A 56,421-nucleotide genomic window follows, 5' to 3' on the forward strand; every position below is an offset into this window, starting at 1 on the left:
TCCCCTTTCTTCATAAGATCCCATTTCTGATAATCCCTTAAAGATCCGCCTGCTGTTTGCCACTTTCCCGCATATTCATGATGGCCCTCAACATAGTAGTTTTCACTCCCTTCTACTTTCTTCAGAATACCTACAAGGCCGTTTTCAGGATTTCTGATTGTATCCCCAACTTCAATTTTGATTCTCATACCCTATCACTCTCTTTGACTTCGACTCTATCATCAAACTTTACCCAAATTCGTTCAATTGGTCGATTTAGCTCTTTCGCAATGGAGTAAGCAACCTCGAAACTAGGTAAACTTCTCTCGGTTACCAATGCACTTAATGCAGTGGTACTTAATCCAATACGTTTTGCAAACTTCCCCTGTGTAAAATTAGGACTTTTCATTTTCTCCTCAGCAAACATCAATCTCAAATTACATGTAAATCCTTTTATCGGCATCGTAACACCTCCACATATTCCATTCAACATCCACAAAAGCAATTCCTTTTATAAAAGTGAAGTCCAAAAATAAAAAATATAATCCAAGGAGTAATAATGTAAGTCTGCTTACATAGAATATATTAATGGCATCCACAGGACGCCAAATTGACCCCAAGGAGGAGTTTAGATGAAGTTCATGACTAAAGAATTGGCAGAAGTCTTATTGACCCGTAGAGACGTGTTTTTGACGTCTGAGGGGCAAGCTTTGCTTTTAGAGATTGTGGAGGAGGTGACGTCTTCTAATGGTGTACCGTCCAACAGTAAGGTATCATGACGTCTTCAGGAAGTACGTGGATGATTTAAATAAGGTGACGTCCTTAGATCGTAACCAAATTATTAGAGCTGCATTATTCACGGCTGCCTTTTCTCCACAGTTTCAACAGCTCATGAAACCCTATTTTTATGATCAAGAGGAGGGGCTTGACGTCCCTCTTCCACAGCCTAAATGGTCCTTGAGGGAGGCAAAGTATTGGTTGGAGCAAAATGCGGATATATACGGCCAGAATGCAGTAAAAGACGTCCCTACTCCCGCCTTAGAGTCTCAAGGGGAGGGGAGGAAGATAGAGGTGAAAAATAGGGGTGGCATTAGTCTCTCCCTCCCCGGGTGAGACATTTACACTGTAACACAGTTGACATTGTCAATTGGTAATGACAAATTCAGGAGGTTATGAGAGTGATTGAGGGGAAGGGACTAGGAGGAAAGAAGGTTAATAGGGTTGGAGTCTCGTTAAGTAATAGTTACTTGAAGAAGCTTAATAGGTTGTCCATAGCCTGTAACACGAAGCCGACCACACTTGCGGGAATGATCTTGGAGAGGTGCCTGGATGACGCCGCGGTGGTGGAACAACTACAAAATGAGTTGGGTGTCTATGAGACGTACAGAGTGCTGCCATTTAAGAGACATGATGCAGCTGACGTCACATACCTGTTAAAAGGTGAGACGTATCCATGGGGCTAGTAGACGTCGGTACGGTTGTACTAACAGGATTATATGCTTATTGCTTATTCAGTAGTCAACCTGATGTCCAGGAGTTAGAGGAAGACGTCAAATTGACGGGAACCATGGAGTCTACTGGACGTCTTGTAGAACTATCGTGTCAGACCTGCAGGAAGTTAAAGAGGCACAGAGAGATCGAGAGGAATTTATTTGAGTGTACAAAATGTAGACGGCGTATTGATCTGAGGTAGGGAATAAAATAAAAATGGCGTGCAAAAAACCCGCCATTTCCCCGCCCGATATTTGAAGTTGTTTGATTGTTTTTGAAAACATCACTTATTATAAACCTTGATATATCAACGTTTCTTATATTATTTGAAACGATTTAATCTGTCATCCATTATGATATTTATACATCCAAAGAATACCGGATTTTAATAAACGCGCTACTCGTCCAGTTAACGGTCTTTCATTTACTAAGCCGAATCCATGCTTCCTGCCAAGAGATCCTAATACTCCTTTTAGCTTGATGGCCGGGAATTCTTCTGGTGGAGCTTCGCCATTCCAGCGTTTCAATAACACTTGGACAATCTGTTCAGCTTGTCCTTCTGCTAATTGAGCACTTGGTGCGTGAGGGAGGCTGGCACAATCACCAACTACATAAATATTTTCATGTCCTGGTATGTTGTGCTGTTTTGTCAGGACTACGCGACCTTGTCCATCTTTTTCGACATCAAGCTCACGAACTACTTTGTTTGGCTGAATTCCTGCAGTCCAAACGATCACATCACAATGTACCGGTTCGTCATGGTTGTAAAGGGTGTTTTCCTCTACACGAGTGATGTTTGAGCCATTCACTACTTCCACTCCATGTGTCTCAAACCAGTTTTGTACATATTTACTAAGTCTTTCAGGAAAGCTCGAAAGAATGATATTACCGCGGTCGAATAGTTTAATTGTCAAGTCCGGTCGGCTTTCACGAAGCTCACTCGCAATCTCAACCCCACTCAATCCACCACCGACTATAGCAACCACTTTATTAGCCGGTAAATCGTTTAAAGCTTGGTAAGCTTTTCTGGACTTATTAATAGTCTGAATACTGTACGTGTATTCTTCTGCACCAGGAATATCATGGTACTTGTCCTCGCAGCCAAGGCCGATAATGAGATCATCAAAGGAAAGTGTGCTTCCATCTTCGAAGTGTACAACTTTCTCATCCATTTCGACTTTAGAAACTTCCCCATATTTAACAGAGAGTCTTTCGTGTTCTGGAAAAGTTACACGGACATGATGGTCTGAAATCGTTCCCGCAGCCAGCGCATAGAATTCTGTTTTCAAACTATGATATGGAGCTCTGTCCACCAATACAATTTCAATATCTGATGGTAATTGATTAGGAAGAAGTCGATGTAAAACGCGCATACCGCCGTAGCCTGCGCCAAGCACAACAAGTTTTTTCATAGCAGCTAAACCCCTTTTTAAGCGAATAGAATCAAAAGTATAATAAAGTAGACCCTTTGAAGGTAATAGGAAGAAGATAGATAAAACTAGTATTCTAGGAAAGCTTTTTATGTGAAAGAAAACACATATTGTAATACAATTGCGCTTTCATTTTGAAAATGTATAACACGTTTAAATAAAATAACATTAAAAGTATATCGAAATTATGACAAAATAACAACATTCTTTCGGAAAAATGTTGAGTTAAGTCGATTAATATCAACACTTTATAGGGAACCTTCATAATTGACGTTTTAAGGAAAAAAAGGTAGCATGGAAGTGCAATAGAGGGGTGAAATTAGTGAAGCCAATCATCGAATTTTGTATAAGTAATTTAGCCAGTGGTTCGCAAAGAGCGAGAGAAGTGTTGGAAAAAGATCCAAACCTGGATATTGTGGAATACGGCTGTTTAGGATATTGTGGCAAATGTTTTGACACACTTTTTGCTCTCGTTAACGGAGATGTTGTGGCAGGAGAGTCTCCAGAACAACTGGTAGACAACATATATATTTATCTGGAAGAGAACCCAATGTTCTAATCAAAAAAAGATCATGGACCCCTCATTGGGGAGCCATGCTCTTTTTATATTGTTCTGGTACTTTATCACCTAGCTGCTTACTTTCAATTTTGTGGATTTTCGTATCTCATACCAACGGTCCCTTGCTTTTTCGACAAGGCGTTGTTCCTTTTCTTTATGCTTGTGTCCTATGACCATCTGGAAATATCGAGTGGCTTGACGCTCCAAGTTTAAACGGCAATTTAGGTCCCCTATTAAGTAAAGCAATTTTATTTCAGACATCCCCTTTTCTTCATAATCCCCCAGTGTATAGGAAAGTTCAAACTGCTCTACCGCAAGCTTTAAAAATCTCTGCTCCTGTGTATTACTATGTTCAATGGTGCGATATATCCAAGCAAGTCGAAGATAGAGACCTGCCATGACAATTGGTGTTTCTTTTTTAATAATCCCTGAATAGATACCTAATTTATATGAGTTAATGGCAGTTTCAACAGATCGCTTCTGCCCGTAATTTTTATAGTTCCAATGCTTTTGTATCTTTGTTTGGATGGCGAAATGTGCTTCTTTTGTTAATTTAGGGTTAAATTCGTCTGAAACTGCATATCCACAATATGGACAAACAGAAACGTAATAGAGTAGAGGGTTGGTCTCTAATGACTGGTAAGTGGAACAAAAATCCGAATCATGGGTTAAAGGACGTATATAACGGGATTTTATTTTAAACGTGCTATATGCATGTTTACAATTTTCACATGAAATGTTTCGGCTTAAGTATTGTTCCATTTTTGTCACCCTCTCTTAACCTTCTTGACAATATAATACAAAAGTACCACAAGAGAAAAACTCATACAACATAAATGAATCAAAATACCCATAAAGTGAAGTGTGTTTTTTTTCTTGTCTATACATTATTTTGCTAATCTTGGGTAATTTATTTAAGAACACACAGATATGAGAACGGTTTCTGATTGGTTGTAACATATTGACAAAAAAAAGTTCTTTCAAACGCTTTCATTTCGTAGTAAAGTGGTACTGTGATAGTTAGATGTCTGACGACAAACAACTTGCAGAAATTTCTAATAGAGGTGAATATTATGAATAATATCCTTTGGGGTTTAATGGGAATCGCAGTTATCTTTGCAATCGCATTCCTACTTTCGGAAAACAAACGAAAGATCAAGATTCGTACAATATTAGGCGGATTAGCTATTCAATTGCTATTCGCATTTATCGTATTGAAGTGGGAGTTAGGTCGAACAGCTTTTCTTGGCTTGACTGAAATTGTTCAAAATATTATCAATTACGCGAATGAGGGTATTGGTTTCCTGTTCGGACCGGTACTAGGTAATCCTGGTTCTGAAGCAACAGGATTTGTATTCGCATTCCATGTATTAACGATTATCATTTTCTTCTCTGCGTTAATATCCGTCCTTTACTATCTTGGTATCATGCAGGTGGTTATTCGCTTCCTTGGTGGCGGTCTTGCGAAGCTTTTAGGAACAAGCAGAACAGAATCATTGTCTGCTTCCGCTAACATTTTCGTTGGACAAACAGAAGCACCATTAGTAATTCGTCCTTATATTGCAGGAATGACTAAATCTGAGTTGTTTGCTGTTATGACAGGTGGACTTGCATCTGTAGCAGGTTCTGTATTGTTCGGTTATGCGGCACTTGGAATTCCTCTTGAGTACCTATTGGCAGCAAGTTTCATGGCAGCGCCTGGTGGATTGATCATGGCAAAAATGCTCATCCCTGAAACGGAAGAGCCAAAAAATGATTCCAATGCTCAAATTGGTGAATCAGAAGAAGACAAAGCAACGAACGTAATTGATGCTGCAGCTCGCGGGGCTTCTGACGGTTTAAAACTTGCACTAAACGTTGGTGCGATGCTACTAGCATTCATCGCTTTGATTGCTCTAATCAATGGAATCTTAGGTGGAATCGGTGGTTGGTTCGGTGCTGAAAACTTCTCCCTTGACTACATTCTTGGATATCTATTTGCACCACTTGCCTTCGTTATCGGTATTCCTTGGAGTGAAGCCGTTGCGGCAGGTAACTTGATTGGTCAAAAGCTTGTATTAAATGAGTTCGTAGCTTACTCTACTTTCTCTGCACAACTTGATATGTTCAGCGAAAAATCTGTAGCTGTGATCGCATTCGCACTATGTGGATTTGCGAATCTTTCTTCCTTAGCAATCCTATTAGGTGGACTTGGAAACCTAGCTCCAAGCCGTCGTCCTGATATCGCACGTTTAGGCTTCCGTGCAATTATTGCAGGTACTCTTTCTAACTTGTTGAGTGCAGCAATTGCAGGAATGTTCTTGTTCTAAAAAGATAGAAATTCCACTCATCCTTCTTGGATGGGTGGATTTTTTTATGTGCAGAAACAGAAAAGTGGGTAAAGACCTTTCCGAGAAGCTTTTTGAGTGGGGAGAGGTCTTCATAAGGTGGATGAAGACCTCTGAGAGAAGTTTTCGAGTTGGGAGAGGTCTTCATAAGCCGGATGAAGACCTCCGAGAGAAGTTTTCCGGTGGGGAGAGGTCTTCATAAGCTGGATGAAGACCTCCGAGAGAAGTTTTCCAGTTGGGAGAGGTCCTCATAAGCTGGATGAAGACCTCCGAGGGAAGCTTTCCGATTGGAAGAGGTCCTCATAAGCTGGATGAAGACCTCTGAGAGAAGTTTTCAGCTTGGAAGAGGTCTTCATAAGCACCTCTGAGAGAAGTTTTCCGGTTGGGAGAGGTCCTCATAAGCCGGATGAAGACCTCCGCGAGAAGTTTTCCGGTTGGGAGAGGTCTTCATAAGCTGGATGAAGCCTTGGGAAAGCACCCTCAGAACAATCCTTCAACCCATAACTAGAAAAACCCATGTTATCGTGCTTCCACAGAAGCAAGCGATACATGGGTTTTTCATATAAAACGGGGGATATTTCTATTGTGTTCAGACTTTTATGTATTTATACTTGAAGAAATAAATTATTTTTGGAGGAAAAGTAAACATGCGCTCCTTTCAATTCACCAAGATGCACGGACTCGGGAACAATTATATATATGTAAATATGTTTGAGGAAAAGTTAAATGAAGATGAATTATCCAATCTTGCAGTTAAAGTAGCAAACATCCATACCGGCATCGGTTCTGATGGCATGATTTTGATCTGCCCATCTGAAAAAGCACCAGTAATGATGCGAATCTTCAATAATGACGGATCGGAAGGAAAAAATTGTGGAAATGGTCTTCGTTGTGTAGCGAAATATGCTTATGAGCAGGGGATTGTACAAACAGAAACGTTTAAAATTGAAACACTTTCTGGACTAGTGGAAGCTGAAGTTGAACTAGAAGACGGCCAGGTTACCTCTGTAACGGTCGATATGGGAAATCCAAAATTCTCTACAAAGGAAATCCCGATACTTGTTGAGGAAAAGGAAGCCTTAGTTGCTGAACCATTTACAGTAGCCCGAGAAACTTATGAAATAACCACAGTTTCCATGGGCAATCCACACGTCATTTTTTATGTAGATGATATAAAAGAAGCGCCACTAACAACTCTTGGACCTGTTGTGGAAAAGGACCCTCGTTTTCCTGAGGGAGTAAATGTTGAGTTTGTCGAGGTTGTCGCAAAAGATGAGCTGCATTTCCGCGTTTGGGAAAGAGGGTCTGGTATCACGCAGGCATGCGGTACCGGTGCATGTGCAGCAGTAGTAGCCTCTGTCCTTAACAACAAAACGTCCCGTGACAAAGAAACGGTTGTACATCTTGCAGGAGGAGACCTCTATATCACATGGACGAACGAAGGGTCTGTCAAAATGCGTGGGCCAGCGGAAGTTATCTGTACCGGAACTTTCTATTATTAATCACAAAGGCTTGTTCCTTTTGCATATACTATTAAAGCAGTAAGTTTGAGCAGACTTCCATTTCACGATATAATGAGGGTAATGGAATTGGAAATACATTGGGAGGTGTAACATATGAGTGATGTGATTACAATTACGGAAGCAGCAGCTTTTCAAATAAAAGATATGATGAAAGAACACGGCGATGAATCCGTCTTTTTACGTGTAGGCGTGAAAGGTGGAGGATGTAGCGGTCTTTCTTACGGTATGGGCTTTGAAGAAGAAAAAGGCGAAAAGGACATTGAATTGGAACAGCACGGTATCAGAATCTTAATCGATGCTGAAAGCAAGCCAATTCTTCAAGATGTAAAAATTGATTTTAAACAATCCATGATGGGCGGCGGGTTCACCATCGATAATCCGAACGCGATTGCAAATTGTGGGTGTGGGTCTTCTTTCCGTACTGCGACGAATACTGGTACACCGGAAGAGTGCTAAAAATAGTCAAAAGCTTGGGTAACCTGTCAGGTTATCCAAGTTTTTTTGTGATTATTTTCCAAAAAATATGAAACCAATTACCACTCCAAACCGTCTATATAGGTAGGTGAAAAAGAAGGAGTGGTCGTAGTGAAAGGTAAAAGGAGCATTTCAATTGTGCTATTGTCAGCACTAGGATTTGCAAGTATCGGAACAGCCTGTCAAGGAGTCGAAACACACACTAGTGAGTCATACCAATTTCATTCAACAAAACCTTCCAATCAATATGTACGCATGTCAATACCATCTAATACATTTTCCATAGATAGCAATAAAGTAGAAGAAATTACGGAAGTTAGTGCGCAGTCAGTAGAAAATTCAACTGAAACTCCTCAAGAAAATCCCCCTGCACCTGAAACAGTTGACCATAAAGAAGATGAGGTTGAAAATCAGGTGGAAACAGTTACTATTGGTGACTATACCTACCATAAAATCCTTGACGATAGATTTAAAAGTCACATAGCCATTGCAGAAAAGCATGATGCCCACCTATATGGAATTCCGGAATCCGACGGTTTTATGATCTACCATGAGACAGAAGGCATTTTACTTTCCATGAGTACTGGTGCCGCAGTGGCAGAGGTTGAACATGCAGAAGTATTAATTGATTATTTTTCAACAGAAGGTTGGTCGGAGTATGAAGGGATAGTGGAAGGAATCAATCACGTACTTGATACAGGGGAAGAGGTTAATGTAGATCTTGGGGACTATGTAGGATATTTCATTAGCCTTGATAATGGCAGTATTGTTGTCTTTTGGTAAACTTATACTACAAGAAAAGCACCTTTCCAAAAGAGAGGTGCTTTTCCATGTTCTCTTATTTTGTACTTTTCCAGCGATAGAAGAAACAAGCCCCTAAAATAAGTGCCAATCCAAGGGTCCCGATCACGGCATTTTGTGTGGAGAAGTTCGCGAATGGCTCTTTATCATCTGTGGGCACAGTACCCTCTCCAAGCTCCTTCAAATCGGACTGTGCCTGTGGTAGCTCTGCTGTTCTTGAACAAAGGTATGTCGTATATTCTCCATCTTCCATATGGGCATAGACCAAGTATTCTTTGTCTTTTTCAAAATAAACCCCACATGCTGCGGAGTCCATGGCAGTGTAAATGACTACTTCCTTCGTGTCTACACCTTTCCACGTTTCTGTCACACTCAATTTTACTTCTGTTGTACTGTTGAATTTCTCCTTAACCTCTAACACTTTTCCTGTGAATACGGCATCCATTTTTGCCAGTTCCTCTTGCGGTGTGCCTGGTGGAAGGCAGGAGCACGCATAGCCTGTTGGTGAATAGAAAGATAGGGATAAGATAGAGAGGAGAATGGAAAGCACAGCAGCTTTGAAGAGTTTCATTATGCTAATCACCTCGTTAAGTTTGTTACTAGGTTAGACGTTGAATGGTGTGAGAAGGTTACAGGTTCATTTATTTGGATTATCAAATACAAAAAACCAACCCCTGTTCCCACAACGGTTGGCTGCACCTTCATAGCCGGCTTAGAATAAACTAGTACTATGAAGCGGTTGAACTTTTGCTTTTGGATCGATGTAAGATTTGGCGTTATTTACAGCAGTAGGTGCCTCGCCAAAACCGCAAGCGATTAGTTTCACTTTTCCTTCGTATGTACAAATATCACCGGCAGCATAAATTCCGGATATATTTGTTTCCATTTTGGAATTGACTACGATGGAATTCTTTTCAATTTCAAGTCCCCAATCTTTGATAGGCCCAAGGGAGGAAACGAATCCGTAGTTAACAATAACATCATCAACATCCAACACTTCACGGTCTTCGGATTTCACTTTTTCGAGGACAACCTGATTGATTGCGTTATCGTCACCGATTAGTTCTGCCGGTACGTATGGCGTTTTAATTTCAACTTTGGAATTCATTAATGTTTCCACACTGTGCTCGTGTGCGCGGAACTTGTCACGACGGTGAACCAGTGTCACCTTCTCGGCAATCGGCTCAAGCATAAGTGCCCAGTCAACAGCAGAGTCCCCGCCACCGAATACAACCACTTTTTTGCCAGCAAATTTATTCATATCGTCCACAAAGTAGTGGATGTTCTTGTTCTCATAATCTTTAGCGTTCTCAAGCTCGAGGCGGCGTGGTTGGAATGCGCCATTACCAGCTGTGATGATGACTGCTTTGGAATAGTGCGTTTCTTTATCCGTTACAATCTTGAACGTTCCGTCACCCATTTTTTCAAGGGTTTGTACGGATTGCTCAAGTGCAACCGTTGGCTCAAACTTGGCCATCTGTTCTTTAAGGTTGTTGATCAATTCTTGTGCACGGATCTTTGGGAATCCGGCAATATCATATATGTACTTTTCGGGGTATAACGCGGATAACTGTCCACCCAATTGTGGTAGACTTTCAATGATTTTGACGCTAGCCTGCCTCATACCTCCGTAGAAAGCAGTGAATAAGCCGGTTGGCCCTCCACCGATGATGGTGATGTCAAATACTTTTTGTTCTTCGCTCATCTGAATCTATCCCCCTAAACATTTGTTTACTTTCTTTCTTTATCATAGCATAATTTTCTCACAAATTCTGTTTTCAACCTTGGAAAAAGGGGAACATATACTGAAAATAGATTGAAATTTAGGAATTTTGGAACGGAATTACTTATTTTTTCCGAATATTTTAAAGCTTTTTAAACTATGATTTTGTCTTGAAAAAAAGACGGAAAAAGAATATGATGTTAGGTAGGTTAAGTTTCTTTGTGACAAATTTCGCACTTTTTTGCCGTTCATATTCGTGAAGTATTTCACAATCATTTATTTCTAATAAATTTTATCTTAATAGTGGATAGTAAGAAAAGGTAAAGTGAGATTTGTTTCATGTCTTCATATTTATTTTATAAAAAATTTAATATAAAAGGTGTGATTCATTTGAAAAAGCCAAGTATAGTTATACTAGGTGCTGGTTACGGTGGACTTGTAACGGCTGTTCGTCTTCAAAAAATGATCGGTGTCAATGAAGCTGATATTACGTTAGTAAACAAAAACGATTACCATTATGAGTCTACATGGTTACACGAAGCATCAGCAGGAACATTGCCAGCTGATCGTACGCGTTACAAAATTTCTGATGTAATTGATCGCAGCAAGATTCACTTCTTACACGATACAGTTACAGGCATCAACCGTGAAGCGAAAACTGTTGCTTTGACTAAAGGCGGAGAAATCTCTTATGACTACCTAGTGGTTGGTCTTGGTTATGAAGCAGAGACTTTCGGTATCAAGGGCTTAAAAGAGCATGCCTTCACGATTGCAAACTTAAATGTTGCTCGTAAGATCCGTGAGCACATCGAATATCAATTTGCTACTTACAATACAGAAGCACACCGTCGTGACGATCGTCTAACTATCGTAGTTGGTGGTGCTGGATTTACTGGTATTGAGTTCCTAGGAGAACTAGTTAACCGTGTTCCTGAACTTTGCCAAGAGTTTGATATCCCTAAAGAAAAAGTACGCATCGTTTGTGTAGAAGCAGCACCGACTGTACTTCCTGGATTTGATCCGGAACTAGTAGAATACGCTGTAAACACGCTTGAGCGTAAAGGCGTAGAATTCAAAATCGGTACGGCAATCAAAGAAGCGACGGAAGAAGGAATTATCGTTGCTAAAGACGAAGAAGTGGAAGAAATCAAAGCTGGTACAGTTGTTTGGGCTGCTGGTGTACGTGGAAACCACTTAGTGGAAGATTCCGGATTCGAAAACATGCGTGGCCGTGTGAAAGTAGATCCTTACTTGCGCGCTCCTGGACATGAAGATGTATTCATCGTAGGAGACTGTTCTCTAATCATCAACGAAGAAATCAACCGTCCATACCCTCCAACTGCTCAAATTGCAATGCAGCAAGGTGAAGTATGTGCGAAAAACTTGGCAGTATTGGTTCGTGGCCAAGGTGAACTACAAACCTTCACTCCAGACCTAAAAGGAACGGTATGTTCTTTAGGTGAAGACGATGCAATCGGCGTAGTATTCGGTCGCAAAATCTGGGGATCTAAAGCATCCTTCATGAAGAAAATGGTCGACAACCGTGCACTATATATGATCGGTGGAGCTGGCCTAGTTATGAAAAAAGGTAAATTCAACGTATTATAAGATAAATTTTGAGGAGCTGCACATTTTATTACGTGCAGCTTTTCTTTTTGCCATTTTTCCTGATACCATTACTTTATCAGATACAAACAGGGGGACGAAAACATGGGGAAAAGAGAAAATGTCTGGCTCGCTGTTGCGGGTATAGTGGTAGATGACGACGGCAAATGGCTTGTCGTAAAAAAGCGCTACGGAGGACTGAAGGGGAAGTGGTCCTTTCCTGCAGGATTTGTGGAAGCAAATGAAACCGTAGATGAGGCGGTAGTTCGAGAAATATTAGAGGAAACTGGCATCAACGTAAAGGTAGAGGGGCTAATTGGAGTTAGATCTGGAGTCATAGAGGATAAAATCAGCGATAATATGCTCCTATTCTTATGTACTCCTCTAAACCGCGACGTAGTCTATCAGGATAGCGAACTATCTGACGCAGCATTCAAAACGCTTGAGGAATTGGAGAGAGATCCGGATTCTTCTTTACTCATCCACTATTGCTCCAAGCTTACAAACCTTTCTATATTAAAAGAAACGGATGCTATGAATCCCGGGCAGGTTTTTAACTATAGTTCGTACAAGTTATTTTTCTAATAATTCTGTAAATTTAAGAAAAAGAAAGAAACAGATAGATTGGATAAGATGTATTCGCTTACATCGTATTTTTCAGCCGTTTTTGTCCCTTTCCTTTTACCTTAAAAGGATGATATATTATCAGAAAATTAAATTAAATTCTGTTTTGAGAAAATCATCTGGAGGGATATGGAATGAAAAATCAACTGCAAACAGAGAAGAAGGATTGCCCGTATTGCTCAGGTAAAGGGTATTTTCAGTTATTGCTTGGTGGATCAGAAACTTGTTCCTGTTGTGGAGGAAGCGGAAGAAAATAAATAGTAATATGTTTTCCACACAATCGCGTTCGTTCTATGATAGGTCATTTATGACGTATTTAGGACAATTGCGATTGTGTTTTTGTTTGAATGCCAAAAGTAATTGACTCGTATCAACGCTTTCAGTACACTAAGGAAAGATGTGTAATGGAGGTGCTTGGTATTGAATATACCAATTTTACTTATATCTGTTGTCTTATTTTTCGTGCTTTTCTTTGGGATTGGATTCCTTTTAAATATGTTATTGCGCATGTCTTGGATTATGGCCATTATATATCCTTTAGTATGCGTGTGGATCATCGCTCAGGATGATGTGAGATTAATCGATTATTTCAGGGAGCCTGGCAGTGCTTTTTCTAAGCTTGGAGCTGAAGTTACTTCCTTACAGGTAGCAGATATTACTATTTTGGTGAGTGGCTTAGCTGGGGCGATCACTTCTGGTATCGTTATTAAAATGCTTCGCAAAAATGGATATCAAATGTTTTAACGTCATGTTAAGAATCGGTGCAGTTAGCCGGTTCTTTTTTTGGATAAGAGGCTGACGAGAGCCTCCTTGGTTACGCCTGCGGGGTCTCCAGCTAGCGCTATTTCCCTCAGAAGTCTTCGCCTTATGCTCCAATCAACAGCTAGCAATTTTTGAAGGTCTTCGGTTGTATAGAGCGCTTCTATTAGACAGTTCAACCTTTTTTTGAAGGTCTTCGGTCGTATAGAGCGCTTCTATTAGACAGTTCAGCCTTATTTTGAAGGTCTTCGGTCGTATAGAGCGCTTCTATTAGACAGTTCAGCCTTATCTTGAAGGTCTTCGGTCGTATAGAGCGCTTCTATTAGACAGTTCAGCCTTTTTTTGAAGGTCTTCGGTTGTATAGAGCGCTTCTATTAGACAGTTCAACCTTTTTTTGATGGTCATCGGTCGTATAGAGCGCTTCTATTAGACAGTTCAGCCTTATTTTGAAGGTCTTCGGTCGTATAGAGCGCTTCTATTAGACAGTTCAGCCTTATTTTAAGCATTTAGGTCGTATAGAGCGCTTCTATTAGACAGTTCAGCCTTTTTTTGAAGGTCATCGGTCGTATAGAGCGCCTCTATTAGACAGTTTAACCCATTTTTGAAGGTCATCGGTCGTATAGAGCGCTTCTATTAGACAGTTCAACCTTATTTTAAGTATTTAGGGCGTATAGAACGCTTCTATTAGACAGTTTAACCTTTCCTTTACGTTAACAGTTTTTCAGTGACTGCCTTCCGTTTTGGGATATAAGCCTGTCCCTTCCTCCCGCTGGCATCTGCGCGCCTTCCACTCCAATCAACAAGGTGGCTAACTTTATCCAAGGAATATGAAAAGAAATCTAATTGTGTTTTTTGAATAAGCATTAACCTAACATTTTATGAGCAAATGGCGGAGACTCCAGCGGTGGAGTAGTGGCAATGTTGAGACCCCGAAACGAAATGAGGAAGCTCAAGGTTGCCTCGTGGAAAGCGCAGCTATTTGCGGAAAAGAAAAGGAGGACCGGGCGTTTTTGCACGTTTTTGTTAATTGCTTAATGCTTCAAAATACTCCACTAATCTAGCATTTTTTATTGGAAAAAATAGGTGTTTACTAGCTTTTCTCACAAAAAAGGAATACTTTTCTTAAAAACAGGGAAGGAATATCTTGTGAGAGGAGTGTGAGTGTGTCACATGAAAATAGTGAAAATGATTTTTCGAAGGACGGTTATCGGGTTACTATTTGTACTGGCCTTGTCTGTAACCTTCCAATCCATATCTGGTGTTGAGGCATCAACCATTCACAACTGGCTAAAAGAAAATAACATATATGCCACTAATGGACAAGGTAAACAAGAAGAAGAAAAAGAAGGTTTCTTCAAGAAAATTGCTCTAGACTTTAAACAATTGAATTTCCTTTCTGCGACACCTACCATGGTCTCAGCAGAAGAGGCGATAGAAAAGCCCAAGAAACTAGAGGATCTGGACTGGAACCAATACGAGACACATACGGTCCACGCAACTGGATATACAGCAGGCTTTGAATCAACTGGCAAAAATCCTGGCGATCCAAGCTATGGAATTACATACTCAGGACTTAAAGTTAAAAGGGACCTATATTCTACCATTGCGGCAGATATCAATGTCTTTCCGATAGGTACGATACTTTTTATACCCGGCTATGGTTACGGAGTAGTGGCTGATATTGGTGGAGCAATCAAAGGAAATAAGATAGATCTCTATTACGACACAGTAGATGAAGTATTTAATGATTGGGGCAAACAGACCATCGAAGTTTACATTATCAAAAAAGGCGATGGTACATTGACCGAGGAAGAGTTGACAAGATTAAACGAAGACGAAAGCATGCAGGTGTTCCGCCAGCAATACAGAGGAAGCGGAGAATAGCATGACAAAAGCCGTATCTTTCAGAATGATTTCTGAGGATACGGCTTTTTGTTATGTAAGTAAAGGGTCTTTTCCTGTATAGGCAGGAAAGCTAGTCGGATGAAGAAGGAAAGCGAGTTTTTGTAATCCTAAGATAAGCCTTGGCGAAGGTCTGCAATAGAGGCTTTCCTCTAGTACAAAGATACGGGAGTTTTGAACAGCGTTGATCGTCTCGGCATTTTCCCGTTTCATCACATGATTAGGATTCATTTTTGACTCTTTTACACCAACCCAAATCATACAAATTGCATCTGGATTCTTGTCCACGATTTCTATCCACTCTGTCTGATAACTTGCCACATCTTTATCGGAAAAGATATTTACCGCGCCAGCCAAATCACTTACTTCAGTCAACCAATTGACCTTGCCTGGGGTGAAAATTGGTTTCGGCCACCATTCCCAATATAAAGTAGGTCTGTCTTTCGAGGCTGTAGCTAATTGTCTGTATGTATGGATTATTTCACGCATAGAGGAAACAACCTCGTTTGCCTTGGAAGAAGAATTTGTAAGTTCTCCCACCAACAGCAAGTCACTGGCAATATCCTCGAGTGATTGCGGATTTAGAACCACGTGGGGGATGGAGCGCACTTCTAGTTCTTGAATGTTCCGCTCCATTCCAGGGACACTTAAGCTGGCCAAAACTAAGTCAGGCTCCAAGGCTTCCAGTTTTTCCATATTGATATTCAAATCTGGTCCAAGCTTCGGGAGATTTGCAACTTCTTTAGGCCAATCAGAAAAATCATCCACTCCAACTAGTGAACTTGTCAAACCTAGATAGTGGAGCAACTCTGTGTTGCTTGGACAAATGGATATGAGTCTCAAAATTTTATCCTCCTTTACAAGACATGAACGATGTAATGTAATACAATGGTCAGTAAAATTCCGGTTATTGCACCGAAAAATACTTCAATTGGTTTATGTCCTAACAGCTCTTTTAGGTCTTTTACTTTTTCTTGCTCATTCATTTTTGGCCACTTCTTGGTTTCTTCCACAAAGCGATTGAAATCTCCAACAAGTTTGTTTAATACAGTGGCTTGTTCGCCGGCATGTCTTCTAACTCCGGTTGCATCAAACATGACAATAATGGCAAATACAGTGGCTACTGCAAAAATGGGAGAATCCAGACCAGTTTCAAATGCAACGCCTGTAGCCAATGCCGTTACAGCAGCGGAGTGGGAACTTGGCATTCCACCTGTACTTGTGATCAAGGACCAATCAATCCTTCTTGAGGCAATATATTGAATAGGTACCTTTACAAATTGTGCAAATCCAATTGCTGCCAAAGCAGCCCACAAAGGAAAATTAGAAAATAACTCCATCTGATAGAATCGCCCTTTCTCTGCTGTTGTATCTATTACTATACCCTTTCTTACGGGTTGTAGCACGTTAAGTAGAGTATTATGTATAGTTAATGTTCTTATTATTATGAATTATTATAACGAATTTGTTAAGGTGAATATAGGACAAAATGATGATTAGAGCACAAACTTATCAAATCTGGAATACTTTTGAATATGATTAGAAACTCGAAATATTTCCCTAAGTTCGATATAATAAACGTATAATAAAATGGAGGTGTATAAATATGTTTGTCGTACATAATGAAGCTGATTTTTCAAATCAACAGGAGGCACTAGTAGTAGGCCTTTCCGAGAAACATAGCAAGTTAGATGGTTTATTGGGAGAACTAGATTCTCAATTGGAAGGGCATCTGACACAGCTATTAAAGGATGGAGACATATCTGCCAAAAAAGGAAAGTTAGCAAGAATACATACATTCGGCAAAACGTCATACAAAAGAATTTTTGTAGTGGGGACAGGTCGCGAAGAAAAACTAACTTTTGTTGAATTGCGCAAAGTTTTTGGCAAGGTGGGTAAAACGATTCAAGAATCCAGACTTAACCATGTTGTAGTGGCCATTGATACATTTGTAACGGAAGATGTGGATGTGTTAGACGCTGCTCATGCGCTAGGGGAGTCCATTCCATTATCCACTTATAAGTTTGATGGATATAAGCAAAAATCTAATGAACCAGAAGTGACACTAGATCAGGTTACTCTCCTGACAGATCATGATAAAGAAGAAGTGGGAGCAAGTGCACATGTAGGGTATGTATTTGCAAAAGGTACAAATACTGCTCGTACGCTTGTTAACCTGCCAGGAAATATGCTGACTGCTACAGATCTGGCAAACCATGCTGCAGTCCTAGCAGAGAAGTATGGGTTTGAACTAGAAATCCTTGAAAAAGAAGAGATGGAGAAGCTTGGAATGGGTGCTTTGTTAGCTGTTAACAAAGGGTCCGTTGAACCTCCTAAGATGATCGTGTTGAAATATCAAGGAAAAGAAGACTGGACAGATGTGATTGGTTTAGTTGGAAAAGGAATCACTTTTGATACTGGAGGATATTCAATCAAACCGAAAGACGGCATTGTTGGAATGAAAACAGATATGGGTGGAGCGGCAACTGTTCTAGGTGCTATGGAAGCGATTGGAGAACTGAAGCCAGAGCAAAATGTCCTAGCAGTTATTGCATCAACAGACAATATGATTAGCGGAGAAGCCTTTAAACCGGATGATGTAATCACATCCATGAGCGGAAAAACAATCGAGATCTTAAACACCGATGCGGAAGGGCGTCTTGTATTAGCAGATGCGGTAACCTATGCTAAGCAACACGGTGCTAACTACCTTGTTGACGTTGCTACCCTCACAGGTGGGGTCATTATCGCGTTAGGTAACCACACTACTGGGGCTATGACCAATGACGAAGCATGGTTTGAACAAGTGCTTGAAGCATCCCATGAAGCGGGGGAAGAAATGTGGAGACTTCCAATTTTTGATCATGCAAAAGAAAGAGTTCGCAGCAGTAAGGTAGCCGACTTGAACAACTCACCAGGTCGCGACGGACACGCTATTTTTGCAGGAGCATTCATTGGAGAATTCGCAGAAGGTACACCGTGGGTACACTTGGATATTGCGGGCACAGCAACTGCAAAGTCTGCACATGACCTTGGACCAAGCGGTGGAACTGGAGCAATGGTTCGAACGCTAGTGACGCTAGTAGAGCGTTTTGGACAAACAGAAGAAAACTAATCATTTATACAGAGTGTATGTAATGCGCATCCTATTTTAGGGTGCGCATTATTTTTTGCGCATTTCCATCAAGTTATCTTCCAAACTCTTCCGTTGACAGTCATTAAAAATCTATGTTAATTTATTTCTATGCTTTTTTACTCTAATTCTCTAATGATTTAATTAACTAAAGCAAAAAAACAACAAGATACACAGAAAGAAAGGAAGTTTTTAGTATGAATGCAGTTATCATAGCCGTTTTGGTTATGCTTACTTTAAGTTTACTTAGAATAAATGTTGTCCTTGCCCTGGTTTCAGGTGCTTTTATTGGTGGCATGGTTGGAGGTTTGGGCCTGGAAACCACTATTAATACTTTTACAGATGGTCTGGGAGGGAATGCAGCGGTAGCACTTAGTTACGCACTCTTGGGTGCTTTTGCAGTGTCACTATCGAAGACTGGTCTTCCGGATGCACTTGTGGAAGGTGCAATCAAGCTTGTGGGAACAAAAGAAGATACACGAAAAAAGAAGTTATCTAAAGTACTCATACTACTAATTATTTTAGCAATCTCAATTATGTCCCAAAACGTGGTTCCCGTTCATATTGCGTTCATTCCAATTCTAATTCCACCATTACTTAAAATATTGAATGAACTGAACATTGACAGAAGGCTAACTGCGGCCATTATCACATTCGGACTAACAGCACCATATATTCTGTTGCCAGTCGGTTTTGGTGGTATTTTTCACGGTATCCTAAAAACCAATATGAAAGAAAGCGGTTTGGATATCAACTTATCCTCTATTCCGACTGCCATGTTAATTCCTGTTTTAGGAATGATAGTAGGTCTTCTTATCGCGGTTTTCTTCAGCTATAGAAAGCCGAGAACATACAAACAAAAAGCAATTGCAGATCAAGAAACTGAGACATATTCCAAAAAATCCATCATCATTGCTTTATTGGCGGTTATTATATCGCTTGCCACGCAAGTCTATCTAAGTGATGTGCTTGGTGTAGATGGAATGATTTATGGTTCCCTTGTAGGTATTATCATCCTGTATGCGGGCGGAGTAATGAAATCTAATGAAACCGATGTTATCCTCACGTCTGGTATGCGTATGATGGCATTCATCGGATTTGTCATGATTGCGGCTTCTGGGTTTGCTAGTGTATTAAGAGAGACTGGCCATATTGAGACATTGGTTGCTTCTTCTGCAGGGTGGATTGGATCTAATCAGTTGCTTGCAGCATTAGCGATGCTGATAGTCGGACTTCTCATCACAATGGGGATTGGATCTTCTTTTTCCACGATACCTATTATTGCAGCGATATTTGTACCGTTATGTGCGGAGCTTGGTTTCAGCGCAATGGCTACGATTGCTATCGTTGGTACTGCTGCTGCTCTAGGTGATGCAGGGTCTCCTGCCTCTGATAGTACGCTTGGGCCGACTTCAGGTTTGAATGCGGACGGTCAGCATAATCACATTTGGGATACGTGTGTACCTACTTTTCTACACTACAATATCCCGCTGATTATTTTTGGATGTATTGCTGCGGTTATTTTATAATATTTTTTATGATTCGTGTACTGTTGATTTCCGTTCCAGGCGCTTCGCTTGCCTGCGGGCGGTCCGTAAGCCTCGTCCTCACTTGGTTGGAGGCCACTTAAAAAGTCTTTGATTTTAGATGTTGTTTAGACACCGCTGTTGATTTCCGCAAATGACTTCGCTTTCCTAGGGGCACTGGTGGAGCCTCCTCGGCTAAGCCTGCGGGGTCTCCACCTAGCGCTATCTCCCTCAGGAGTCTTCGCCATTTGCTCCAATCACCAGCTAGGAATCAAAAAAACTTTACGTTATTAGTTTTTCAACGGCCAACTCTATTGCGGGGTCTCACCTGTCCCCTCCTCCCGCGGGCGTCTGCGCGCCTTTAATTACAATTAACTAGAAATACACTTATACACAACAAAGCCAGGCTGCGCGTTTGCGGCCTGGCTTTGTTCATTATGCAGCCTTATGTGTGTGTGATGCTTTACTTGTTTTATTGACGACATAGAATAGTCTAGATGCAAGCATTGCGCATAGGATGGTAAACACGACATCTTTAACCGCAAATAAGGTCATAGTAGCCCATGCTGCTACGTAAGGCGTGCTAATTTCAAGTACATAATTTAGGATGACAAACATGTAGTTTGTTCCGATAACGTAGATAAGGATAATTCCAACGAAAGATGCAATCATAAAAGTGCCAAGATTCGGTTGAGCTTTCTTTTCAATAATTAGTCCTGCTACAAAAGCGGTAACCACGTAGGATAATAGAAATCCTCCAGTCGGCCCAACGATTGTTGCAAATCCTGAACTAAACTGAGCAAAAACTGGTGCACCTGCAATACCTACTAATAAATACACAATCATGGAAATGGCTCCAAGCCTTGATCCTAGTAAAATTCCAGCTAAAACACAGAAAAATGGTTGCATAGATAGTGGAACACCACCTACTTGAAGAAATGGCATCCAAGATACGATGTTGGCGCCAATTGCCATCAAGGCAACAAACATGGCTGCATAAGTAATATCCAATGTTGACAGTGAACGTTTCATAATGTAAACCCCTTTGTTGTATGTAGTTAACAATAAAATGATAATCTAAAAGTTTGATAGTTGTCAACACCATTATTTGTTTGGTTAACAAATGACGTGGTTGAATATTTTAGTTAGCCTCGCTAAAATATGAACTATAAAGTTTAGGAGGACGTTTCTATATGAAGATTAGAAAAGCAAATTTAGAGGTTGATACGGTTAGTGTCTATATTCATGAGAATAAAAAAGAGGAGCAGACATTGATTGCGATTCCCTCTATTAAATGGTCTACTATCATACCGTATGAGGAAGATAATACGAGTTTGACGAAGAGGTTAGAGGATGAGTTTAGGTCTGCGTTGAATTCTGAGGATGCGACCCACTTATCCTTAAAGCTTGTCCAATGGGTCCGTGAGATGTAAAACCAAAGTAGAAAGGAAACAGGTGGAGAGAAGTCTTCATCAAGGTTATGAAGACCTTAGTTAGTAGGAAACAGGTGGAGAGAAGTCTTCATCAAGGTTATGAAGACCTTAGTTAGTAGGAAACAGGTAGAGAGAAGTCTTCATCAAGGTTATGAAGACCTCAGTAAGAAGAAAACAGGTGGAGAGAAGTCTTCATCAAGGATATGAAGACCTCAGTAAGAAGGAAACAGGTAAAGAGAAGTCTTCATCAAGGTTATGAAGACCTTAGTTAGTAGGAAACAGGTAGAGAGAAGTCTTCATCAAGGTTATGAAGACCTCAATAAGAAGGAAACAGGTAGAGAGAAGTCTTCATCAAGGTTATGAAGACCTCAGTAAGAAGAAAACAGGTGGGGAGAAGTCTTCATCAAGGATATGAAGACCTCAGTAAGAAGGAAACAGGTAGAGAGAAGTCTTCATCAAGGTTATGAAGACCTTAGTTAGTAGGAAACAGGTAGAGAGAAGTCTTCATCAAGGTTATGAAGACCTCAATAAGAAGGAAACAGGTGGAGAGAAGTCTTCATCAAGGTTATGAAGACCTCAGTAAGAAGGAAACAGGTAGAGAGAAGTCTTCATCAAGGTTATGAAGACCTTAGTTAGTAGGAAACAGGTAGAGAGAAGTCTTCATCAAGGTTATGAAGACCTCAGTAAGAAGGAAACAGGTGGAGAGAAGTCTTCATCAAGGTTATGAAGACCTCAGTAAGAAGGAAACAGGTAGAGAGAAGTCTTCATCGCTTTGGCTTCGTATAAGAAGAATTCCGATTGCCACCCAACAAGCTGTTATACTGTTGAAAGGTCAATAATAAATTTGGAGAGAGGCATACCTGCCAATTGCGGGTGTGTCTCTTTTTTTGTTTTACAGAAGAAAAGTTCCCCACTCAAGGAATCAATTACTAAATCTGTAGGGAATAGTACCCTTTTTCCTGATTTTTGTTTAAAGATGAGGCAGAGAGTGAATATAACTTGAAACAGAATAAAATCACTTAAAGGAGTGGATGTAAATGAGTGTGAAAGATAGTGCCATGCAACTTAGTAAAAACAAGTGGGTGACAGGGGCAGTTGTCGGAGGTGTCGCAGCAAGCTCGGCTTTACTATTTAAAAAAGAACGTCGCAACAAGGTGATGAAATTTTTTCGGCGAGATGAAGGGGACCAGCAACCTGAAGGAACTGAAGAAGAAGCTATTAAAGAAAGCTAGAAAAGAAGCGACGGAGCAATATGTCGATTATAAAAAGGAAAAAACGAAGAACAAGATGCAAAAGAAAGTCGAAAATGTATCAGATAATCTAAATGATTCGACTGACCAGTTTGCAGACAAGGTTCATAGCAAGGCAGAGGACATCCAGGAAAAAGTGCAAGACTCGCTATTAAAGGTGAAAGATCGATTGAAGAAAGTAAAAGATGCAGGCGAAAGCTTTCAAGATAAAATCGGAAAGGGAAGTCGTTCCAGTGGAATTAAATCCTATTCAAATGTGAAACGGGCAGATGATTTAAATGGAATGAATTCCGTGAAACGAAGCGATCAAATCCCAAATGTGAGTGATATTAAAGGAGTGAAGTAAAATGGCAGCTATTCAAAAAAGTACGGATGGATCCAGTCTTGCAGAAGTAATCGATAGAATTCTAGATAAGGGTGTCGTCATTGACGTCTATGCACGTGTATCCCTTGTCGGAATCGAACTAATCACAGTGGAAGCGCGCGTAGTAATCGCCAGTGTGGATACATGGTTGCGCTATGCAGAAGCGGTTGGGCTTTTAAGAGATGACCTAATGGATGGAGAATTTCATTTATCTGGACAATCAACAGAACGTCAAAACGCATAAGATTTGAAAATTAAATACTAAGGAATCAAGGCACATATTACATGTGCCTTTGTTCCATTTTTCAAAAAGGCGGGGATGGCAGTGAGCATGAAGAAGGTCTTGAAGGAGGTAACGGATTTTTTTACAGAGTTCGTAAAACCACCATATAAGATTACAGCAGTTCAGCCTACAGATCAGGGCTGGGACGTCGTGGTAGAAGTAATTGAAGAAAAAGAATATATGAAAGCATACGCCAAAGACCAAATGGTGGGTGTTTATCATGCCAAACTTAATAAAGACATGGAAGTAGAATCATATAATCGAAGGAGTTTACGTTCTAGAAGTTCCATAGATTTGAACAATGAGTAAGGGCCGTTGGCGATGGAGGTAGTGAGACATGAACAAACAGCTGGAGAGGGAGATTGTTACACATGCTAAGGTGGAGGAGATCTCTGCCAGAACGGTAGACTACTTGAAGAATGGATTTCCTGTTCATTTTACAGGACCGACCGGTGTGGGGAAAACCTCCATGGCGCTCCACGTAGCCAGACAACTTGAAAGGCCAGTGGTGGTACTTCAAGGGCATGAAGAAATGACCAATGCAGACCTGCTTGGAGACTTTAACGGATATACCAAAAAGTTATTAGTGGATAATTATGTCCGCTCCGTCATGAAAAAAGAAGAAACAATGAAAGAGTCTTTCCAAGAAGGGCTTTTGTTGGAAGCAGTAAAAAACGGATATACACTTATTTATGATGAATTTACACGTTCCAAACCAGAAACAAACAATCTTTTCCTATCGGTTATTGAAGAAGGTGTTCTACCCTTGTATGGTTCCAAGCATAAAGAGAAATGGGTGAAAGTTCATGAGGAATTTTCCATTATTTTTACGAGTAACCCTGCGGAATATGCAGGAGTGCATAAGACACAGGATGCACTGCTGGACCGGATGATTACGATGGAACTTGGATATATGGAAAAAAATGCAGAAACCGAAATCCTTAAACAAAAAGTAGATGTTTCAGAAGAGGATGCCATTCTTATCACAAATTTCATTTCAGCTCTTAGAGACAAATGCTTGAATAAAGGCAAGCATGCACCAGGTATCCGTGCAGCCATCATGATTGCTACCATTTCGAAGCAGAAGGAAATGGAACGGAGTACAGATAATGAGGATTTCAAACAACTTTGCGTGGATGTGCTCTTGCATTCCGTCCATAAAGGGATGGAATATGAAAAACAATCAAGGTCGTTATCTCTTATTACACAGGAATTCAAGAAAGCTTTTGGAGGGAATTCAAATGGAAAATAATCTTGGCTATTATACGTTTTGTGTCATACCAAATGAACAGAAAAAAATAGATTTAGGGGAAGTGGAACTGGAAGGAAAGACCAGCACACTAGAGATAATTGAACATAAAGAGTTCTCTATGGTGGTCACAAAAGCTCCTATCAAAATCTATCATCCTAAAAAAGAAAACTTATTAACGCATCAGAATATTGTTTCTTCCCTTATGGAGAAGACGACTGTCATCCCAATGAGCTTTGGCAATGTGTTTGAAACAGAGGCTGACGTAGAATTTCTCATGAAATCATTATATTCAGAGCTTCAGGACATTTATAAAAAGATAGAAAACAAAATTGAAGTAGGCCTGAAAATAATCGGCAAGGAAGAATGGCTGAAAGCTGAAATAAATAAGAATCAAAAAGCAATGAAGCTGAAAGAAAAGATTAGCGGGAAATCGGAAGCTGCTTCTTATTATGAACGAATAGAACTTGGGGATATGGCTCAGAAGTTCATGAAGGAAAAGATGCAAATCTGCATGCAGGAAGTTTTCTTGCCATTAGCGGAAAAAGCCGTTTCTGCAAAACAAAACGAAACAATTGGAGGCAAGATGCTAATCAATGCAAGTTTTTTAATAGATCGAGACCATGAAGAAGAGTTTGATGAACTGGTTAACAAAATCTATGAAAAGTGGCAGGACAGAGTAGAATTCAAATATACCGGTCCATGGCCTGCTTACAACTTCATTGATATTAAACTCAAGGCGAAGGAAGCCTAATGATTCATAAGCTTCTTACTGGCCCGATGGGAGCTTTGGTGAAACTCGGGGAAAAGATAAAAGAAGAAGTGGACCGGGAAATGTATGATATTGATCATATTCAGAAGCAATTGGTTCAATTGGAAATGTTGATGGAAACAGATGAAATCACAGAAGAAGAATATCATGCACAAGAAGCCGAGCTGTTGCAGCGTTACGAAGTGGCAAAGCTCCGGGAGCAGAGAATGTTTGAAGACTTGAAAAGAAGAGATGGGGGTGGCTGAACATGACTGAAACAAAAACAGACAAGTCATTGTTCTATCTATACGGATTAGTGCCTACAGAAGAATTAAAAGAAAACCCGCTGACGCCATTTGCAGGAATTGACGGGCGACATCACTTATATGAACGGCAGATAGGAGAAGTGACAGCAATCTTATGTGAAATTGATGAAGAGGAATTTTCAGAAGAGGTTATTGAAGATAAGGTCAATCATGATATGGAATGGTTACAAGCGAAAGCATTGCATCATCATGAAACACTTGAAAAGCTTCATAACAACTATACACTTATCCCGCTGAAGTTCTGTACCATTTACAAAAACGAACAGAATTTGGAGAGAACAATAGAAACAGAGAGTTTGAAATTCCACCAGCTCTTCGAGAATATTGCACAAAAAGAAGAATGGAATTTAAAAATCTATTGTGATGATAATAAAATCAAAGAAGAAGTAGCAGAGCATTCCGCTGACATCAAACAACATGAAAAAGAAATTGAATCACTAAGTCCAGGAAGACAGTTTTTTGAACGAAAAAAACTGAAGCAAAAAATAGAAGAAGCCGTCGTAAATGTTAAAAGAAGAAAGTGTGATGAAATTCATGAAAAATTGAGCGAATTGTGTGCCCAGTCAGATGTGAAAAAGAACTGGAGCCAAGAGATGTCCGGTAGAAAGCAAGATATGAACTGGAACGGTATATATCTATTAAATAAAAATAATAGAGATAGCTTTCTGCAACAAGTGAAACAGCTTCAGGAAGAGTACGTGGACCTTGGTTTCACAATAGAGTATACCGGCCCGTGGCCATGTTATCATTTCGCAAACTTATAGGCAGAAGGTAGGGAACAAAATGCCAACGCAATATGGAGTAAACCCTAATCAGGATGTTTCTTTGCTGGACATTTTAGATGTCATTTTGGATAAAGGTGTCGTGCTAAGAGGGGAGCTTATCATCTCCATCGCGGACATTGATTTAATTTATCTGGATTTGCGATTGCTTATCACATCAGTAGATAAACTGATGGAATCTAATGAACGAAAAATAATCGGTGAGGAGGATACGAAATGGAGCATAGACCAGAAAAGAGCGGCAGGATCCAGTTAGATCCGGATAATGTGGAGCAAGGGTTATCCCAACTTGTTCTGACGGTAATAGAATTATTGCGTCAACTGATAGAGCGGCATGCACTAAGAAGAGTGGATAGTGGGAATTTAACAGATGAGGAAATCGAAAAACTTGGGACAGCATTAATGAACCTGGAATTAAAAATGGAAGACCTTAAGGAGATTTTCGACTTAGATGATGAAGATCTAAATATTAATTTGGGGCCGCTAGGGAATCTTCTATAATTTTTTTAGAGTATGAAGGAGCTGTTATGTATGTCAATGCAAACACCGTCAAATTCCAGTAACTTGGTGGAAGTACTAGAAAAGATTCTCGACAAAGGTGTTGTTATTGCTGGAGATATCAAGATTGGCCTTGCAGATGTGGAATTATTAACTATAAAGATTCGATTGCTTGTTGCTTCTGTTGATAAGGCGAAGGAGATTGGGATGGATTGGTGGGAAACGGATCCTTATTTTTCTTCAAGGGGTGTGAATCAAGAGTTACAGGAGCAGAATCAGAAGTTGTTGGAGCGGATTGAACAGTTGGAGAAGCGGTCGGAAGCACCGAAGGAATAAGCTATTATATTTTCATAAATCAGTTGGACAGTGTTTTAAAAGAGAAGCACTGTTTTTTTCTATTTCAATCAATATTTGTTAAACACCGCTGTTGATTTCCGCAAAAGGCTTCGCTTTCCTAGGGGCGGTGCTTGAGCCTCCTCGGCTTCGCCTGTGGGGTCTCAAGCTACCGCTATCTCCCTCAGGAGTCTTCGCCTTTTGCTCCAATCAACAGCTAAAAACTCTTTCATGTAAACATTCTCATAGGTTAATAAAAATCTGTTAAACACCGCTGTTGATTTCCGCAAAAGGCTTCGCTTTCCTAGGGGCGGTGCTTGAGCCTCCTCGGTTTCGCCTGTGGGGTCTCAAGCTACCGCTATCTCCCTCAGGAGACTTCGCCTTTAGCTCCAATCCACAGCTAAAAAACTCTTTCATCTAAACATTCTCATAGCTTAATCAAAATCTGTTAAACACCGCTGTTGATTTCCGCAAAAGGCTTCGCTTTCCTAGGGGCGGTGCTTGAGCCTCCTCAGCTTCGCCTGTGGGGTCTCAAGCTACCGCTATCTCCCTCAGGAGACTTCGCCTTTTGCTCCAATCAACAGCTAAAAAACTCTTTCATTAACTTAATATAAAACACCTCATCTAACTAAAGATGAGATGTTTAACTAGTTAAACATAAATCTCTTCGTTCTGTATTTTACACTCATGACAATTCCCATGGCTATCATATTTGTTAACAAGGCACTTCCTCCGTAACTCATAAATGGAAGAGCAAGGCCTGTGATTGGCATTAAGCCAATGGTCATGGCAATGTTCTGGAATATCTGAAACGCCAAGAGTCCAATGACCCCTGTCACCAAGTAAGTGCCGTAAGGGTTATCACAGCTTATGGCAATAATGATTAAGCGATAGATCAATATGAAGTAAATAGAGATTACAAGAGTTGCGCCGATAAACCCAAACTCCTCTCCAATAAGGGCGAATATAAAGTCTGTCTGAACCTCTGGTATCCGTCCGCTCTGAGACTGAACACCTTCTAATAAGCCTCTTCCGGATACTTGACCAGAACCTATTCCCTTCAGAGCTTCCGTTAGCTGAAAACCATAGGAAGAGGAATATTCCTCTCTACTCAACCATCCGTAAATACGCTCAAGCTGGTGAGGCTTGATAAACTTTGAGAACAACTCAATATGATTGTTATGCAAATAAACTAGTGTCGTCAATCCAGCCATAATGGTTCCTGCAAGTAAGGTAAGTACCCTCCAGGAAGTTCCGCTGATAAATATCATCGTTACCATGATGGCTCCAATAACAAGTGCTGTGCCTAAATCTGGCTGTAAGAGAATCAAGCCAAAGGGAGGAAGAGAATAGACCATGATCTTAATAACAACACTAAGAGGGGTCTTATTATCTAATTCATGTTTCTCTTTGGCCCATTTGTAGATTACTCCTGCAAGCACAATTAGGAGGAAAATTTTCATGAACTCAGAAGGTTGTAACAGAAATCCTCCAAGGTTGATCCACCGTTGGGATCCATTTCTGACAGTCCCGAATAAATGAACAGCGATCAAAAGACTGATTCCCAAAAAATAAAAGGGTAAGGCTAGATTTTCCAAAAGTTCATAGTCAAAGAACATAATGGAAAACATAATTCCTACCCCGAGTATGTACCAAATAATCTGCCGTTTTACGAAATAATACGGGTCATTGACGAAGTATTGACCCGATGCACTATAAACAGCTACTAAACTGATAATAAATAGCAAAAACAGCAGAAATAACAAAGTATAATCTATCCGACTATACTCTAGCTTGTTATTTTCTGTCCCCATGTTGAATCTGTCTCCTCTCTAGCTTCTCTCGCGATGGTGGCATGTATCGATAGGTGAACTAGAATGCCTGCTGCAAAAATGGTGATAAGCAGGGAAGACCCTCCATAACTGATGAAAGGAAGTGTGATACCTGTGATAGGCAATAATCCGCTTACTGCCCCAGCATTAAAGAACACCTGACTGCTGATTTGGAAGGTGATTCCGAATGCTAATAACTTGCCAAAGGGATCTTTTAGGGAAACCCCAACTCGAACACCTCTTACTAGTACGATTCCATACAGTAAAAACAATGTCAATATACCAAAAATCCCAAGCTCCTCCGAAATAACTGCGAGGATAAAATCGGTATGGGCCTCTGGAAGATAGCCCAGTTTATGTACCCCTTGCGCCAGTCCTCTTCCCAATAATCCGCCATTGCCAATGGCAATAAACGATTCTACTAGTTGGAAACCTGTATCTGATGCATCTCCGAAAGGGTCAATGAAAGAAGTGATCCTTGCCCAGCGGTAACTAGCGGTTTTTGCAAGAATGAAGATCGCCAAGGCTGCTACAGAGCCAAGTAAAAGAATATGTTTTAGCCTCGCTCCTGAACATATGAGGATAGCCCCGCATGCAATGATAATCATTGAGCCCGTACCTACGTCAGGTTGAAGGATAATCAGGAAAAATACTAATACTACTACAGCCAATGGAGGGGCAACGCCTTTACCAAATTGATGGATGTAAGGCTGTTTTCTTGCATAAACCCTCGCAAAATAAATGATCATAACTAGTTTGGCAATTTCAGAAGGTTGCACACTAATACTACCTAATTGGAACCAGCTGCGTGCTCCATTCACTTCATTTCCGATAAACGGGACAAGTACAAGTATTAAAGCAAGTAAAGTTCCTCCCACAAGTAAGGGAGTCAATCTGTCATATAGTTTGTAAGGTGTGATGATAGCAGCAATGAAAACTGGTATTCCTAAATACAGCCAAGTTTTCTGGCGATTGAAGAAATAAGCGTAGTCCTCATGAAGCTCATAACCTAGCAACATCCCGGCACTGTAAATCATAATTAAACCGTATATACATAACAACACGATAGCTGTTAACAGTAACCAATCTAGTTTTTTGAAAAAATTTATCATTCTCTAATACTCCTTTAAAAAAGGCTGGTTTCACAAAGAAAAAATATTCCCCCAATATTATTATACAATACCACACTGTTACAAAGATATTGGGAATATGTGAAACTTATGTAACAGCAATAGAGAACTGCATGGAAAGAAAAAAGAAGCTATCTATCTTTTAGCTTCTTTTGTATATTTTCTAATAAAGAAAGCATCTTCCATGGTAGGTTGTGATTCTATAAAACCAAGTACAGGCTTTATGTTACTTGCACACCTGATTGACAGTTTATCTTTAACACGCCCTGCATAAACGATAAGGTGTTGGTTTGAGAAGTGATCGTATAAGCTATCCTGCAGTTCACCGGTCCAAACTTTTAAGGGGAGTTGATGCTTCCACATTAGTTTGCTACCTGAATAAACGACTTTTCCTTGATACATCCATATAACTCTGTTACAAACTGGTTCCCACTCATTTAATTCATGGGTGGCAACAAGAATGACGCAATGTGGGGCAAGTTTTGCTACATAGTTTAATAAACTTTTTCTCTCATGAATATCTAGGAAGTTAAGAGGTTCATCCAGAAAAATGTATTTAGGCTTCCCTAGAAATGCCTGAGCCATTGCTAAACGCTGTTGCATTCCTTGGGAAAGTTTTTTCACTTTCTTTTTTTTAACATCCTCCAGGTGAAAAACTTTCAGCAATTCGTCAATTTGGCGTATAGAAAAGTCTTTTCCGAGGCCTTTAAGCTGTGCCATATACATCAATAATTTAAGTGGAGTGAAATCAGGATATAGTTCCACTCCTGTCGGCACAAAACCAATTCTACTTCTGACTAAAGCAAGTGCTGAGTCCATCGTGTCATCATGGTAATGAATTGTCCCACGGGGCGCCCGTGCAGCGGTTGCCAAAAGATGCAAAAGAGTGGACTTTCCAGACCCATTATTTCCTACTAAAATGGTGATTCCTGTTTGCAGTGTCAAATCATCTATTTCTAAGGAAAAGTGTTTGTATTTCCAGTATATATTGTCTAACTTTATCATGTAATATCGCCTCAATTAACGAAACATCGTTTGCAGTTTCAGGCTTTTTTTATAAGCCAAGAATAGAAGAAATAGACCAAGAGTAACAAAGAAGCTTTGAATGCCTGCTACTTGGCTATGTGAAAACGGAATATATGCATAACCTTGTGCCTGATAAAGTGCGCCTGCAACCATAAGGGCTATCCATGCTGCTATCCCAAAGGCAAGACCGAACTTTACTCCTTTTCGCATCATCACATAGGCAATCATTCCATAGATTAGCATGGCAGGTGCAATCCAATCTAACAAAAAGGGTAGCAGTTGAAAATGTTGTACCTTAAAGCTAAGGTACAAGGATCCCAAGATACCCAACATAATATTCAAGGCTAATATGATGACCATCCGAGTTAGCAATAACAAGGCAGGTGGAAAAGGTGTAATGCTCTCAATGGTCCTCATTTGTTTATTCCATGTTTGGTACGTATAAAACACACCGACTAACATCGATAAAGGAATAGCAAACTGATAAAATTGTGTTGCTTCTGTAACATAAACGTTGGATGAGAATAACGTCAGCATGACAAAAATGAGCGTACTCATCACCCAGAAGTGCCATTGATAAAAAGAGATTTGTGCTTTTAACTGAGAAAGAAAGCTTGGCGGTTGTATAGCTTCTTGTCTAAACTCTTCTACGGGTGAAGTTCCAATTTCATTAAATGTAGGTTGCAGGGCTGCCAGCAATGTTTTTGTATCCTGACTGGATGGCGACTTGACGACATATGAAGAAAACATTTCTTTCATCTCATCTTCTAGTTGATACAGCTCTTGGTCCTGGTTGTGTTGTTCCTTCATTTTTTTCCGCCTCCTTTTCCGCTTCTTTTGATAATACCCCTTTAAGTTTCTTTAAAGCATGAAATAAATTGGATTTAACCGTTCCGAGAGGTAGATCGAGAATGTCTGCAATTTCTTTTAACTTCATGTCTTGGTAAAATCTTAATGTCACAATTTGCTGTTGTGACTCTGACAAACTTTTCAAAGAAGTTAACATCTCTTTCCTCGTTTCTTGACGCTCATAAATTTCAACAACCGATGCCTGTTGGTCCACTGTAACCGGCAATTCCTCTTTTGCCGTATCTTCTGAACGATATTGAGCACTACGCCAATAATCCTTGCAGATGTTAGAAGCCACTCGGTACAGCCAGGCCTTCGGATATGTTGGTATTTGTTTGGTTTTTAGCTGCTTCAGAAGGCGGATGAATGTTTCTTGGACAACATCCTCTGCTTTTTTAGAGTCCTTCAACAGCCTTTCTGTATATTGATGTATCGGTACATGGTACCTGTGAACAAATGCTTCAAATGCCGCCTGGTCACCCTCAGCCATCTGTTCGAGAAGCCTTTCATCGCTTATCACCGCATTCCCCCGCTTTCAAACGTACGATTCCAATAGGTCATCCATTCTTCATAGGTGAAGGAATCTTTGTTATTGTTCTTTATGTCTTGAAAAATATCCTTTAGTATCTGTTTTACTTCTTCTTTATTTCCTTTCTCCCATTCCTTTGCCACCATCAATACGACTTGTTCATTATATTGAAGTTTGTAAGAGTCTATCAGCTCATTAAACTTTTCTAAGGTAGTCATATCTTCGGATGAGGTCATCCAGTTAATATGAGAGACAGTGGAAAGGTAATAGAATTCTGTACCGTTAAATTGCTCAAAATCATTCCACTTAAAATCATAATAATCTTTATAAAAAACAAGCAGGTATGTTTCAACGAGCCCCTTTAATACAGAGTCCCCAGGGACTTCGTAGTAGTAATGGTTTAGCGATTTGTGCTTGAACAGTAAAAACGTCATTAACCTGGTTTTCAAATCTGTCATCGTATTATTTATCATTTTTCCATTATCAACCTGTACGTATGTCTGGATGCTATCATCAAAGAAGAGGGCTTCATCAAAAAGATTGGTGTTATAATATTCCGCACCTACAAAATCTAGGGATGGAATGTAAATTAACTTCATGTCTTGTTGGAATGCTTCACCAAGCCACCTCTGGAAATACTCTTCAACATCTTTCATGTCTGCAAGCTTTTGCTGTAATAATTGGTTGTTTTCCTTATGAGCAATAATAGATATAGGGATGTCTTCCGTATTTTCTATAAGTCCTTTATTTGAAAAAAGTGTAATACCTTTTGCATTTTCACTAGTAAATACCTGCACCCCATCTGTTGTTGTTTTGCTGGAATGACCAGTACTAAAAACATGAGAGTCAAAGTTCATCAATTCCACTTGAAAGTCGGAAGCGGGAAGCTCCTGGTTCAGTTCTAAATGCCGATTATACTGGATGGTATGAATATAATTTTCTGTATCCATATTAAACAAAGTATAAATTGGATAATTCCCTGGGAGAGGGTACCAACCTATATAAGAAGGGAGATACATATCCTCTCCTTTCAAGAAAGCAAAATTTCTTTCTTTTCCGTATACATGTCCCCATTCATTAAGACTTCCGCTATACTCTACTTCTAACCTGTTCATTGGCTGTTGTCCTAGGTCCTGAACGGTGATGAGGTGATGATCCTTCTTAAAATCAGCTTTTACCCCGTTCCAAGATACAGTTTCCACTTCAAAAGAGGGATATAGACTAAAGTTTAGAGAGGAGTTTACTTCCGTGTTTGGAATAATCATCTCTGCTCGTACATGAAACCTATCATTTCCTACATGTTCCATTGTTATAGTGTAGCTATCAACGGTGTAAAACTCCCCTACTGTGTCGAGTAGATTTCCATTTTCCCACTGTTGTTCAACAGCACCTGCTTTCAACTCATTATAATGACCTATACGTTCCGTCCATAATGAACCGTAGGGAAAAAATGATGCAATGGTAAGGGCGGTAACGAGTCCAAAGAAAGTCCATTTCCTCTTTTCAAAAGAAGAAATTCGATTAGTGGATGACTTCATAATCGTAATTGCCAACAAAAACAGACTGAAAAACAAGACAAATAACTGCGAATACAAGGTTTCTTTTCTAGATAAACGGTAACCCCAATCATCAGAATGAGAAATATCCATGAAGAACTGGTTAAGATGAAACGTCTTTAAAAAATATAATTGATAGCGTTGAATAATATATCCTTCCATAAAGAATGTCCCAAACATCCAAGCGCAAAATACAATGATATAAACTATCCTGTTATTTATAAGAACAGCCAATACCATCCCTAGTGAGATGGTGACAGCATAAGAAAATTGACTTTGAATAGAAAATGATACGCCATGCTCCAGTAAATAGGATAGATCTTTGCCAAAGGAAAAACCTTGCCACAAAAACACCAAGAAATAAAATAAAGTAAACAGACCGCTGTAAATAACAAGCGATAAAAATTTTGCTAGAATAATGGACAAAAAAGAATTTGGCAAGGAATTCGTCCAATCTAGTAACACTGTCTGTTTCTCTCTCCTAATGGAAAGGACACTTGCTAAAAATAGTACTCCGAGTGAAAGGGTATGGCCAATTGCAAGGAATTCATTATTTGCTTTAAAAAAACCGGCTGCATATTGCCCCATAACATTTGTAGTCGCTTCATTTCTATTAATCATCCATAACGACATGCTTATCCCGTACACAAGTGGTGCTAAAAGGAAGAACCAATTCTTTAAAAGAAACCGGCTCTCTAGTTGTAATTGTTTTATGAATCTCATGAGGATGGGCCTCCTAATAAGGCAAGATAACCATCCTCTAAACTAGGCTCTTGCATCATTGCTCCGTAAAACGGCTTTTCATCTGCCAGAACTCGTGCATACACAGAGCTGCCACGATGTTCAGAGCAAAGTACAGTATCCTCTGACAAGTTTTCTAGATATCCTGATGGAACAACCCCTTCCCACACTTTTCCACAAGCTAACTCTTTCAATTCATCGACTGTAGCATCCAATAACAGTTCGCCTCTTCTCATTACCGCTATTTCATAGCAACTGCTTTCAATATCTGTTACAACATGGGTAGAGAGAAGGATACTTTTGTTTAGCCCTTCTTTAGATAAGAGATTGCGAAAGCGCAGCCTTTCTTCTGGATCTAACCCGACAGTCGGTTCATCTAAAATAACTAGTTTCGGGTTTCCCATAAACGCTTGGGCAATGCCGACACGCTGCTTCATCCCATGGGAAAATGTTTTGATCTTTTCATAGGCTCTCGATGTTAAGTTTACCTCGTGTAACCAGTGATCTACCTGTTCCCTGCGTTCTTTCTTGTTCGTTAAACCCTTCATCACCCCTACATAATCTAATATCTCCACTGGCGACATTTGGGGGTAGACATGGAAGTGCTGGGGCAGGTATCCAATCATTCTCCTAACCTTTTCTGGATGCGAGAGGATGGAAATGGAGTCAATGTGAATGTCTCCTGAAGATGGTTTCATTAAAGTGGCCATGATTCGCATCAGTGTTGATTTTCCTGCACCGTTGGGACCTAATAGACCGAATATTCCTGTTGAGATGCGCAGGTTGATGGAAGATAGCACTTTTTGTTGTTTATATGTTTTTGATAGATTGCGTATTTCGATCATGGTGAATCCTACTTTCTGTTTAACTCCTGAAATAGTCTGTTCAACTACTTGAGATTTTCGTTCCATTCATTATTGAATCCTTCACTAATTATAACGAAATAGATGGGAAAAGGTTTAAAGTGCAGGAGGAAATTTGGAGAAGGGGAGAATTACCAGTAACATTACGGATATCTTTCTGAATTTTCTTCGGAAAAGATATTGACGACGTTTTCATTATATTTTATAATTACTTTCGAAAGCGCTTTCGGTTCGAGAGAGGGAAAACAATGACAACTATTTATGATATTGCGAAAAAGACTGGCTTTTCTATTACAACTGTATCAAAAGTATTAAATAATTATACAGATGTAAGTGAGAAAACCAAAAAGAAGATACTTGAAGCTGTAGAAGAAATGGGGTACTACCCCAATTCCCACGCACGCTCATTGATGACCAAGAAATCTTGGACAATCGGTGTGGTGTTTATGGAAAACTTAGGTGTTGGTATTAAACATCCCTTTTTCAATGCCGTGATTGAAAGTTTTAAGCAAAGAGCAGAGCAGTTTGGCTATGACATGTTATTTGTTTCAAGAAACATCATTAATGAGAAAAAAAGCTATCTAGACCACTTCCGGCATAGAGGAGTGGACGGAGTAGTGGTAGTTTGTTCTGTATCTGATGATCCAGAAGTAAAAAAACTGATGGAGTCACCATTGCCTACGGTTATTATTGATATGCATAGCTCTAAATCAAGTGTTGTTTATAGTGATAATAGTTATGGAAGTGTGTTGGCAGTTGACTATCTTTACTCGCTTGGGCACAGAAAGATTGCTCACATTTACGGACATCAGGAAACGTATGCGGGAACGGAGAGATTAAAGGGTTTTATAAAAGCAGTTAAAAAACATAACTTAGATATCCCTAAATCTTACATTGTAAATGGTGGATTTTTCTCCTTGGAAAGTGGAGAACAGGCAATGAAAGAATTGTTATCACTTGATGATCGTCCAACGGCAGTCTATGCTGCAGGAGATAATATGGCAATTGGTGCGATGAAAGCAATACGAGAATTTGGGTTGTCCGTACCAGATGACATATCAGTAATCGGTTATGATGATATTGAAATTGCTAAACATATTGCACCTCCATTAACCACGGTCAAACAGGATATGAGTCAACTTGGTTCCACAGCTGCCGATCTGTTATTAGATCAGATCAATGACAAAACAAAGCTCAACAAAGCCGTTACCATTCCAGTAGAGCTTATTATCAGGGAAACGTGTAAGGTAATTAAAATTGATGAGTGAAGAGGGGACTAACAAGTTCTCTTTTTATCCATAAAACGAAAGCGCTTTAGTTAAAAAATATCCATTTTCGAAAGCGCTTTAGTATTTTTTACAACTAAACAGGGGGGTATTTTTGTGAAAAAGAAGTTATTAATTCTTATTACTGCAGTAATGACGCTAAGTTTATTGTCAGCTTGTAGTAACTCTTCTTCTTCTAAGAAGGCAGATTTAACTGTCTGGTCCTTCACGGATGAGCTACAAGAACCAATCAATGTATTTAAAGAAGAAAACGGAGTAACGGTTGATTTAACCATTATTCCAATTGAAGATTATCCTACGCGTTTACGTCCAGTATTGGAAAGCGGTCAAGGAGCTCCGGATGTATTTACAGGAGAACTTGCATTTATTAAAGACTGGGTAGAACAAGATTATTGGGAAGACCTTTCTCAAGAGCCTTACAATGTACAAGAGTGGGAAGATGACTATATCCCTTATGTATTTGATCTAGGAAAAGATTCAGAAGGTAAAATCAAAGCTGTATCTTGGCAAACAACTCCAGGTGGTATCTTCTATAGAAGAAGTATCGCTAAAGAAGTACTAGGTACTGATGATCCTACTGAGATTGGCGAAAGAATGAGCACAATGGACGGTTTGTTTGAAGTTGGAGAAGAATTAAAATCCGCTGGTTACCGTCTATTCCCTGATGAAGGAGCTGTTCGTTGGTTTGCACAAGGTCAAGATCCACAACCTTGGGTAAATGAAAACAACGAGCTTGTTCTTACAGAAGGAAGAATCAACTATTTCGACTATGCGAAAGAATTACGTGATAAAGATTTAACTGCATTTGCACCAGAATGGTCTCCTGCATGGTTTGCAGCAATGGATGAGCCCATCAACTACAATGCAGGTTGGGAAGAAGTGAAAGAAGACAGTTCTAATCAAACAGAAGTGTTCGCTTATGCATTACCAACTTGGGGTCTTCACAGTGTTCTAAAAACAAATACAGAAGAAACGGTTGGAGACTGGGCAGTAACAAACGGTCCGAACCCATACTTTTGGGGCGGAACTTGGTTAGGAATCTACAAAGGGTCTGAAAATAAAGATCTTGCATGGAAATTCGTTCAAATGATGACACATGACGAAGAGTTCTTAACTGATTGGGCAACAGAAACTGGGGATGTTCTATCCTACTTACCAGTAACAGAGAAAATCAAGGGTGAGTTCCAAGAGCCATTCTTAGGCGGACAAAACAACTATACGTTCTTCTTAGAGGAAGCTGCAAACATCAACCCAGGTACTGTAACAAAATATGACCAACAGATTGATGGATTCTTTGGATCTATGGTTGGGGAGTATGTGGAAGGAACGAAAACAAAAGAAGAAGCAATAGAAGAGTTCTATCGTTTAGTGAAAAATGCATACCCGGATATTAAGACACCTGAATAATGCAACAAGGGATGTGGTGGGAGCTGAAACTTAGCTCCCACCCATCATTTAAAGTAAGCTCTGTTAACTGCCGCTGTGAATTTACGCACTTGGCTTCGCTTTCCGCGGGGCGTGTGTTTGAGCCTCCTCACTTCATTGCGGGGTCTCAACCTACCGCTATCTCCCGCCGGAGTCTGCGCCATGTGCTCCAATCCACAGCTAGGTTATTCATATAACACATCATCTCTTTTATTAACAGAGTTATAAGAAAGAAGGCGATTGATTTGAAGAAAAAAGATCATTATGGATATCTGTTCATCCTCCCATTTTTTATCGTCTTTGCGATTTTTAGTATCTATCCAATTGTACTAACCTTCTATTATAGTTTCACGAACTACTCCGGTATGGGAGTACCTGAGGTTGTTGGATTGGCTAACTATACAAGACTACTTACTGATAGCTACTTTTTACAGGCATTTTTCAATACTTGGTACATATGGGGAGTCAATTTCTTCTTTCAAATGCTTATAGCATTGGGGCTTGCCATTTTGTTCTCCGATATTCGCTTGAAGATGAAAGGGCTTGGTTTCTTCCGAGCGGTACTTTATCTTCCCAACTTGATTACTATTGCATCGGTAGCTTTATTGTTTGGTATTTTACTAGGATGGCACCATGGTACATTGAATCATTTATTGATGGATTTAGGAATTATCTCTCAGCCTATCAACTGGCTTAACGATCCAACTACAGCAAAATGGTCTGTTGCTCTTATTGGGGCTTGGATGTGGTTTGGCCACACATTTATCGTATTGATGGCAGGTATTTCAGGTATTTCAAAGGATTACTATGAAGCGGCACTTATTGATGGAGCGAATCGTTGGAAAACGTTATTCCATATTACATTGCCATTGTTAAAGCCGATTATGTTATATATCATGATCACTTCTTTGATTGGCGGCTTACAGATTTTCGAATTGCCGATGTTATTAACGGATGGTATGGGTGCACCGCAAGGATCACTAAACACAATGGTTTTATATATGTACAACCAGGCATTTAAATTTAACAACTATGGATACGCCGCAGCGGTCGCATACGGATTATTCTTAATTACGTTAATCTTCTCGTTTGCAACATTTAAAGCTATGTACCGCAAAAGCATGGATTAGGAGTGAGTAAGTGTGAATAAAAGGATTTTTGTAAAGAGCATCCTCTACGGGCTTTTAATATTGCTTGCGATTATTAGCTTTATCCCATTTTATATGATGATTATCAACGCTACGAGATCCAATTCGGAGATTCTGCAAAAAGGGTTTACCCTCTTACCAGGTAGCGCAATCATGGAAAACTATGAAAGATTGATAAGTTTCGTTAATATTTGGCAAGGATTCGGTAATAGTGTATTTATTGCAATTTGTGTAACTATATTAAGCTCCTATTTCTCCGCATTGACGGCGTATGGGTTTGCCATTTATAACTTCAAAGGCAAAAATTTTCTTTTCGTATCTGTATTAATTTTGATGATGGTACCGGGCCAATTAGGTCTAATTGGATTCTATGATTTAAACAAAACCTTAGGAACATTGGATAGTTATATTGCATTAATTATTCCAGCTATTGCAAGTCCATTCGTTGTTTTCTTCCTACGACAATTTCTTGTCTCCACCCTGCATCCTACTCTTTTAGAGGCAGCTAGAATGGATGGAGCAAGTGAAATAAGAATTTTCCATACGATAGGTTTACCTATCATGATGCCGGCAGTAGCTACAATGGGTATCTTTACCTTTATCGGATCTTGGAACAACTACATTGTTCCATTAGTAGTTCTATTCAGTCCGGAAAAGTACACGTTACCGGTCATGATGGGCTTCTTAAGAGGATCAAAGGTAGCAGAGAATTTAGGCTCTATGTACTTAGGAATCGCGATATCTGTTGTACCAATCATGATTATCTTCTTGTTCCTATCAAAATATATCATTAGCAGTATTTCAGCAGGTTCAGTTAAAGAATAGTTCAGACAATGTACAACTAGATAAATAGAAGAGGTGAACGGCATGTTAAATTTTTCAAAGGATTTCATTTTTGGAACAGCAACATCCTCCTACCAAATAGAAGGAGCACACGATGAAGGAGGTCGTACTCCATCCATCTGGGATACTTTTTCAAGAACACCGGGGAAGGTGTGGAACGGAGACACAGGAGATGTGGCTTGTGACCATTACCACCGTTATGAAGATGACATCAACATTATCAAAAGTCTGGGGGTAGATTCTTATCGCTTATCTATCGCTTGGCCAAGAATTTTCCCACAACAAGGTGTCTATAATCAAGAAGGTATGGACTTTTATAAGAAGTTAATTAACGGCTTATTGGAAGCAGGTATCAAGCCAATGGTTACGTTATACCACTGGGACCTTCCAATGTGGGCACATGAGCAAGGCGGATGGGTTAACCGTGAATCTGTTTCTTGGTTCATGGAGTTTGCCGAGAAGTGTTATGAAGAGTTAGATGACCTAGTTTACTCTTGGATTACTCACAACGAACCGTGGTGTGCGAGTTTCTTGAGCTATCACCTTGGACATCATGCTCCTGGACATACAAACCTTGAAGAAGGAGTAAAGGCAGCCCACCATATCCTACTTTCTCATGGAGAAGCGGTTAAATTGTTAAAAGGTAAATTCGGATCTTCTACACCGATTGGAATTACATTGAACCTAGCTCCGTCTTATGCTCCAACAGATACCATCAATGACCAGATTGCAAGAAACAATTCGGATGGCTATGCTAACCGTTGGTTCCTTGATCCAATCTTCAAAGGTTCTTATCCAATGGATATGATTAATCTGTTTTCCAAGTTGATTCATAACTTTGACTTTATTCAAGAAGGAGATTTGGAATCGATTTCAACTCCATGTGATTTCTTTGGAATCAACTATTACGCAAGATCATTGGTTGAGTTTGATCCAAGTTCACCAATGCTAAATAAAGGTGCATACTCTGATTACCCGAAAACGGGAATGGGCTGGGATATCTCTCCACAAGAGTTCAAGGAATTAATTAGAGGACTTCGAGAGAACTATACGGATCTACCAATCTATATCACAGAAAATGGTGCGGCTTATGACGATGTAGTTGTGGATGGTTGTGTACATGACCATGAACGTAAAGACTATGTTGAGAAGCATATTACAGCTGTTGCTGAGTTGAATGAAGAAGGAATGAATATCGCAGGATATTTCTTGTGGTCTTTATTTGATAATTTTGAATGGGCGTTTGGTTATGACAAGCGTTTCGGCATGGTGTATGTGGATTTTGAAACGCAGGAAAGAATTTTGAAAGATAGTGCGAAGAGATATCAGGAGATTATTAGTTTAAGAAGTATATAACCACTCAGGATTGAGTGGTTTTTTTGAAAAGGTAAATTGGTTTTGGCACGAACTCAATAAAAGGAGGTCATTTTATGAAGAATATTACGGTTATTCAAACGAGAAAAGAGACGGGAAGACCTTGGGAACAAGTAAACAACATCGAATGGAAACAAAAGAGTGACAAAGCTGTCTTGTTAAAGCTTTTTCCTGAAAAACAACATCAAGAATGGCTGGGTTTCGGCGGAGCATTTACGGAAGCGGCTGCATATAACTGGTCGCAGCTATCAGAAGCCAACAAAGATGCCATTATTAACGCCTATTTTAATAAAGAAACAGGCCTTGGATATAACCTTGGTCGGACAGCAATCCACAGCAGTGATTTTGCGCTGGGCAACTATACATACGTCGAAGAAGGAGATGTAAACCTGGAGTCCTTCAACATAGAGCGGGAACAAAAGTACGTTCTTCCATTTATCAAAGCAGCAGAGTCAGAAGTGCAAGAAACAATAACAATACTAGCATCGCCTTGGAGTCCACCAGCATGGATGAAAACAAATGGCGAAATGAATCACGGTGGCAAGTTAATAGATAAGTACAGAGAAGCATGGGCTAATTATTATGTGAAATATATCAAGGCGATGGAAGCGGAAGGTGTTCCAATTTGGGGGATTTCGGTGCAAAACGAACCGGAAGCGACTCAGGTCTGGGATTCTTGTATTTATACAGCAGAGGAAGAACGAGACTTTGTGAAGAACTTCTTAGGTCCGATTATGGAAGAGAACGGTCTTGGCGATAAAAAAATCATCATTTGGGATCACAACCGTGATGTAATCGTGGAGCGGGCGACTGCCGTGTTATCCGATCCCGAAGCGGCTAAATATGTATGGGGAACAGGCAACCACTGGTATGTATCAGAGGAGTTTGAGAATCTATCAAAAGTACATGATGCATTTCCCGACAAACACTTATTGTTTACAGAAGGCTGTATTGAAGGTGGAGTGAAGCTTGGTGCATGGCATACAGGAGAACGCTATGCTAGAAACATCATCGGGGATATGAACAACTGGCTGGAAGGATTCATTGATTGGAACCTTGTGCTTGATATTCAAGGTGGACCAAACCATGTAGGCAACTATTGTGATGCTCCAATCATAGCTGATACAGAAAAAGACGAGGTCCATTTTAACAGTTCTTACTATTATATTGGACACTTTAGTAAGTTCATCAAGCCGGGTGCGAAGAGAATTGCTCATGAAACAGAACTTGCAGATGTTTCACTTGTCGCTTTCAGAAATGAAGATGAGAGCATTGCCGTTGTTCTTTTAAATGAAACAGAAGCGAAAAAAGAAATGTCGATAGAACTTGAAGGGGAAGTAATGGACCTAGCTATTCCTGCAAGATCTATTACAACCGTAGTATTTACCTGATTACTTTAGGGAGGTGATGGGCTAACTCTAAGGAAGAAGATCACAAAAGGATGAGGAGGAAGAAATGTGTTGAAAAAAGGTTTCACGGTCATGTTGGCAGCATGCTTGCTGACAACGGGGTACTCTCCAGCATATTCCAATGATGCTGTAGGGAAAGGTGAGGGCAATCAAACAATGGCAGATGGAGAAAAAGATTGGCAGTTAGTATGGGAGGATAATTTCACAGATCCTGAATTGAATCAAGACAAATGGTCGTATGATATAGGAAATGGCTTTGTTCAGCCAGACGGCAATTATGTTCCTGGATGGGGGAATCAAGAACTTCAATATTATTCTGAAGATAATGTAACAATTGAGGATGGTAAGCTGGTCCTTACTGGGAAAAAAGAAGCTGCTTCAGATGAACATGGAACATACGGCTTCACTTCCGGAAAAATTCATACAAAGGGGAAGTTCAACCAAAAGTATGGAAAGTTTGAAGCGAAAATCAAATTGCCTGCCGGACAAGGATACTGGCCTGCTTTCTGGATGATGCCAGAAGAAGACAAGTACGGTGGCTGGGCTGCATCGGGTGAGATTGATATTATGGAGGCAGCTGGAGGCGACTTAAATAAAGTAGGCGGCGCTATCCATTATGGCAGCCAATGGCCGAATAATACGTATACTGCAGATGACTATCACTTTGGTGAGGGCTCGGACATCACAGATTACAATGTCTATTCTGTAGAGTGGGAGCCTGGAGAAATCAGATGGTATGTTAATGGAGAACTTTTTCAAACGCTGAATAACTGGACAAGCTTCAACACTGAAAATGGCACAAAATACGCCTACCCTGCACCTTTTGATCAGGAATTTTATTTAATTCTTAACCTGGCAATTGGAGGCTGGTATGGTGGAGGGCCAAATGATTCCACCGAATTCCCAGGTCAAATGGAAGTGGACTATGTAAAGGTGTATGAATTGGACGAAGATCAATATCGTGAGCCTGTGGAACCTGTTTTTGAAAAAGAGGATTTACCAGAGGGATCCAAGGAACCGGTGGATGGTAATTACATCTATGATACTGCTTTTGAAAATGGATTCACCGAAATCAAGAATGGAACGGAAACTTTCGATGAAGAAGGCTGGAACTTTGTTCATTTAAATGATTTTGGAGGAAATGGAAGCGCTTCAGTAGAAGGTGGTTTTGCAAAGATTGATATAGGTCAAGCGGGATCACAATCGCATGCCATTCAGTTGATTCAAAATGTACCTGCAGGAGTAGGGAGAACATACAAAATTAGCTTTAATGCAAAAGCTGCTTCAAATAGAAATATGAATCTTAAAGTAAGTGGCGGAGAAGCTCGAGGTTGGTCACTCTATTCCCCAAATTATGAGGTAGCCTTAACTCCTGAACTACAAAGCTATGAATATACGTATCAAATGCAAGCAGAGTCAGATGCAAAAGCACGTCTGGAATTCAATATGGGTTTAAATACAAATTCTGTTTGGATTGGAAATGTGAAAGTAGAAGAAATAGAAGCCATCGATCCATACAACGAAGACGCAGCGAAGCCACCGCTACGTAATGGCAACCATATTTATAATGGGACCTTTGATCAGGGTCGAATGGATCGAATGACATATTGGAATCTTATCTTAGATGGAGCAGACGCACAAGGATATGTTGAAGAAGATACAAGAGCATTAAAGGTGGATGTAAAAGAAGACGGAGTACCTGATTCTGTTCAACTTGTTCAAAAAGGTATTTCCATAAAGAGTAACAATGAGTATACACTTTCCTTTGATGCTAGTGCTGTAGAAGGAAGAGACATCCAGGTTGCTGTTGTAAGTAAAGATGGAATTGAAAATTATTCCGGATGGGAAACAATTTCCCTTTCTACAGCGGGAGAGAACAAAACGTTTAGCTTCCGACCGGAAAATGCAGATGACTCAGAAGCAAAACTAGTATTTTTATTAGGTGGAAATACAGGATCCATAACATTGGATAATGTATCCATGTTTGCAAAGAAACTGCGTGCAGATGTTCTGTCTTTTGAAGATATTTTCCCACTAACAAACGGTAAGTTCAATTTCGGTCTTGAGCATTGGAACAACCATGTCCAAGGGATTTATGATGGACCTTCTGACGCTAACTTTGAGGTGGTAGATGGAAAAGCGGTAACAACAATTGAAAATGTAGGTTGGAACCCATGGGATGTCATCTTCATGCAAGAAGGCCTGCAGATGAAAGGCGGAAATACGTATCTTATTTCCTTTGATGCTTCTTCGACTTTAGCGCGTAATATGGAAGTGGTATTAGAGGACAGTTCGTATAACCGTTCTTTGTCAGAGTTGATTTCACTTGTTCCAGAGTTTACTACTTACACTTTTGAAGTAACACTTAACGAGGATAAGCAACTTGATCTTAAATATTTGCTAGGAAACGTAGCAGGTAACGAAATTACAGATGAAGAGCACCAGGTAGTCATCGATAATGTAAAAGTGGAAGTAGCAGGAGAAAGAGAGAAGCTGTTCCCACTTAAGAATAGCGATCTTATTAATAGCATCGAAAACTGGAATCTGCATGTGCAAGGAGAGTATGAGGGTACTTCTAAAGCGCAAGTAAAAGCGAAGGACGAACATGCCACTGTTACTGTAGAAAACCTAGGTACTAACCCTTGGGATATCATGTTCTTCCAAGAGGATCTTGAGCTTTCAGGTGGCAGAACATATGAACTTCAAGTGGAAACAAGATCAAATCACCCTAGAACAATTGAAGTTGTAGTGGATAATGGCGCCCCTTACTATCACAGATTTTTTGAAGATGTAGTGAAAATCGGTCCAAAACCGCAAAACTATCAATTTGAATGGGAACAACCAGAAGGTGCCCAGCTAGGTCTTAAATTCTTGTTAGGTAACATGGATGGTGTTTCTAAGAAAAAGCATCACATCGACTTCCGAGAAGTGAAGCTTGAAGCAAAAGGCGCGAGAGCCTACCTAGAACAACTTGAAGGAACAGATGACGCAACGGAATAATCCATAACAACAAAAAGGATTACAGGCGACCCTGTAATCCTTTTTGTCATCCCCATCTTAAAGAGATGGTCAAGTGGCAGCAATCTTTTCCTTCAATTTCAGATGTCATATTCAAGTTAATGCCATCCGGGTTAAAGTCCACTTTCACACCGGAATGCACACCCGTTGAAAGTAATAACTGAGACACTTTTTCTTTGTTCCCTGCCTGTGCAGCTGCCATCACTTCCGATGCAAACTCTTTGGAATCCGACAGCTTCTGCAAAATGATGCTGGCCTCTTTCATCAATTGCTGCATGGATTCTGCCGATTCAGTAAAAACAGTAGGATCCACTTCGGGGTAGACCCGGAAATATGGTCTTGGCATTGCATGCGTGTAAACAGGAAAATAAACATTTCTTGGATAATATACAGGGCGGTGTAAAGGAGTTTGATAAAAATGCATGACGTATCCTCCATTTTTTCATCGGTACAGTACTATATGTAATGTAAAAAGGAATGGAGAGTTGTCACCCTTCTATTTAGTCTTTAATTCTTAATTGGCTTAATACAATCTTTTCCCATACTCCCCATGGCAATAGACGCTTGGCAAGTAGAGAGAGTCTTACACCCTTTCCGACGGTATAGCGGAGTGTGGGAGTTTTCTTCATATCGGCTATCTTCAACACCAGGTTAGCAACTTCAACAGGGTCCCCATACTTTTCTCGATCTTTTTGAAGTCTGTTATTCATTCCTGTAAACAATTCAAGGTATGGGGAATCGGAGTTTCCAGCTTTGGATGACATATGGGTGCCAGAAGACCAAATATTCGTTTGAAACGAGCCTGGTTCCACAAGGACCACGTCTATGCCGAACTTCTTTACCTCCAGTCTGAGACTCTCACTGTACCCTTCTAAAGCGTATTTAGAGGAAACGTAAGGGGAAAGGCCGGGGAAGCCAATTAAGCCGCTGATGGAGCTAATATTGATAATTCTGCCATTGCCTTTCTTTCGCATCATCGGAAGCACATGATTTGTTACCCTCATTACTCCCAAAAGGTTGGTTTCCAATTGGAACTGATACTCCTCCATACTCAACTCTTCAGCAAAACCAGCAACAGCAAAACCTGCATTATTGATTAGCACATCCACACGGTCTAGACCTTGAACAAAGCTACCGAAATTATTAACAGATTCTTCATCTGTTACATCCAATAAAACAAAAGTCAGATTGTCCGTATCCATTGGAGTCAATCCTTCCAATAAGGTGGATTTCTTCGCTTCATCCCTGATCGTTGCAACTACATGATATCCCACTTTTAGAAAAGCTTTTGTAAATGTTTTTCCAAAGCCTCCGGAAGCACCTGTAATGATGACTGTCTTATTTTTCATGGAAATAACCTCCCTAGCATTAATTGGTAAAGAGTTTGATAGTTTATTTATAAAATATAAAAGGAATAAATACTATACAGTGACAATGGCGTTTGGAAGCATAACAAACTTTGCTTCAGGCAGAAAGAAGGGGTCACATGGATTTCACCATTATCTTAGAAATAATAAAGGAATTTGGATATATAGGATTATTTTTATGGCTTTGGTTAGGGATGTTTGGTATCCCGGTCCCTAATGAAGTTTTTGTGAGCTCAGTAGGGATTGTCGCACAAAAGGGACTCCTTGAAACATCGCCTGCATTAATTACAATTTATCTAGGAGTGATAGCAAGTTTAACCACCTGTTACTTTCTAGGACGGTTCTTAGGGAAAGGCGTGTATTCAAAGCTTGAGAAACACGAGAAAATGGAAGCTTCCTTTGAAAAGGGGGAAGAACTTTTAAATAAATATCATGCCTATGCATTATGTATTTCCTATTTCCTGCCCGGAGTGAGAAATGTCGTTCCTTTTTTGGCTGGATTTATGAAACTGCCATACTATCAGTTTGCCATAGCAGCTTATACATCTGCAATTCTTTGGGTGACGACATTCTTCTTCATGGGGAGGCTAGTGTGGAACTATGCACAGCTTTTCGTGGTGTTTAGATTGGAGTTGCTGATTGCCGCATTTGTTTTTGTCTTGTTGTACTTTGCTTATGACAGGTACAAAAAACAAAACGACCCCAGCTTTATTTTCCAAAAGTATCGTTAACGTATATGTTAGGCCGTCCTCTCATAGACTAAGAATAAAAGGTTAAGAGGATGGTGGTCATGTTGCAACGAACGATGCTTGTTCAAGGAACGGCAAAAAAAGAAGTCCAACCGGATATTGCGTACCTGCAATTAGGAGTGGTCACCACCAATCCTGATGTACAACGAGCGCAAGAAGAAAATAGATTGATAGCTAATCGAATGATTCAAGCCCTAATAGCAGCCGGCATTCCTCGAGAAGACATTGAAACATCCTCTTATACTTCATTTCCGCGTTATGAAACAGATCCATCAGGTAATTCTGTCCTATCAGGCTATGAAGTCCGCCACATATTCCGCATAGCAGTCAGAGATATTACAAAAGCTGGCACCATCGTCGATTTGGCATTTGAAAATGGTGCAAATATTTCTGAGAGTGTATCCTTTGAAGTTTCTAATTATAACGAAATCTATCGTCATGTCTTGCAGCTGGCAGTTGTGGATGGGGCGAAAAAGGCACATGCAATGGCTGTAACTCTACAAGTTTGCCTTTCTCCCGTACCAATGAAGGTGGAGGAGGTTACACAACAGGTATTTGCAGGGCCACGTTATGCCTCTTTGTCTGTTCAAGAAAAAGCAAGCACACCAATTGAGCCACAAGAAATTACTATTAGAGCCTCTGTTAATCTTGAATATATATATTAAAAAAACAGACCGTTTCGTCTTCCAGTTTGGAAGGTGGCGGTCTGTTTTTAACACAAACATTAATTTTTTATGCAAAAAGGGGGGAGATCCATGCTGGATTGGACGGCACTTATTCCTATTTTTGTATTATTCTCTGTGTATTTTCTTTTTGCAGTAGTATTATTAAGAGATAAGCAGAAATAAAGGAGGAAACAGAATTGGAACTAGAAAATACACTAATAGACTTACTTGGAATCGAAATTGTAGAACTGTCGGAAGAAAGAGCAGTGGCCACTATGCCAGTAGATAAACGCACACATCAACCATTCGGATTGTTGCATGGAGGAGCGTCAGTAGCCTTGGCTGAGACGATTGCAAGTATCGGGACTTTTAATCTGATTGACAAGGAAATCGAAATCTGTGTCGGTTTGGAGATAAATGCAAATCACCTAAAAGGGAAAAAGGATGGGGTAGTGAAGGCAATCGGAACTCCATTACACCGCGGGAAATCTACAATGGTTTGGGATATTAAAATCGTTGATGAGGAAGACGCGTTGATTTGTATTTCCCGTTGTACCATGGCTATTTTGAAGAAAAGGTAAAGAAAGAAAAAGAGAAGAGGAGTGGGGGTTTTAAACCTCCATTCCCCTCCTCGCCAAATGCTTCAGCCCTTCACGTCGACTAAGTGGCGCCAAATCCTCCGTAGAGTTAATGAAACTCCGCACTTTAGCTGGAGCAGTTTTGGAATACTCCCTTAATGCCCAGCCAATCGCCTTTTGAATAAAAAACTCCCTAGACCCCTTTGTAGCCTCAATATAGGAAAACAGCTTCTCAGCATCTGTCTTACTTTTGTACTTCAATTGAAAAAGAATAGCCGATCTTTGCAGCCAGAAATTTTCGGACTCAACCCACCTATCTGGAAAATCCTCTATACTTGCCTTCTCCCTCAGCAAAATTGCCCCGACATGATGTGGTGCAATATGATCCACTGTGTCCCACCAGGAATTTGTACTAATCAATTCTTCCAAAAAGGGAAGCCACTCAGCGTCCAGCTTCATAATATGAACATCTATCATCGCGAGGGCCGCATAATGGAACTCCCTTTCAGGCTGAGTATATAAAAAAGTTACAAGCGGCTTAATCCAATCTCGTTCTGGCTTGCCATATTCCACAAAAAATCTTTTTAAGAACTCTTTTCGCTCAGGCGACTTAATCCCTAAGAACGAGAAGTGATTGCGCATATAATTTTCCATAGGCTCTCTATTCCATTCATTCCGATTTGTCCGAAACAAATCGATTAACTCATTTTGATACCTTTCCAATGGAATGCTCGCCATAAAAAAACCCCCCATATCCTGTCCTTTTACTAGTAGAATACAGGATATTGGGAGGCGGTTAAACCAAACATTTTAAGATTCTGCCGTTTTCTTCGCACTTTCTGAATGAAGAATGCTATAGAGTAACATCACTCCTGAGCATAAAAAGATAAAACTAGTGATATAGAACACAGTAGTAATCCCGTAAAAGCCAGCAATCATTCCACCCATTACAGGTCCAATAACATTCCCTAGGAATCTGAAACTGACATTGTAGCCGAGCACTTCTCCCTGCATGGATAACGGAGCTACATTACGGATATATGCGGTCATACATGGAATCAAACCACCTACCACCATGCCAAACAAGAAACGGAACAGAACAAGTTGCCAAAGCGACGTGGCAAGCGCTTGAGGAATAAAGAGTATCGAGCTTGCAAGCATAAGAATCACGATGACTTTGTCATGGCCAATGTTATCCCCAAGTTTTCCCCAGTTCCGTGACGCTAACAAATTACCAAAGCCTGTGGCAGAGAATGCAAACCCTGCAAGCAAGGCGATATTTGTTGCGACTCCACCTGTTAATTCATTCACATAAAGTGCAAGTAAGGGCTGAATGCTAAAATTAGCTGCCTGGATGAACATGGATAAGAACATAATCTTAAGCAATAGCGGTTTTTGTAGGATATATTGCAGTACTTCTTTCCGTGAATATTTCTTTTCTTTTTGATTTGCAGAACTTTTTTTCTTCTCTTTAATGCCGAATGCCACTAGAATCACAGCTAAATAAATTAGGGCTGATGTAAGGAAAAACGTGTAGGCAAAGCCGAAGGAATCCGCAAGCATGCCGCCAATCAATGGGCCGAGGAGTCCGCCGGAAACCGTACCTGTCTGTAAGGTTCCGAGTGTTTTTCCTGCAATCTCTTTTGGTGCTTGAGAGGAGATTAAAGCCATTGAAGTCGGGATGAATCCGGTTGCCAATCCCATGAACATCCGGAGAATGAACAGTCCATGAACAGAATCCACAACACTCATCAACAGGATGCTGGTTGCAATCCCTGTTCCTGTTAACAACAAGATCGGCTTAAACCCGTACTTATCCCCAATTCTCCCCCAAATCGGTGAAACGAAAAACGCTGTGAGAAAGGTAATGCCAAAAATAAACCCCGACCAACGCTGTACATAGGAATCGGAGTAATTCCCAAACGTCTCAATGAATAAGGATAAGAAAGGGAGAATCATAGTAGCACTAGCAGCAACGAAAAAGTTCGCAATCCACATGATGAACAAGTTTCGTCCTGATATGGAGATGATCGTCACCTTCTCTTCATAAATTTCGGATTTTAAATATTTCGTATAACTAAATAATAACGCATTCTCCAGGAAAATCAACAAAACAAGCTTTATTTTTGGAAAAATGAGTGAATTTCGTGCTAAAAACGTTATTCACCGTGATATAATATAGTAATAAAATTCTGAAAATTAAAGAGGGAGGGGAACCATGAAATCAACACCGATACATTTGTTTATTGATTTTGAATTTACGATGCCCGAAAATAGAAACTATCCAAAAAATTTTTTCCCCGAAATCATTGAAGCTGGAATTGTTGCAGTGGAAAAAGATAAAATAATGGACCAATATTCAAACTATATCCGCCCAACCGCATTTCCAACTTTGACTAACCGTTGTAAGTCTTTCTTAAATATCAGTCAAAGGGATGTCCTTGAGGGGGCAAGTTTTGAAAAGTTGATAGATGTTTTGAATTCCTATAACGTGCAAGAGAGGGGAACAGTTGTAACGTGGGGGAATATGGACATGAAGGTGCTAAGAAACAACTGTGATTATCACGGAGTACCTTTTCCGTTGACGTGCAAGCATGTTGATCTTTCGATGGAATACAAGAAATTCTTTGGTGACCAAAATCAAACCGGGCTATGGAAAGCTGTGCAAGAATACGGAAAGGAAGGAACAGGTAAGCACCATCGGGCACTTGATGATGCGCTTACGACATTTAATATCTTTCGACTCGTTGAAAAGGACAAAAGTTATCTTGCCAAACCAGAACCTACTACCATTGGAGACCGAATTGACCTTTCCAAGATAATAAATAAATATGCCTTATAAAAAGCCAAATCCCTTAAACAGGAGATTTGGCTTTTAGTTTGCTAGTATCAAAGCTTATAATCCTTGATTAGAATGGAAAAGTTTTCTATGCTTCTTTTTGCCCAAAGGCTATCGTCATTCTCGAGTGCTTGCGTTGCTGAGTTTAGTGCAATTTTCAATGATTCTTTGTAATCAAGAACTTCCCCATCATAGGGCTTCACCATGTTTTTAGGTATGTTGGTCTGTTCATGAAAAGCCAAAGCCCGACGCTCATGAAAGAGCGGAACGTCCGTTTCTTTTGGTGCGTGCAAATCCCCTTGCTGTGGATGCTTCACTACTGCTTTTACTTTCACTAAATAATGCATAGGGCGAATAGCTGTTACTTCCCCAATATATTTTCCAGTTTTGTAAATCCCGGTTACGATGCTGCCGATCTCTATTTTCTCCATCATAAGTCCCCTTTCGTATTAAGATAGTGATTTTTTTTGTTATATTTAGTAATATCTTGTTAAGTAAATAAAATATGGGGTGTGACACACGTGAAAAAATTGATGATTATGATGCTTGCGCTACTTCTTATTGTAACAGGTTGTGGGACAAGTACAAATGAAGAAAATGCAACTGGCAATAATGCAACAAATGAACAACAGACTGAAGAAAATGCTGGACAAGACACAGAAGATGAAGGGGCCGGTGAGGAAGTTGAAGTTGGTGAGTTTCAACAATTTACGAACACTAGTGAGACAATTCGTACTGTAGAAATAGAAACAACAAAAGGGAAAATGGTTGTAAACCTTTATCCGGATGCAGCACCTAAAGCAGTAGAGAACTTTGTTACACATGCAGAAAATGGCTACTATGATGGATTGATCTTTCATCGTGTCATAGAAGATTTCATGATTCAAGGCGGAGATCCAGAAGGTACAGGTAGAGGTGGAGAAAGTATCTATGGTCAACCGTTTGAAGACGAGTTCAGTCGTGAGATGCTGCACTTCAGAGGTGCTCTTTCTATGGCGAATTCTGGAGCGAATACTAACGGAAGTCAATTTTTCATTGTTCATGCTAAAGAGGTAGATGAGGCAACTATGGAATCAATGATCAAAGCGGGATATCCTGAAGAAGTTATTGAATTGTATGAGGAGAATGGCGGGACACCTGGATTAGATTTCAGACATACCGTATTTGGACAAGTGGTGGAAGGTATGGAAGTGCTTGATGCCATTGCAACAGTGGAGACTGGTGAAGCGGACAAGCCAGTAGAAGATGTCGTGATAGAGAAAATGACCGTAGTAAAATAAGGAAGTGTGTGCTAGATTGGTTCCTTGCAGAAACTTTTGATATAATGAATACGTTCATAACCTTTGAAAGGTCGTGTGGTAACGATGCTTAATTTTTTTATGTTACAACTATTCTTATATTTTCCAGAAGATAAATCTGAATACATTCCTGCAGGGATTACCTTTGCCATTTTCTTTATAGCTGCCATTTTTGTTTTTCGATATATTATTAAAGTATCCAAAAGAGAAAGCCAGAAGGCGAAGGCATTAGAGGAACAGTTGCGAAGGGAAAAAGTTATTAAGGATTGAAATGTTTAGGGGCTCATTCACCAATTATGGTGAGTGAGCCTTTTTTTATTGTACAAAAACATATTCCCCGTCATTTTCGGGGAAACTTTGGTAAAACGAGTAATGGGAGGTCGACTAGTTTATGCGGGCAAAAATGTTTATCCTGCCTTTTCTGCTTTGCTTAGTTTTAACAGGGTGTATGGAAAGCAAAATAACGGCACTTGATGTGGAGATATTTAATGCAACGGGTGACTCTCTAGGAGTTGCAAAGGTTTCGGAAGATCCAAATGGCGTGAAGATTGAATTGAATCTAGAGGGACTTCCTCCCGGAGAGCATGCAGTACATATTCATGAAAAAGGATTATGCGATGCACCAGATTTTAAAACGGCAGGCAATCACTTTAATCCTGATGACAAGCAGCATGGCTTAATGCACCCTGAAGGAGCGCATGTAGGAGACTTGCCGAATATTATTGTGGAAGATGACGGGACGGTCATTGCAGAATTGATGGCACCACAAGCAACATTAGAGGAGGGGAAAACCTCCTTAATCGGCAAAGATGGGACGGCTATTATCATTACAGAAAATATTGATGATGGCATGACCCAACCCGCTGGTGATTCAGGAGAGAGAATTGCATGCGGCGTTATTACCAAAGAGGTCGCAGAAAAAAATGAAGCTGTGGAAGAACCGGTAGATGAAGCCGAGAAAAAATAACAACAAAAAAAGACACACTCAATGGGGTGTGTTTTTTTGTTGTTAATGAATTAATAAAATAATTGAATTGTAGAATAGTCTTCATGCTACTCTTCATCGTCGTGATGAAGACCTGAGTGACAAGGAAAAAGGAGTAGAGATGTTCTCATGGCCAGTATGAAGACCTTGATGACGAGGAAAAAGGAGTAGAGGAGTCCTCATGGCCAGTATGAAGACCATGGTGACAAGGAAAAAGGAGTAGAGGAGTCCTCATGGCCGCTATGAAGACCTTGAAGACGAGATAGGAGGAGTAGGGAAGTGCTCATCGTCGATATGAAGACTTGAGTGACAAGGAAATAAAACAAAAGAAGCCTTCATTCGTTACAGAACGAAGCGCAAAGGGAAGGTCCGGCCAATATTCAAAGCACCTGGGACCATCATTTATTTTTGGCAGCATTAGCTGAGGGTAACTAACTTTTTTGTTCGAATTCCTTTGTATTATTAAAGAAATATTCGTAATCATATTGACACAGTTCATAGTTTTAAGATAATTTTAAATTTATAGATAAAAGGGGGTGCATCTTTGGAGATACTATTAATAAGGCATGGACAATCAGAAGCAGATATTCTTCAAGTTCATGAGGGGAGAGCAGACTACCCTTTGACAGAACTTGGAAAGATGCAGGCAAAAAGGCTGGCTTGCCGATTAAACGAGCATTGTCCTCCGGATATCATATGGACCAGTACATTAAAAAGAGCGTCAGAAACCGCCGCTATATTGGCTGAAGAAGTGGGCTGCATGGTAATCAAGGAACCAGGTCTGATGGAATTTAACAACGGGGTCCTTGCAGGTTTACCTAGAGAAGTGGCAGCTACTAAGTATCCATTGCCGCCGGGAGGAAGAAAACCACATGAGAGGATTCAGAATGGAGAATCTGAAATTGAATTTCGCATGAGGGCCGAAATGACGTTATCAAAAATCTTAACTGAGAGTTCTGCTGTTGTCAGAATTGCGATTGTGTCACATGGGGGAACTACATCTAATTTATTGAAAGCACTGCTGCAGTTACCCGTTCATACGAACATTAAGTTCCCGACAGGAGATACAGGAATGCACATTATCAGGAAAAATGATGAAGGTTTATCTGTTGTTTCATTGAATAATTCAGAGCACTTATATAATATGTAATCGGGTTATGCAAGCGTTGTGCTGCATAACCCTTATTTTTTGTTCTATATAACTCCGCTGATGATTTCCGTAAATGGCTTCGCTTTCCTAGGGGCTGAGAAAAGCCTCCTCGCTGCGCCTGAAGCCACTAAAAAAGTATCTTGATTGGAGTTTGATGATTAAACACCGCTGATGATTTCCGCAAATGGCTTCGCTTTCCTAGGGGCGGTGCTTGAGCCTCCTCGCTGCGCTGCGGGGTCTCAAGCTACCGCTATCTCCCTCAGGAGTCTTCGCCTTTTGCTCCAATCATCAGCTAGGAAATATTTAAAACGTTACGTTATCAGTTTTTCAGTGGCCTCGCTGCGCTGTGGGGTATCAAGCTACCGCTATCTCCCTCAGGAGTCTTCGCCTTTTGCCACAATCACCACCTAGGTTTTCTTCTTATTTTTATCCTCTTAACTCAGGGCAGTTTTTAGTCTTAGAAGGCCTTCTTGTAAGGTTGCTCTTGTGCAGGCTACATTCATGCGAAGAAAGCCGTTTCCTTCTTTGCCGAACTTGCTTCCGGACTCAAGGGCAAGCTTTCCTTTATGAAGGAGACGGCGCTTGAGTTCTTCCTCTCCTAATCTTAGGTTGCTGCAATCAATCCAGAGCAAGTAG

66 protein-coding genes (2 of these 66 running past the window's edge) are annotated in these 56,421 nt (G+C 40.2%); 44 read left to right on the forward strand and 22 right to left on the reverse strand.

The genetic code is table 11. The features are described 5' to 3' along the window. Together FZC76_RS16205 and FZC76_RS16210 are read right to left on the reverse strand one after the other, a co-directional pair. Positions 1-188, reverse strand: the 5' portion of a protein-coding gene (locus tag FZC76_RS16205) for a hypothetical protein (protein ID WP_148989208.1). Its footprint begins 19 nt before the window's first position; the window shows 188 of its 207 coding nt (coding positions 1-188); its start codon is at positions 186-188; its stop codon lies beyond the left edge, outside the window. After that, a complete protein-coding gene (locus tag FZC76_RS16210; protein WP_148989209.1) occupies positions 185-442 on the reverse strand; it encodes a helix-turn-helix transcriptional regulator in 258 nt (85 codons plus the stop codon). Before FZC76_RS16210 ends, FZC76_RS16205 begins: the two co-directional genes overlap by 4 nt. 169 nt (positions 443-611) lie before the next feature. On the opposite strand from FZC76_RS16210, the gene FZC76_RS23180 reads away from it, so the two are divergent. The 3 genes from FZC76_RS23180 to FZC76_RS16220 all read left to right on the forward strand — a co-directional run bounded on the left by FZC76_RS23180 (position 612) and on the right by FZC76_RS16220 (position 1,442). Further along, the gene (locus tag FZC76_RS23180) at positions 612-758 is read left to right on the forward strand and encodes a hypothetical protein (RefSeq protein WP_187442121.1); all 147 of its coding nucleotides are present in this window, start codon (positions 612-614) and stop codon (positions 756-758) included. Next, on the forward strand, positions 727-1,092 hold the full coding sequence (locus tag FZC76_RS16215) for a hypothetical protein (RefSeq protein WP_148989210.1): 366 nt from the start codon (positions 727-729) through the stop codon (positions 1,090-1,092). Before FZC76_RS23180 ends, FZC76_RS16215 begins: the two co-directional genes overlap by 32 nt. A gap of 152 nt (positions 1,093-1,244) precedes the next feature. Then, entirely contained in the window at positions 1,245-1,442 is a 198-nt protein-coding gene (locus FZC76_RS16220) for a hypothetical protein (RefSeq protein ID WP_148989211.1), read from the forward strand. A gap of 372 nt (positions 1,443-1,814) precedes the next feature. Here FZC76_RS16220 and FZC76_RS16225 read toward each other — a convergent pair whose 3' ends face one another. Continuing rightward, positions 1,815-2,882 carry an NAD(P)/FAD-dependent oxidoreductase gene (locus FZC76_RS16225; protein WP_148989212.1) on the reverse strand — a complete coding sequence of 356 codons (1,068 nt, stop codon included), beginning with the start codon at positions 2,880-2,882 and terminating at the stop codon, positions 1,815-1,817. 340 nt (positions 2,883-3,222) lie between these two features. Between FZC76_RS16225 and FZC76_RS16230 the strand changes: the two genes are divergently transcribed. After that, the gene (locus tag FZC76_RS16230; RefSeq protein WP_187442110.1) at positions 3,223-3,459 is read left to right on the forward strand and encodes a YuzB family protein; all 237 of its coding nucleotides are present in this window, start codon (positions 3,223-3,225) and stop codon (positions 3,457-3,459) included. A 69-nt stretch (positions 3,460-3,528) separates the two neighbouring features. Here the strand turns inward: FZC76_RS16230 and FZC76_RS16235 are convergent, their stop codons facing one another. Continuing rightward, on the reverse strand, positions 3,529-4,221 hold the full coding sequence (locus FZC76_RS16235; RefSeq protein ID WP_148989213.1) for a DUF2225 domain-containing protein: 693 nt from the start codon (positions 4,219-4,221) through the stop codon (positions 3,529-3,531). Between the two features lie 311 nt (positions 4,222-4,532). Here FZC76_RS16235 and FZC76_RS16240 point away from each other — a divergent pair, with 311 nt between their 5' ends. The 5 genes from FZC76_RS16240 (at position 4,533) to FZC76_RS16255 (ending at position 8,566) form a co-directional block, all read left to right on the forward strand. Next, entirely contained in the window at positions 4,533-5,768 is a 1,236-nt protein-coding gene (locus tag FZC76_RS16240) for a NupC/NupG family nucleoside CNT transporter (protein ID WP_148989214.1), read from the forward strand. A gap of 46 nt (positions 5,769-5,814) precedes the next feature. After that, the gene (locus tag FZC76_RS23185) at positions 5,815-5,988 is read left to right on the forward strand and encodes a hypothetical protein (protein ID WP_187442111.1); all 174 of its coding nucleotides are present in this window, start codon (positions 5,815-5,817) and stop codon (positions 5,986-5,988) included. 445 nt (positions 5,989-6,433) lie between these two features. Beyond that, positions 6,434-7,288: a diaminopimelate epimerase gene (dapF, locus tag FZC76_RS16245; protein ID WP_148989215.1), complete on the forward strand. Its 855-nt coding sequence runs from the start codon at positions 6,434-6,436 to the stop codon at positions 7,286-7,288. Positions 7,289-7,402: 114 nt separating this feature from the next. Further along, complete coding sequence (locus tag FZC76_RS16250) at positions 7,403-7,765, forward strand: HesB/IscA family protein (protein WP_148989216.1); 363 nt, start codon at positions 7,403-7,405, stop codon at positions 7,763-7,765. Positions 7,766-7,894: 129 nt separating this feature from the next. Continuing rightward, a complete protein-coding gene (locus FZC76_RS16255) occupies positions 7,895-8,566 on the forward strand; it encodes a hypothetical protein (protein ID WP_148989217.1) in 672 nt (223 codons plus the stop codon). A 55-nt stretch (positions 8,567-8,621) separates the two neighbouring features. Here the strand turns inward: FZC76_RS16255 and FZC76_RS16260 are convergent, their stop codons facing one another. Both FZC76_RS16260 and FZC76_RS16265 read right to left on the reverse strand, forming a co-directional pair. Then, complete coding sequence (locus FZC76_RS16260; protein ID WP_148989218.1) at positions 8,622-9,155, reverse strand: hypothetical protein; 534 nt, start codon at positions 9,153-9,155, stop codon at positions 8,622-8,624. Between the two features lie 141 nt (positions 9,156-9,296). Continuing rightward, positions 9,297-10,289, reverse strand: coding sequence for an NAD(P)/FAD-dependent oxidoreductase (locus tag FZC76_RS16265; RefSeq protein ID WP_148989219.1), 993 nt, complete (start codon positions 10,287-10,289; stop codon positions 9,297-9,299). A gap of 357 nt (positions 10,290-10,646) precedes the next feature. Here FZC76_RS16265 and FZC76_RS16270 point away from each other — a divergent pair, with 357 nt between their 5' ends. The 5 genes from FZC76_RS16270 to FZC76_RS16285 all read left to right on the forward strand — a co-directional run bounded on the left by FZC76_RS16270 (position 10,647) and on the right by FZC76_RS16285 (position 15,179). After that, positions 10,647-11,915 (forward strand): NAD(P)/FAD-dependent oxidoreductase, encoded by a 1,269-nt coding sequence (locus FZC76_RS16270; protein WP_148989220.1) that lies wholly within the window; start codon positions 10,647-10,649, stop codon positions 11,913-11,915. A 102-nt stretch (positions 11,916-12,017) separates the two neighbouring features. Next, positions 12,018-12,497, forward strand: a complete 480-nt coding sequence (locus FZC76_RS16275; RefSeq protein ID WP_148989221.1) for an NUDIX hydrolase — start codon at positions 12,018-12,020, stop codon at positions 12,495-12,497. Between the two features lie 173 nt (positions 12,498-12,670). Continuing rightward, a complete protein-coding gene (locus FZC76_RS23190; RefSeq protein ID WP_157860702.1) occupies positions 12,671-12,793 on the forward strand; it encodes a YuiA family protein in 123 nt (40 codons plus the stop codon). 157 nt (positions 12,794-12,950) lie between these two features. Continuing rightward, positions 12,951-13,280: a YuiB family protein gene (locus FZC76_RS16280; protein ID WP_187442112.1), complete on the forward strand. Its 330-nt coding sequence runs from the start codon at positions 12,951-12,953 to the stop codon at positions 13,278-13,280. 1,185 nt (positions 13,281-14,465) lie between these two features. Beyond that, complete coding sequence (locus tag FZC76_RS16285; RefSeq protein WP_148989223.1) at positions 14,466-15,179, forward strand: 3D domain-containing protein; 714 nt, start codon at positions 14,466-14,468, stop codon at positions 15,177-15,179. A 51-nt stretch (positions 15,180-15,230) separates the two neighbouring features. Here FZC76_RS16285 and FZC76_RS16290 read toward each other — a convergent pair whose 3' ends face one another. Together FZC76_RS16290 and FZC76_RS16295 are read right to left on the reverse strand one after the other, a co-directional pair. Further along, positions 15,231-16,040, reverse strand: a complete 810-nt coding sequence (locus FZC76_RS16290) for a cobalamin-binding protein (RefSeq protein WP_148989224.1) — start codon at positions 16,038-16,040, stop codon at positions 15,231-15,233. Between the two features lie 14 nt (positions 16,041-16,054). Next, a complete protein-coding gene (locus FZC76_RS16295) occupies positions 16,055-16,537 on the reverse strand; it encodes a divergent PAP2 family protein (protein ID WP_148989225.1) in 483 nt (160 codons plus the stop codon). Positions 16,538-16,803: 266 nt separating this feature from the next. On the opposite strand from FZC76_RS16295, the gene FZC76_RS16300 reads away from it, so the two are divergent. Beyond that, complete coding sequence (locus tag FZC76_RS16300) at positions 16,804-18,312, forward strand: leucyl aminopeptidase (RefSeq protein ID WP_148989226.1); 1,509 nt, start codon at positions 16,804-16,806, stop codon at positions 18,310-18,312. Positions 18,313-18,527: 215 nt separating this feature from the next. Then, positions 18,528-19,859, forward strand: a complete 1,332-nt coding sequence (locus FZC76_RS16305; protein WP_148989227.1) for a Na+/H+ antiporter family protein — start codon at positions 18,528-18,530, stop codon at positions 19,857-19,859. 432 nt (positions 19,860-20,291) lie between these two features. On the opposite strand, the gene FZC76_RS16310 is transcribed toward FZC76_RS16305, so the two are convergent. Then, positions 20,292-20,888 (reverse strand): biotin transporter BioY, encoded by a 597-nt coding sequence (locus FZC76_RS16310; RefSeq protein WP_148989228.1) that lies wholly within the window; start codon positions 20,886-20,888, stop codon positions 20,292-20,294. A 161-nt stretch (positions 20,889-21,049) separates the two neighbouring features. On the opposite strand from FZC76_RS16310, the gene FZC76_RS16315 reads away from it, so the two are divergent. From FZC76_RS16315 to FZC76_RS16370, 13 genes are all read left to right on the forward strand, one after another. Beyond that, positions 21,050-21,289 carry a YueH family protein gene (locus FZC76_RS16315; protein WP_148989229.1) on the forward strand — a complete coding sequence of 80 codons (240 nt, stop codon included), beginning with the start codon at positions 21,050-21,052 and terminating at the stop codon, positions 21,287-21,289. Positions 21,290-21,987: 698 nt separating this feature from the next. Further along, positions 21,988-22,128 (forward strand): hypothetical protein, encoded by a 141-nt coding sequence (locus FZC76_RS23195; RefSeq protein WP_187442113.1) that lies wholly within the window; start codon positions 21,988-21,990, stop codon positions 22,126-22,128. Positions 22,129-22,326: 198 nt separating this feature from the next. Then, positions 22,327-22,521, forward strand: a complete 195-nt coding sequence (locus tag FZC76_RS16320) for a hypothetical protein (RefSeq protein ID WP_148989230.1) — start codon at positions 22,327-22,329, stop codon at positions 22,519-22,521. Further along, on the forward strand, positions 22,466-22,885 hold the full coding sequence (locus FZC76_RS16325) for a hypothetical protein (protein ID WP_148989231.1): 420 nt from the start codon (positions 22,466-22,468) through the stop codon (positions 22,883-22,885). Before FZC76_RS16320 ends, FZC76_RS16325 begins: the two co-directional genes overlap by 56 nt. A gap of 1 nt (position 22,886) precedes the next feature. Then, positions 22,887-23,147: a gas vesicle structural protein GvpA gene (gene gvpA, locus FZC76_RS16330; protein WP_148989232.1), complete on the forward strand. Its 261-nt coding sequence runs from the start codon at positions 22,887-22,889 to the stop codon at positions 23,145-23,147. Positions 23,148-23,234: 87 nt separating this feature from the next. Beyond that, entirely contained in the window at positions 23,235-23,495 is a 261-nt protein-coding gene (gvpO, locus tag FZC76_RS16335) for a gas vesicle protein GvpO (RefSeq protein WP_262372682.1), read from the forward strand. A 28-nt stretch (positions 23,496-23,523) separates the two neighbouring features. Next, a complete protein-coding gene (gene gvpN / locus FZC76_RS16340) occupies positions 23,524-24,438 on the forward strand; it encodes a gas vesicle protein GvpN (RefSeq protein WP_148989234.1) in 915 nt (304 codons plus the stop codon). Further along, on the forward strand, positions 24,428-25,189 hold the full coding sequence (locus FZC76_RS16345) for a GvpL/GvpF family gas vesicle protein (RefSeq protein WP_148989235.1): 762 nt from the start codon (positions 24,428-24,430) through the stop codon (positions 25,187-25,189). Before gvpN ends, FZC76_RS16345 begins: the two co-directional genes overlap by 11 nt. Next, the gene (locus tag FZC76_RS16350) at positions 25,189-25,452 is read left to right on the forward strand and encodes a gas vesicle protein GvpG (protein WP_148989237.1); all 264 of its coding nucleotides are present in this window, start codon (positions 25,189-25,191) and stop codon (positions 25,450-25,452) included. The genes FZC76_RS16345 and FZC76_RS16350 overlap by 1 nt, the downstream gene beginning before the upstream one ends. Before the next feature lie 2 nt (positions 25,453-25,454). After that, positions 25,455-26,276: a GvpL/GvpF family gas vesicle protein gene (locus FZC76_RS16355; RefSeq protein WP_148989238.1), complete on the forward strand. Its 822-nt coding sequence runs from the start codon at positions 25,455-25,457 to the stop codon at positions 26,274-26,276. A gap of 19 nt (positions 26,277-26,295) precedes the next feature. Beyond that, positions 26,296-26,550 (forward strand): gas vesicle protein, encoded by a 255-nt coding sequence (locus FZC76_RS16360; RefSeq protein ID WP_148989240.1) that lies wholly within the window; start codon positions 26,296-26,298, stop codon positions 26,548-26,550. Further along, positions 26,511-26,795: a gas vesicle protein K gene (locus FZC76_RS16365; RefSeq protein WP_060665532.1), complete on the forward strand. Its 285-nt coding sequence runs from the start codon at positions 26,511-26,513 to the stop codon at positions 26,793-26,795. The genes FZC76_RS16360 and FZC76_RS16365 overlap by 40 nt, the downstream gene beginning before the upstream one ends. A gap of 30 nt (positions 26,796-26,825) precedes the next feature. After that, the gene (locus tag FZC76_RS16370; protein ID WP_148989241.1) at positions 26,826-27,128 is read left to right on the forward strand and encodes a gas vesicle protein; all 303 of its coding nucleotides are present in this window, start codon (positions 26,826-26,828) and stop codon (positions 27,126-27,128) included. 644 nt (positions 27,129-27,772) lie between these two features. On the opposite strand, the gene rodA is transcribed toward FZC76_RS16370, so the two are convergent. From rodA to FZC76_RS16405, 7 genes are all read right to left on the reverse strand, one after another. Continuing rightward, positions 27,773-28,939, reverse strand: a complete 1,167-nt coding sequence (gene rodA / locus FZC76_RS16375; RefSeq protein ID WP_148989243.1) for a rod shape-determining protein RodA — start codon at positions 28,937-28,939, stop codon at positions 27,773-27,775. Continuing rightward, the gene (ftsW, locus tag FZC76_RS16380) at positions 28,915-30,069 is read right to left on the reverse strand and encodes a putative lipid II flippase FtsW (RefSeq protein ID WP_148989244.1); all 1,155 of its coding nucleotides are present in this window, start codon (positions 30,067-30,069) and stop codon (positions 28,915-28,917) included. The genes rodA and ftsW overlap by 25 nt, the downstream gene beginning before the upstream one ends. A 153-nt stretch (positions 30,070-30,222) precedes the next feature. Then, on the reverse strand, positions 30,223-31,092 hold the full coding sequence (locus FZC76_RS16385) for an ATP-binding cassette domain-containing protein (protein WP_148989246.1): 870 nt from the start codon (positions 31,090-31,092) through the stop codon (positions 30,223-30,225). 15 nt (positions 31,093-31,107) lie between these two features. Further along, on the reverse strand, positions 31,108-31,923 hold the full coding sequence (locus FZC76_RS16390) for a hypothetical protein (protein WP_148989248.1): 816 nt from the start codon (positions 31,921-31,923) through the stop codon (positions 31,108-31,110). Continuing rightward, on the reverse strand, positions 31,874-32,482 hold the full coding sequence (locus FZC76_RS16395; RefSeq protein ID WP_148989249.1) for an RNA polymerase sigma factor: 609 nt from the start codon (positions 32,480-32,482) through the stop codon (positions 31,874-31,876). Before FZC76_RS16395 ends, FZC76_RS16390 begins: the two co-directional genes overlap by 50 nt. Beyond that, positions 32,479-34,770: an ABC transporter permease gene (locus FZC76_RS16400; RefSeq protein ID WP_148989250.1), complete on the reverse strand. Its 2,292-nt coding sequence runs from the start codon at positions 34,768-34,770 to the stop codon at positions 32,479-32,481. The genes FZC76_RS16395 and FZC76_RS16400 overlap by 4 nt, the downstream gene beginning before the upstream one ends. Then, the gene (locus tag FZC76_RS16405) at positions 34,767-35,699 is read right to left on the reverse strand and encodes an ABC transporter ATP-binding protein (RefSeq protein WP_262372669.1); all 933 of its coding nucleotides are present in this window, start codon (positions 35,697-35,699) and stop codon (positions 34,767-34,769) included. The genes FZC76_RS16400 and FZC76_RS16405 overlap by 4 nt, the downstream gene beginning before the upstream one ends. 200 nt (positions 35,700-35,899) lie before the next feature. On the opposite strand from FZC76_RS16405, the gene FZC76_RS16410 reads away from it, so the two are divergent. The 7 genes from FZC76_RS16410 to FZC76_RS16440 all read left to right on the forward strand — a co-directional run bounded on the left by FZC76_RS16410 (position 35,900) and on the right by FZC76_RS16440 (position 46,136). Then, positions 35,900-36,919: a LacI family DNA-binding transcriptional regulator gene (locus tag FZC76_RS16410; RefSeq protein WP_148989251.1), complete on the forward strand. Its 1,020-nt coding sequence runs from the start codon at positions 35,900-35,902 to the stop codon at positions 36,917-36,919. A gap of 114 nt (positions 36,920-37,033) precedes the next feature. Further along, positions 37,034-38,344 carry an ABC transporter substrate-binding protein gene (locus FZC76_RS16415; protein WP_148989252.1) on the forward strand — a complete coding sequence of 437 codons (1,311 nt, stop codon included), beginning with the start codon at positions 37,034-37,036 and terminating at the stop codon, positions 38,342-38,344. A gap of 263 nt (positions 38,345-38,607) precedes the next feature. Then, positions 38,608-39,492 carry a carbohydrate ABC transporter permease gene (locus tag FZC76_RS16420; RefSeq protein WP_148989253.1) on the forward strand — a complete coding sequence of 295 codons (885 nt, stop codon included), beginning with the start codon at positions 38,608-38,610 and terminating at the stop codon, positions 39,490-39,492. A 12-nt stretch (positions 39,493-39,504) separates the two neighbouring features. Further along, complete coding sequence (locus FZC76_RS16425) at positions 39,505-40,335, forward strand: carbohydrate ABC transporter permease (protein WP_148989254.1); 831 nt, start codon at positions 39,505-39,507, stop codon at positions 40,333-40,335. 42 nt (positions 40,336-40,377) lie between these two features. After that, the gene (locus FZC76_RS16430; RefSeq protein WP_148989255.1) at positions 40,378-41,709 is read left to right on the forward strand and encodes a GH1 family beta-glucosidase; all 1,332 of its coding nucleotides are present in this window, start codon (positions 40,378-40,380) and stop codon (positions 41,707-41,709) included. A 74-nt stretch (positions 41,710-41,783) separates the two neighbouring features. Then, positions 41,784-43,118, forward strand: coding sequence for a glycoside hydrolase family 30 protein (locus tag FZC76_RS16435; protein WP_148989256.1), 1,335 nt, complete (start codon positions 41,784-41,786; stop codon positions 43,116-43,118). A gap of 66 nt (positions 43,119-43,184) precedes the next feature. After that, positions 43,185-46,136, forward strand: a complete 2,952-nt coding sequence (locus FZC76_RS16440; protein ID WP_148989257.1) for a carbohydrate binding domain-containing protein — start codon at positions 43,185-43,187, stop codon at positions 46,134-46,136. 46 nt (positions 46,137-46,182) lie between these two features. On the opposite strand, the gene FZC76_RS16445 is transcribed toward FZC76_RS16440, so the two are convergent. Continuing rightward, on the reverse strand, positions 46,183-46,578 hold the full coding sequence (locus FZC76_RS16445; RefSeq protein WP_148989258.1) for a hypothetical protein: 396 nt from the start codon (positions 46,576-46,578) through the stop codon (positions 46,183-46,185). Between the two features lie 76 nt (positions 46,579-46,654). After that, a complete protein-coding gene (locus FZC76_RS16450) occupies positions 46,655-47,503 on the reverse strand; it encodes an SDR family oxidoreductase (protein ID WP_148989260.1) in 849 nt (282 codons plus the stop codon). A 137-nt stretch (positions 47,504-47,640) separates the two neighbouring features. On the opposite strand from FZC76_RS16450, the gene FZC76_RS16455 reads away from it, so the two are divergent. The 3 genes from FZC76_RS16455 to FZC76_RS16465 all read left to right on the forward strand — a co-directional run bounded on the left by FZC76_RS16455 (position 47,641) and on the right by FZC76_RS16465 (position 49,516). Then, entirely contained in the window at positions 47,641-48,252 is a 612-nt protein-coding gene (locus FZC76_RS16455; RefSeq protein ID WP_148989261.1) for a DedA family protein, read from the forward strand. A gap of 59 nt (positions 48,253-48,311) precedes the next feature. After that, positions 48,312-48,935 carry an SIMPL domain-containing protein gene (locus tag FZC76_RS16460; protein WP_187442114.1) on the forward strand — a complete coding sequence of 208 codons (624 nt, stop codon included), beginning with the start codon at positions 48,312-48,314 and terminating at the stop codon, positions 48,933-48,935. Between the two features lie 197 nt (positions 48,936-49,132). Next, complete coding sequence (locus tag FZC76_RS16465) at positions 49,133-49,516, forward strand: hotdog fold thioesterase (protein ID WP_148989263.1); 384 nt, start codon at positions 49,133-49,135, stop codon at positions 49,514-49,516. Positions 49,517-49,546: 30 nt separating this feature from the next. Here FZC76_RS16465 and FZC76_RS16470 read toward each other — a convergent pair whose 3' ends face one another. Together FZC76_RS16470 and FZC76_RS16475 are read right to left on the reverse strand one after the other, a co-directional pair. After that, a complete protein-coding gene (locus FZC76_RS16470; RefSeq protein WP_148989264.1) occupies positions 49,547-50,251 on the reverse strand; it encodes a DNA alkylation repair protein in 705 nt (234 codons plus the stop codon). Between the two features lie 72 nt (positions 50,252-50,323). Continuing rightward, on the reverse strand, positions 50,324-51,511 hold the full coding sequence (locus FZC76_RS16475; RefSeq protein WP_316246619.1) for an MFS transporter: 1,188 nt from the start codon (positions 51,509-51,511) through the stop codon (positions 50,324-50,326). A gap of 220 nt (positions 51,512-51,731) precedes the next feature. Here FZC76_RS16475 and kapD point away from each other — a divergent pair, with 220 nt between their 5' ends. Further along, complete coding sequence (gene kapD, locus FZC76_RS16480; RefSeq protein ID WP_148989265.1) at positions 51,732-52,355, forward strand: 3'-5' exonuclease KapD; 624 nt, start codon at positions 51,732-51,734, stop codon at positions 52,353-52,355. 47 nt (positions 52,356-52,402) lie between these two features. Here kapD and FZC76_RS16485 read toward each other — a convergent pair whose 3' ends face one another. Further along, complete coding sequence (locus tag FZC76_RS16485) at positions 52,403-52,783, reverse strand: kinase-associated lipoprotein B (RefSeq protein ID WP_148989348.1); 381 nt, start codon at positions 52,781-52,783, stop codon at positions 52,403-52,405. Positions 52,784-52,873: 90 nt separating this feature from the next. Between FZC76_RS16485 and FZC76_RS16490 the strand changes: the two genes are divergently transcribed. From FZC76_RS16490 to FZC76_RS16505, 4 genes are all read left to right on the forward strand, one after another. Next, entirely contained in the window at positions 52,874-53,632 is a 759-nt protein-coding gene (locus FZC76_RS16490) for a peptidylprolyl isomerase (protein WP_148989266.1), read from the forward strand. An 84-nt stretch (positions 53,633-53,716) separates the two neighbouring features. Next, positions 53,717-53,920 carry a hypothetical protein gene (locus tag FZC76_RS16495; RefSeq protein ID WP_148989267.1) on the forward strand — a complete coding sequence of 68 codons (204 nt, stop codon included), beginning with the start codon at positions 53,717-53,719 and terminating at the stop codon, positions 53,918-53,920. A gap of 121 nt (positions 53,921-54,041) precedes the next feature. After that, positions 54,042-54,617, forward strand: a complete 576-nt coding sequence (locus FZC76_RS16500) for a superoxide dismutase family protein (RefSeq protein ID WP_148989268.1) — start codon at positions 54,042-54,044, stop codon at positions 54,615-54,617. A 562-nt stretch (positions 54,618-55,179) separates the two neighbouring features. Continuing rightward, entirely contained in the window at positions 55,180-55,785 is a 606-nt protein-coding gene (locus FZC76_RS16505; RefSeq protein ID WP_148989269.1) for a histidine phosphatase family protein, read from the forward strand. Between the two features lie 434 nt (positions 55,786-56,219). On the opposite strand, the gene FZC76_RS16510 is transcribed toward FZC76_RS16505, so the two are convergent. Then, positions 56,220-56,421: the 3' end of a MalY/PatB family protein gene (locus FZC76_RS16510; RefSeq protein ID WP_148989270.1), read on the reverse strand. The gene runs 968 nt beyond the window's last position; 202 of the gene's 1,170 nt are visible here — the last part of the coding sequence; its start codon lies beyond the right edge, outside the window; its stop codon occupies positions 56,220-56,222.

Origin of the sequence: Sutcliffiella horikoshii (assembly GCF_008180725.1) — a bacterium.
Lineage (GTDB): Bacteria > Bacillota > Bacilli > Bacillales > Bacillaceae_I > Sutcliffiella_A > Sutcliffiella_A horikoshii_B.

Coding starts and splice junctions, on each gene's coding strand:
- FZC76_RS16355 (WP_148989238.1), top strand. CDS start 25,455: ATGACTGAAACAAAAACAGACAAGTCATTGTTCTATCTATACGGATTA.
- FZC76_RS16445 (WP_148989258.1), bottom strand. CDS start 46,578: ATGCATTTTTATCAAACTCCTTTACACCGCCCTGTATATTATCCAAGA.
- FZC76_RS16295 (WP_148989225.1), bottom strand. CDS start 16,537: ATGGAGTTATTTTCTAATTTTCCTTTGTGGGCTGCTTTGGCAGCAATT.
- FZC76_RS16215 (WP_148989210.1), top strand. CDS start 727: ATGGTGTACCGTCCAACAGTAAGGTATCATGACGTCTTCAGGAAGTAC.
- kapD (WP_148989265.1), top strand. CDS start 51,732: ATGAAATCAACACCGATACATTTGTTTATTGATTTTGAATTTACGATG.
- dapF (WP_148989215.1), top strand. CDS start 6,434: ATGCGCTCCTTTCAATTCACCAAGATGCACGGACTCGGGAACAATTAT.
- FZC76_RS16260 (WP_148989218.1), bottom strand. CDS start 9,155: ATGAAACTCTTCAAAGCTGCTGTGCTTTCCATTCTCCTCTCTATCTTA.
- FZC76_RS16385 (WP_148989246.1), bottom strand. CDS start 31,092: ATGATAAAGTTAGACAATATATACTGGAAATACAAACACTTTTCCTTA.
- FZC76_RS16435 (WP_148989256.1), top strand. CDS start 41,784: ATGAAGAATATTACGGTTATTCAAACGAGAAAAGAGACGGGAAGACCT.
- FZC76_RS16265 (WP_148989219.1), bottom strand. CDS start 10,289: ATGAGCGAAGAACAAAAAGTATTTGACATCACCATCATCGGTGGAGGG.
- gvpA (WP_148989232.1), top strand. CDS start 22,887: ATGGCAGCTATTCAAAAAAGTACGGATGGATCCAGTCTTGCAGAAGTA.
- FZC76_RS16240 (WP_148989214.1), top strand. CDS start 4,533: ATGAATAATATCCTTTGGGGTTTAATGGGAATCGCAGTTATCTTTGCA.
- FZC76_RS16210 (WP_148989209.1), bottom strand. CDS start 442: ATGCCGATAAAAGGATTTACATGTAATTTGAGATTGATGTTTGCTGAG.
- FZC76_RS16320 (WP_148989230.1), top strand. CDS start 22,327: ATGAGTGTGAAAGATAGTGCCATGCAACTTAGTAAAAACAAGTGGGTG.
- FZC76_RS16300 (WP_148989226.1), top strand. CDS start 16,804: ATGTTTGTCGTACATAATGAAGCTGATTTTTCAAATCAACAGGAGGCA.
- FZC76_RS16235 (WP_148989213.1), bottom strand. CDS start 4,221: ATGGAACAATACTTAAGCCGAAACATTTCATGTGAAAATTGTAAACAT.
- FZC76_RS16430 (WP_148989255.1), top strand. CDS start 40,378: ATGTTAAATTTTTCAAAGGATTTCATTTTTGGAACAGCAACATCCTCC.
- FZC76_RS16275 (WP_148989221.1), top strand. CDS start 12,018: ATGGGGAAAAGAGAAAATGTCTGGCTCGCTGTTGCGGGTATAGTGGTA.
- FZC76_RS16315 (WP_148989229.1), top strand. CDS start 21,050: ATGAAGATTAGAAAAGCAAATTTAGAGGTTGATACGGTTAGTGTCTAT.
- FZC76_RS16305 (WP_148989227.1), top strand. CDS start 18,528: ATGAATGCAGTTATCATAGCCGTTTTGGTTATGCTTACTTTAAGTTTA.
- FZC76_RS16285 (WP_148989223.1), top strand. CDS start 14,466: ATGAAAATAGTGAAAATGATTTTTCGAAGGACGGTTATCGGGTTACTA.
- FZC76_RS23190 (WP_157860702.1), top strand. CDS start 12,671: ATGAAAAATCAACTGCAAACAGAGAAGAAGGATTGCCCGTATTGCTCA.
- FZC76_RS23180 (WP_187442121.1), top strand. CDS start 612: ATGAAGTTCATGACTAAAGAATTGGCAGAAGTCTTATTGACCCGTAGA.
- FZC76_RS16390 (WP_148989248.1), bottom strand. CDS start 31,923: ATGAAGGAACAACACAACCAGGACCAAGAGCTGTATCAACTAGAAGAT.
- FZC76_RS16405 (WP_262372669.1), bottom strand. CDS start 35,699: ATGGAACGAAAATCTCAAGTAGTTGAACAGACTATTTCAGGAGTTAAA.
- FZC76_RS16495 (WP_148989267.1), top strand. CDS start 53,717: ATGCTTAATTTTTTTATGTTACAACTATTCTTATATTTTCCAGAAGAT.
- FZC76_RS16250 (WP_148989216.1), top strand. CDS start 7,403: ATGAGTGATGTGATTACAATTACGGAAGCAGCAGCTTTTCAAATAAAA.
- FZC76_RS16460 (WP_187442114.1), top strand. CDS start 48,312: ATGTTGCAACGAACGATGCTTGTTCAAGGAACGGCAAAAAAAGAAGTC.
- FZC76_RS16325 (WP_148989231.1), top strand. CDS start 22,466: ATGAAGGGGACCAGCAACCTGAAGGAACTGAAGAAGAAGCTATTAAAG.
- FZC76_RS16400 (WP_148989250.1), bottom strand. CDS start 34,770: ATGAGATTCATAAAACAATTACAACTAGAGAGCCGGTTTCTTTTAAAG.
- FZC76_RS16225 (WP_148989212.1), bottom strand. CDS start 2,882: ATGAAAAAACTTGTTGTGCTTGGCGCAGGCTACGGCGGTATGCGCGTT.
- FZC76_RS16270 (WP_148989220.1), top strand. CDS start 10,647: ATGTCTTCATATTTATTTTATAAAAAATTTAATATAAAAGGTGTGATT.
- ftsW (WP_148989244.1), bottom strand. CDS start 30,069: ATGATAAATTTTTTCAAAAAACTAGATTGGTTACTGTTAACAGCTATC.
- FZC76_RS16450 (WP_148989260.1), bottom strand. CDS start 47,503: ATGAAAAATAAGACAGTCATCATTACAGGTGCTTCCGGAGGCTTTGGA.
- FZC76_RS16485 (WP_148989348.1), bottom strand. CDS start 52,783: ATGGAGAAAATAGAGATCGGCAGCATCGTAACCGGGATTTACAAAACT.
- FZC76_RS16470 (WP_148989264.1), bottom strand. CDS start 50,251: ATGGCGAGCATTCCATTGGAAAGGTATCAAAATGAGTTAATCGATTTG.
- FZC76_RS16370 (WP_148989241.1), top strand. CDS start 26,826: ATGTCAATGCAAACACCGTCAAATTCCAGTAACTTGGTGGAAGTACTA.
- rodA (WP_148989243.1), bottom strand. CDS start 28,939: ATGGGGACAGAAAATAACAAGCTAGAGTATAGTCGGATAGATTATACT.
- FZC76_RS16410 (WP_148989251.1), top strand. CDS start 35,900: ATGACAACTATTTATGATATTGCGAAAAAGACTGGCTTTTCTATTACA.
- FZC76_RS16500 (WP_148989268.1), top strand. CDS start 54,042: ATGCGGGCAAAAATGTTTATCCTGCCTTTTCTGCTTTGCTTAGTTTTA.
- FZC76_RS16360 (WP_148989240.1), top strand. CDS start 26,296: ATGCCAACGCAATATGGAGTAAACCCTAATCAGGATGTTTCTTTGCTG.
- FZC76_RS16345 (WP_148989235.1), top strand. CDS start 24,428: ATGGAAAATAATCTTGGCTATTATACGTTTTGTGTCATACCAAATGAA.
- gvpN (WP_148989234.1), top strand. CDS start 23,524: ATGAACAAACAGCTGGAGAGGGAGATTGTTACACATGCTAAGGTGGAG.
- FZC76_RS16350 (WP_148989237.1), top strand. CDS start 25,189: ATGATTCATAAGCTTCTTACTGGCCCGATGGGAGCTTTGGTGAAACTC.
- gvpO (WP_262372682.1), top strand. CDS start 23,235: ATGAAGAAGGTCTTGAAGGAGGTAACGGATTTTTTTACAGAGTTCGTA.
- FZC76_RS16475 (WP_316246619.1), bottom strand. CDS start 51,511: ATGTGGATTGCGAACTTTTTCGTTGCTGCTAGTGCTACTATGATTCTC.
- FZC76_RS16365 (WP_060665532.1), top strand. CDS start 26,511: ATGGAGCATAGACCAGAAAAGAGCGGCAGGATCCAGTTAGATCCGGAT.
- FZC76_RS23185 (WP_187442111.1), top strand. CDS start 5,815: ATGTGCAGAAACAGAAAAGTGGGTAAAGACCTTTCCGAGAAGCTTTTT.
- FZC76_RS16310 (WP_148989228.1), bottom strand. CDS start 20,888: ATGAAACGTTCACTGTCAACATTGGATATTACTTATGCAGCCATGTTT.
- FZC76_RS16455 (WP_148989261.1), top strand. CDS start 47,641: ATGGATTTCACCATTATCTTAGAAATAATAAAGGAATTTGGATATATA.